Annotated in this window: 44 protein-coding genes; 16 read left to right on the plus strand and 28 right to left on the minus strand. The window is 42.8% G+C overall.

Features of this window, described 5'->3' with window-relative positions; translation table 11 throughout:
• Window positions 1-472: 472 nt before the first annotated feature.
• The 8 genes from icmF to H9648_RS19820 form a co-directional block, all read right to left on the minus strand.
• Window positions 473-3,736 carry a fused isobutyryl-CoA mutase/GTPase IcmF gene (gene icmF / locus H9648_RS19785; RefSeq protein ID WP_191755475.1) on the minus strand — a complete coding sequence of 1,088 codons (3,264 nt, stop codon included), beginning with the start codon at window positions 3,734-3,736 and terminating at the stop codon, window positions 473-475.
• Between the two features lie 15 nt (window positions 3,737-3,751).
• Window positions 3,752-4,375: a TetR/AcrR family transcriptional regulator gene (locus H9648_RS19790; protein ID WP_191755435.1), complete on the minus strand. Its 624-nt coding sequence runs from the start codon at window positions 4,373-4,375 to the stop codon at window positions 3,752-3,754.
• Window positions 4,376-4,385: 10 nt separating this feature from the next.
• On the minus strand, window positions 4,386-5,342 hold the full coding sequence (meaB, locus tag H9648_RS19795) for a methylmalonyl Co-A mutase-associated GTPase MeaB (protein ID WP_144696857.1): 957 nt from the start codon (window positions 5,340-5,342) through the stop codon (window positions 4,386-4,388).
• Window positions 5,343-5,620: 278 nt separating this feature from the next.
• Entirely contained in the window at window positions 5,621-6,763 is a 1,143-nt protein-coding gene (locus H9648_RS19800; RefSeq protein WP_191755436.1) for an acyl-CoA dehydrogenase, read from the minus strand.
• Between the two features lie 15 nt (window positions 6,764-6,778).
• Complete coding sequence (locus tag H9648_RS19805) at window positions 6,779-7,918, minus strand: acyl-CoA dehydrogenase (RefSeq protein ID WP_191755437.1); 1,140 nt, start codon at window positions 7,916-7,918, stop codon at window positions 6,779-6,781.
• A gap of 184 nt (window positions 7,919-8,102) precedes the next feature.
• Entirely contained in the window at window positions 8,103-8,957 is an 855-nt protein-coding gene (locus H9648_RS19810) for a 3-hydroxybutyryl-CoA dehydrogenase (protein ID WP_191755438.1), read from the minus strand.
• A 16-nt stretch (window positions 8,958-8,973) separates the two neighbouring features.
• Window positions 8,974-10,158, minus strand: coding sequence for an acetyl-CoA C-acetyltransferase (locus H9648_RS19815; RefSeq protein ID WP_191755439.1), 1,185 nt, complete (start codon window positions 10,156-10,158; stop codon window positions 8,974-8,976).
• A 156-nt stretch (window positions 10,159-10,314) separates the two neighbouring features.
• Window positions 10,315-12,447: a (Fe-S)-binding protein gene (locus H9648_RS19820; protein ID WP_191755440.1), complete on the minus strand. Its 2,133-nt coding sequence runs from the start codon at window positions 12,445-12,447 to the stop codon at window positions 10,315-10,317.
• Between the two features lie 207 nt (window positions 12,448-12,654).
• On the opposite strand from H9648_RS19820, the gene cls reads away from it, so the two are divergent.
• Both cls and uvsE read left to right on the plus strand, forming a co-directional pair.
• The gene (gene cls / locus H9648_RS19825; RefSeq protein ID WP_191755441.1) at window positions 12,655-13,842 is read left to right on the plus strand and encodes a cardiolipin synthase; all 1,188 of its coding nucleotides are present in this window, start codon (window positions 12,655-12,657) and stop codon (window positions 13,840-13,842) included.
• Window positions 13,843-14,085: 243 nt separating this feature from the next.
• Complete coding sequence (gene uvsE, locus H9648_RS19830) at window positions 14,086-15,042, plus strand: UV DNA damage repair endonuclease UvsE (protein WP_191755442.1); 957 nt, start codon at window positions 14,086-14,088, stop codon at window positions 15,040-15,042.
• On the opposite strand, the gene H9648_RS19835 is transcribed toward uvsE, so the two are convergent.
• The 5 genes from H9648_RS19835 to H9648_RS19855 form a co-directional block, all read right to left on the minus strand.
• The gene (locus H9648_RS19835) at window positions 15,035-15,808 is read right to left on the minus strand and encodes an alpha/beta fold hydrolase (protein WP_191755443.1); all 774 of its coding nucleotides are present in this window, start codon (window positions 15,806-15,808) and stop codon (window positions 15,035-15,037) included. The genes uvsE and H9648_RS19835 overlap by 8 nt on opposite strands.
• 7 nt (window positions 15,809-15,815) lie before the next feature.
• Window positions 15,816-15,986, minus strand: a complete 171-nt coding sequence (locus tag H9648_RS19840; RefSeq protein ID WP_066399082.1) for a DUF1427 family protein — start codon at window positions 15,984-15,986, stop codon at window positions 15,816-15,818.
• 89 nt (window positions 15,987-16,075) lie between these two features.
• Window positions 16,076-16,642: a mycothiol transferase gene (locus H9648_RS19845; RefSeq protein WP_191755444.1), complete on the minus strand. Its 567-nt coding sequence runs from the start codon at window positions 16,640-16,642 to the stop codon at window positions 16,076-16,078.
• Between the two features lie 435 nt (window positions 16,643-17,077).
• Entirely contained in the window at window positions 17,078-18,748 is a 1,671-nt protein-coding gene (gene argS / locus H9648_RS19850; RefSeq protein WP_191755445.1) for an arginine--tRNA ligase, read from the minus strand.
• Entirely contained in the window at window positions 18,745-19,185 is a 441-nt protein-coding gene (locus H9648_RS19855; protein WP_191755446.1) for a YwiB family protein, read from the minus strand. The genes argS and H9648_RS19855 overlap by 4 nt, the downstream gene beginning before the upstream one ends.
• Before the next feature lie 220 nt (window positions 19,186-19,405).
• Here H9648_RS19855 and H9648_RS19860 point away from each other — a divergent pair, with 220 nt between their 5' ends.
• The gene (locus H9648_RS19860) at window positions 19,406-20,419 is read left to right on the plus strand and encodes an NADP-dependent oxidoreductase (RefSeq protein WP_225219020.1); all 1,014 of its coding nucleotides are present in this window, start codon (window positions 19,406-19,408) and stop codon (window positions 20,417-20,419) included.
• Window positions 20,420-20,674: 255 nt separating this feature from the next.
• Here the strand turns inward: H9648_RS19860 and H9648_RS19865 are convergent, their stop codons facing one another.
• A complete protein-coding gene (locus H9648_RS19865; protein ID WP_191755447.1) occupies window positions 20,675-22,414 on the minus strand; it encodes a PAS domain S-box protein in 1,740 nt (579 codons plus the stop codon).
• A 228-nt stretch (window positions 22,415-22,642) separates the two neighbouring features.
• Between H9648_RS19865 and H9648_RS19870 the strand changes: the two genes are divergently transcribed.
• Complete coding sequence (locus H9648_RS19870; RefSeq protein WP_191755448.1) at window positions 22,643-23,266, plus strand: AmiS/UreI family transporter; 624 nt, start codon at window positions 22,643-22,645, stop codon at window positions 23,264-23,266.
• A gap of 292 nt (window positions 23,267-23,558) precedes the next feature.
• Here the strand turns inward: H9648_RS19870 and speB are convergent, their stop codons facing one another.
• From speB to H9648_RS19895, 5 genes are all read right to left on the minus strand, one after another.
• A complete protein-coding gene (gene speB / locus H9648_RS19875; RefSeq protein WP_191755449.1) occupies window positions 23,559-24,431 on the minus strand; it encodes an agmatinase in 873 nt (290 codons plus the stop codon).
• Window positions 24,432-24,852: 421 nt separating this feature from the next.
• Window positions 24,853-25,683 (minus strand): polyamine aminopropyltransferase, encoded by an 831-nt coding sequence (gene speE, locus H9648_RS19880; protein WP_191755450.1) that lies wholly within the window; start codon window positions 25,681-25,683, stop codon window positions 24,853-24,855.
• 839 nt (window positions 25,684-26,522) lie between these two features.
• Entirely contained in the window at window positions 26,523-27,371 is an 849-nt protein-coding gene (gene mle, locus H9648_RS19885; protein ID WP_191755451.1) for an alpha/beta fold macrolide esterase, read from the minus strand.
• A gap of 582 nt (window positions 27,372-27,953) precedes the next feature.
• The gene (locus H9648_RS19890) at window positions 27,954-28,415 is read right to left on the minus strand and encodes a CarD family transcriptional regulator (RefSeq protein WP_191755452.1); all 462 of its coding nucleotides are present in this window, start codon (window positions 28,413-28,415) and stop codon (window positions 27,954-27,956) included.
• Window positions 28,416-28,560: 145 nt separating this feature from the next.
• Window positions 28,561-29,847 carry an amidohydrolase gene (locus H9648_RS19895; protein WP_191755453.1) on the minus strand — a complete coding sequence of 429 codons (1,287 nt, stop codon included), beginning with the start codon at window positions 29,845-29,847 and terminating at the stop codon, window positions 28,561-28,563.
• Window positions 29,848-29,965: 118 nt separating this feature from the next.
• Between H9648_RS19895 and H9648_RS19900 the strand changes: the two genes are divergently transcribed.
• The gene (locus H9648_RS19900; RefSeq protein ID WP_191755454.1) at window positions 29,966-32,029 is read left to right on the plus strand and encodes a transglycosylase domain-containing protein; all 2,064 of its coding nucleotides are present in this window, start codon (window positions 29,966-29,968) and stop codon (window positions 32,027-32,029) included.
• A 326-nt stretch (window positions 32,030-32,355) separates the two neighbouring features.
• On the opposite strand, the gene H9648_RS19905 is transcribed toward H9648_RS19900, so the two are convergent.
• Window positions 32,356-32,886 (minus strand): YwhD family protein, encoded by a 531-nt coding sequence (locus H9648_RS19905; protein WP_191755455.1) that lies wholly within the window; start codon window positions 32,884-32,886, stop codon window positions 32,356-32,358.
• Window positions 32,887-33,048: 162 nt separating this feature from the next.
• Between H9648_RS19905 and H9648_RS19910 the strand changes: the two genes are divergently transcribed.
• Window positions 33,049-34,365 (plus strand): NCS2 family permease, encoded by a 1,317-nt coding sequence (locus tag H9648_RS19910; protein WP_191755456.1) that lies wholly within the window; start codon window positions 33,049-33,051, stop codon window positions 34,363-34,365.
• 269 nt (window positions 34,366-34,634) lie between these two features.
• Here the strand turns inward: H9648_RS19910 and H9648_RS19915 are convergent, their stop codons facing one another.
• Complete coding sequence (locus H9648_RS19915; protein WP_191755457.1) at window positions 34,635-35,075, minus strand: immunoglobulin-like domain-containing protein; 441 nt, start codon at window positions 35,073-35,075, stop codon at window positions 34,635-34,637.
• Between the two features lie 113 nt (window positions 35,076-35,188).
• On the opposite strand from H9648_RS19915, the gene H9648_RS19920 reads away from it, so the two are divergent.
• On the plus strand, window positions 35,189-35,398 hold the full coding sequence (locus tag H9648_RS19920; RefSeq protein ID WP_191755458.1) for a hypothetical protein: 210 nt from the start codon (window positions 35,189-35,191) through the stop codon (window positions 35,396-35,398).
• A gap of 53 nt (window positions 35,399-35,451) precedes the next feature.
• Here H9648_RS19920 and H9648_RS19925 read toward each other — a convergent pair whose 3' ends face one another.
• Window positions 35,452-35,955, minus strand: a complete 504-nt coding sequence (locus H9648_RS19925) for a YwgA family protein (RefSeq protein ID WP_191755459.1) — start codon at window positions 35,953-35,955, stop codon at window positions 35,452-35,454.
• Between the two features lie 292 nt (window positions 35,956-36,247).
• Window positions 36,248-37,531, minus strand: coding sequence for an HD domain-containing protein (locus H9648_RS19930; protein ID WP_191755460.1), 1,284 nt, complete (start codon window positions 37,529-37,531; stop codon window positions 36,248-36,250).
• A 311-nt stretch (window positions 37,532-37,842) separates the two neighbouring features.
• On the opposite strand from H9648_RS19930, the gene H9648_RS19935 reads away from it, so the two are divergent.
• Window positions 37,843-38,643, plus strand: a complete 801-nt coding sequence (locus H9648_RS19935) for a class I SAM-dependent methyltransferase (protein WP_191755461.1) — start codon at window positions 37,843-37,845, stop codon at window positions 38,641-38,643.
• The gene (lipL, locus tag H9648_RS19940; RefSeq protein WP_191755462.1) at window positions 38,643-39,476 is read left to right on the plus strand and encodes an octanoyl-[GcvH]:protein N-octanoyltransferase; all 834 of its coding nucleotides are present in this window, start codon (window positions 38,643-38,645) and stop codon (window positions 39,474-39,476) included. Before H9648_RS19935 ends, lipL begins: the two co-directional genes overlap by 1 nt.
• 199 nt (window positions 39,477-39,675) lie before the next feature.
• Here the strand turns inward: lipL and pta are convergent, their stop codons facing one another.
• On the minus strand, window positions 39,676-40,647 hold the full coding sequence (gene pta, locus H9648_RS19945; RefSeq protein ID WP_191755463.1) for a phosphate acetyltransferase: 972 nt from the start codon (window positions 40,645-40,647) through the stop codon (window positions 39,676-39,678).
• 222 nt (window positions 40,648-40,869) lie between these two features.
• Here pta and H9648_RS19950 point away from each other — a divergent pair, with 222 nt between their 5' ends.
• From H9648_RS19950 to gerQ, 5 genes are all read left to right on the plus strand, one after another.
• A complete protein-coding gene (locus H9648_RS19950; RefSeq protein ID WP_191755464.1) occupies window positions 40,870-41,196 on the plus strand; it encodes a four-helix bundle copper-binding protein in 327 nt (108 codons plus the stop codon).
• A 108-nt stretch (window positions 41,197-41,304) separates the two neighbouring features.
• On the plus strand, window positions 41,305-42,081 hold the full coding sequence (locus tag H9648_RS19955; protein ID WP_191755465.1) for a sporulation protein: 777 nt from the start codon (window positions 41,305-41,307) through the stop codon (window positions 42,079-42,081).
• 78 nt (window positions 42,082-42,159) lie between these two features.
• Window positions 42,160-42,903 carry a hydrogen peroxide-dependent heme synthase gene (hemQ, locus tag H9648_RS19960; protein ID WP_191755466.1) on the plus strand — a complete coding sequence of 248 codons (744 nt, stop codon included), beginning with the start codon at window positions 42,160-42,162 and terminating at the stop codon, window positions 42,901-42,903.
• A 394-nt stretch (window positions 42,904-43,297) separates the two neighbouring features.
• Complete coding sequence (locus H9648_RS19965; protein WP_191755467.1) at window positions 43,298-43,729, plus strand: cell wall hydrolase; 432 nt, start codon at window positions 43,298-43,300, stop codon at window positions 43,727-43,729.
• Window positions 43,730-43,741: 12 nt separating this feature from the next.
• Window positions 43,742-44,221: a spore coat protein GerQ gene (gerQ, locus tag H9648_RS19970; protein WP_191755468.1), complete on the plus strand. Its 480-nt coding sequence runs from the start codon at window positions 43,742-43,744 to the stop codon at window positions 44,219-44,221.
• 70 nt (window positions 44,222-44,291) lie between these two features.
• On the opposite strand, the gene H9648_RS19975 is transcribed toward gerQ, so the two are convergent.
• The gene (locus tag H9648_RS19975) at window positions 44,292-44,663 is read right to left on the minus strand and encodes a DUF423 domain-containing protein (RefSeq protein WP_191755469.1); all 372 of its coding nucleotides are present in this window, start codon (window positions 44,661-44,663) and stop codon (window positions 44,292-44,294) included.
• A gap of 115 nt (window positions 44,664-44,778) precedes the next feature.
• Window positions 44,779-45,006, minus strand: a complete 228-nt coding sequence (locus tag H9648_RS21035; RefSeq protein WP_191755470.1) for a YvrJ family protein — start codon at window positions 45,004-45,006, stop codon at window positions 44,779-44,781.
• A 210-nt stretch (window positions 45,007-45,216) separates the two neighbouring features.
• Between H9648_RS21035 and H9648_RS19985 the strand changes: the two genes are divergently transcribed.
• Window positions 45,217-45,387, plus strand: a complete 171-nt coding sequence (locus tag H9648_RS19985) for a hypothetical protein (protein WP_191755471.1) — start codon at window positions 45,217-45,219, stop codon at window positions 45,385-45,387.
• Window positions 45,388-45,688: 301 nt separating this feature from the next.
• On the opposite strand, the gene H9648_RS19990 is transcribed toward H9648_RS19985, so the two are convergent.
• Both H9648_RS19990 and H9648_RS19995 read right to left on the minus strand, forming a co-directional pair.
• Window positions 45,689-46,015: a YwdI family protein gene (locus tag H9648_RS19990; RefSeq protein WP_191755472.1), complete on the minus strand. Its 327-nt coding sequence runs from the start codon at window positions 46,013-46,015 to the stop codon at window positions 45,689-45,691.
• Between the two features lie 275 nt (window positions 46,016-46,290).
• Window positions 46,291-46,521, minus strand: coding sequence for a hypothetical protein (locus H9648_RS19995; RefSeq protein WP_191755473.1), 231 nt, complete (start codon window positions 46,519-46,521; stop codon window positions 46,291-46,293).
• A gap of 359 nt (window positions 46,522-46,880) precedes the next feature.
• Between H9648_RS19995 and H9648_RS20000 the strand changes: the two genes are divergently transcribed.
• Entirely contained in the window at window positions 46,881-47,438 is a 558-nt protein-coding gene (locus H9648_RS20000; RefSeq protein ID WP_191755474.1) for a beta-class carbonic anhydrase, read from the plus strand.
• Window positions 47,439-47,538 lie beyond the last annotated feature (100 nt).

The raw sequence follows: 47,538 nt of genomic DNA on the forward strand, positions 1-47,538 counted from the left end.
TCCTGTTCAATACAGAAATCATCTTCTCCATGTGGCATGACCTTTTTTAGAATGTCCTTTACAAAGGGTACAATTTACCAGCTTTAAAAACCTTTTCTAAAAGACCCTTTCTAAATACCAGTAATAAGAGAGACCTTTAAGAATACTTCCTCGAATAGTTAATTGGAGCGGAAGGGCGAGACTCCTGCAGGATGAGTGGGACTTTTGAAAAGCGGAAGCGGCTCGTACAGCCCCGACAAGTAAAAGGTAAATGGGCTAAGAAGGCGCTCTTTGCCTTCATGACCATTTACCTTTTGACCTCGAGGGGCTAGCCGCTGCAGCTAGACAGGTGAGACCATTCAATGACGCAAAGCGGCGAATGGGCTCACCGCACACACTGCGGAAAGCGAGCCCTGCAGCGGAAATTAACTCTCCTGAAAGCAACAGAGAATTGAAAGAGAACCGCTAAAACTGGCGGCTCTCCTCTCTCACATTACATGTTTCTTCTATACTTCCCGCCTACTTCATAAAGTGCGCTCGTGATCTGACCGAGACTTGCAAATTTTACGGTATGCATAAGCTCATCGAAAATGTTTCCGCCGGATAGCGCAACATTTTTCAGACGCTTAATGGCTTCACCCGCTTGGTCTTTGCTGGATTCTTGGAACGTGTTCAAATTCTGAATCTGCTGTTCTTTTTCGTCCTTTGTTGCACGTGCGAGCTGCATGTTGAATTCTTCTTCTGACGGTGGATTGGGGTTCAAATATGTGTTCACTCCGATGATCGGAAGCGATCCGTCATGTTTCTTCATTTCATAATACATCGACTCTTCTTGAATCTTTCCGCGCTGATACTGCGTTTCCATCGCACCAAGCACGCCACCTCTTGTGTTCATACGCTCGAACTCTTGAAGAACCATCTCTTCTACTAAATCGGTTAATTCTTCGATAATGAATGAACCTTGAAGCGAATTCTCATTACGAGCCAAACCAAGCTCTTTTGTAATGATCATCTGAATCGCCATCGCGCGGCGAACGGATTCTTCCGTTGGCGTTGTGATCGCTTCGTCATACGAGTTCGTGTGAAGTGAGTTACAGTTATCATAAAGTGCCATTAACGCTTGAAGCGTCGTTCGGATATCGTTAAAATCGATCTCTTGTGCGTGAAGTGAACGTCCAGATGTTTGGATATGATATTTCAGCTTCTGGCTGCGCTCGTTCGCTTTGTATTTATCACGCATAACCGTAGCCCATATTCGGCGAGCAACACGGCCGATTACGCTATATTCTGGATCAAGGCCGTTTGAGAAGAAGAACGATAAGTTGGGCGCGAATGCGTTAATATCCATTCCACGGCTTAAATAATATTCAACGTACGTAAAGCCGTTCGCGAGTGTAAACGCGAGCTGCGTGATCGGGTTCGCACCAGCTTCTGCGATATGATAGCCAGAGATCGAAACCGAATAATAGTTGCGAACTTGATGATCGATAAAGTATTGCTGAATATCTCCCATCATACGAAGCGCGAATTCTGTAGAGAAGATACACGTGTTCTGTCCTTGATCTTCTTTTAAAATATCTGCTTGAACCGTTCCACGAACAGAGGCAAGGGTCTTCTCCTTAATCTCGCTGTACTCTGCTTCGTTCGGTTGTCTGCCGTTCGTATCTGCAAAGATCTTCACTTGCTGATAGATCGCCGTGTTCATGAACATCGCGAGAATGATCGGTGCCGGACCGTTGATCGTCATTGAAACAGATGTAGAAGGAGCGATCAGGTCAAAACCGTCATACAGCTTCTTCATGTCGTTGAGCGTACAGATGCTAACACCGCTCTCACCGACTTTTCCGTAGATGTCTGGTCGGTGATCCGGATCTTCTCCGTAAAGAGTTACCGAGTCAAACGCTGTACTCAAGCGCTTCGCGTCGTCATCTTTTGATAGATAGTGGAATCGGCGGTTCGTTCGTTCAGGAGTCCCTTCACCAGCGAACTGGCGCTTCGGATCTTCACCTTTACGTTTAAAAGGAAACACCCCTGCTGTATACGGAAACGAACCTGGAACGTTTTCTTTCATGATCCACTTTACGATGTCTCCCCAGTCTTCAAACTTCGGAAGAGCAACCTTTGGTATATCAAGACCAGAAAGACTTTTCGTCGTCAGCTCGGTCAAGATTTCTTTATCACGAATCTTCGTTACGAATTCTTTTTTGCTGTACATTTCTTTTAGCTCTGGCCACTGTTTCAGCATTTTTGAAGTCGTTGGCAACAATTGCTCTTCTACTTTTTCAAGCGCTTTGTTTAAGCTCGCTTCTACTTCTTCACCTGCCGCGTCGTATTCTTTTACCGTTTCAAGCGTTCCTTGAATTTGGAACGACTTGCGAGCAAGCTTGGATTGCTCGTTCACCGTTTCATGGTATTTACGAACCGTTTGTGAGATCTCGTTCAAGTACTGAGCACGTTCACCTGGAATGATGACGTTCTTTTTCGCGGTCATCGCCTCCGCTGCAGGCTGGATACCCCAATCCATACCTGACTTTTCTTCGATCACTTTCATCAAGTGATAAAAAAGGACGTTCGTACCCGCATCGTTAAACTGACTTGCTATCGTTCCGTAAACAGGCATCTCATCTAAATCTCTATCAAACCAGTTGCGAGAGCGCTGATATTGCTTCTTCACATCACGAAGCGCATCTTCAGAACCTTTGCGCTCGAACTTGTTGATCGCAATAATATCTGCATAATCGATCATATCGATCTTCTCTAATTGAGATGGTGCACCAAACTCACTCGTCATCACGTATAGAGAAGCATCAGAGATCTCTGAGATCCCAGCGTCCCCTTGGCCGATTCCGCTCGTCTCGACAACGATCAAATCAAATCCAGCTGCTTTCGTCACGGCGATCGCATCCTTGATCGCATCAGACAGCTCAGAACGTGAACCACGCGTAGCAAGTGAACGCATGTACACACGCGGATGATAGATCGCGTTCATACGGATTCTGTCACCTAAAAGCGCTCCGCCTGTCTTTTGTTTTGTCGGATCGATCGAGATGATCGCGATCGTCTTGTCTTCACACTCGTTTAAGAAGCGTCGAACGAGCTCATCGGTTAATGAACTTTTGCCCGCTCCCCCTGTTCCTGTGATTCCAAGAACCGGCACTTGTTTTTGCAGACTTTTCAATTCGTTTAACGTCTGTTCAGCCGTTGCTGCGATCTCTTCTGGTGCTTGCTTCACATTTTCAGCTAGTGTGATCAAACGCGAAACAGAGCGAACGTCTTTCTCTTTCACTTTTTCGATCTCGTCTGTTAAAGAGGTAACCGTAGGAAAATCACAATCTTCTACCATCTTATTGATCATGCCTTGAAGTCCTAGCAATCTTCCATCTTCCGGTGAAAAGATGCGCGTTACGCCATAGGCATGCAGCTCTTTGATCTCAGGAGGGATAATAACGCCCCCGCCTCCGCCAAAGACTTTGATATGTCCTGCACCCCGTTCTTTTAATAGATCGATCATATATTTAAAATACTCAACGTGCCCGCCTTGATAAGAAGAGATCGCGATTCCTTGAACGTCCTCTTGAATGGCTGCACTTACCACTTCATCTACTGAACGGTTGTGTCCAAGGTGGATGACCTCACATCCGTTCGACTGAATGATTCTTCGCATGATGTTAATCGACGCATCGTGACCATCAAAAAGACTGGAAGCGGTTACAAATCGAACCGGATTTTTCGGCCGGTAAATATCCGTCTGAGTCATTTCATTCATCCTTTCTTAAGCTCCTTTAATGCCGTACAACAATTGCTGAAGCTGTAACTGTGTATATTCTTCTAATGTATAGATCTTCTGCAGCGCCCAACGCCTGAACGTCCACATCTGTCCGATTATCACAATATTGTGAGCCGCTGCCTGTATTTCTTTTTCACTTAAATGCAGTTCACCTTGCTTTACCACTTTAAAAAGCAGTTCTTCAAAGATCGCCGTCATCTCCAGCTCTTTTTTGAGCACATACGGAAGAGCTTCATGAGAAAGCGACTTCGCTTCTTGATACATGACGAGCACTTCATCCTGCATATCGTCCATCACTTTAAAATAAGCAGAAATTGCACGTTCAACACCTTGAATCCCGCTGTCTTCCCCATTGATATCCTGCTGCAGCCTCAGCTTTACCCCGTCATAGATGCTGTCGCAAACGAGATAGAGAATATCTTCTTTTGACCGGATATACTCGTAGAGTGTGCCGATGCTGAAACCAGAAGCTTTTGCGATCTCTCGCGTTGTCGTGCGGTGGAAACCGTTCTCTTTAAAAAGAGAGACCGCCGCTTTTACCATCTCTTCCCGTCGTCTCTGTATCAATTTTTCGTCCTTTACGAGCGACGGCACTTCTTTCTTACCCAATTGGCCTCCCTCATTTCTGTTTCCCGTCAGCCGGCTGCAATCGTTTTGATAAAATCTCTTCTGCAGCTGTATAAGGGTCTGTGGTACCTGATTCTAAGTCGGCCAGCCAGGAGAACCCATTTTTCTGTTCTTGTTTCCACACTTGCTGATAGATTTCGTGCTGAACCACTTCCATTACTTCACGTTTCAAATTAGAAAGCTTTCTTTCCTTGCCTTCGCCGCTTTTCTCTAAATATTCACGGTGCGTTAGAAGAGATTCCCATAATTCTTGCAGCCCTTTATTTTCAGTAGAAATCGTCTGAACGACTGGCGGGCGGTAAGGACTGTCGTGCTTCACAAGGTCAAGCATCGCTTCGATCTCTGCAAGAAGCTTCGGAACGCCTGGCATATCCGCTTTGTTCACAACGAACAGATCCGCGATCTCCATGATTCCCGCTTTAAACACTTGAACGACATCTCCGCTGCCCGGGTTCAATACAACCGCAACCGAATCTGCTAACTTCATAATGTCGAGTTCTGATTGTCCGACTCCTACCGTCTCTATTAAAATCACATCAAAACCATAAGCATCCATCAGCCTTACCGTTTCTTTCGTCGACCGTGAAAGGCCGCCGAGACTGCCGCGCGTCCCCATGCTTCTGATGAAAACGCCAGGGTCGGTAAAATGATCAGCCATCCGAACGCGGTCTCCAAGGATAGAGCCTCCGCTGAACGGACTCGTCGGATCAACGGCAACAACCGCAACAGTCATCTTCTTTTTACGCAAAAAAGAGATGAGACGATTGACGAGCGAGCTTTTCCCAGCACCCGGTGAACCGGTGATGCCGATCCAATGAGCGCCTTTTTGCTGCGGGTAGATGCTCTTTAGAAGCTCGAGTTTGTCTTCACCGTTGTTCTCGGCAAGCGTGATCGCTTTCGCGAGAGCACGTTCCTCTTTTTGCTGGATGCGCTGTGCTAATGGATGCATGGTTTCCTCCTAAAAGTGGTGTTGAAAATCTATTTTTGGAAGTAGTTGATTTCCGCTCCAGGATACTCGCTTTCCGCGGGGCAGGCGGTGAGCCCCTTGCCGCTTCGCGCCCTTAAGGGTCTCACCTGACCGCCAGTCCCGCAGGAGTCTCGCACCTTGCGCTCCAATCAACTGCAAGGGTGTTATTAAAAGCATTTTTAGCAACACTCTGTTATGAATAGAGAAACACTGATTTAGCAAGAAATTTCCCTAGCCACTATGTCGCAAACTTCGCTCTCTTAATCTTTTAAAAGCATCTTAGAAATAACGAGACGCTGAATCTCTTGTGTACCTTCGTAGATCTGTGTAATTTTTGCATCTCGCATGTAACGTTCTACTGGATATTCTTTCGTGTAGCCGTATCCGCCGAACACTTGAACTGCGTCTGTCGTTACTTCCATTGCGATGTCTCCGGCAAATAGCTTAGACATTGCGGACTCTTTTCCGTATGGAAGACCTTCTGATTCTCTCCAAGCTGCTTGATAGGTTAGTAGGCGAGCCGCTTCCACTTTTGTTGCCATGTCGGCGAGTTTGAACCCGATCCCTTGGTTGACACCGATCGGCTTACCGAACTGTTTGCGGTCTTTTGCATAGTTTACAGAAGCATCGAGTGCTCCTTGAGCGATTCCAACCGCTTGAGCCGCGATTCCGTTACGTCCGCCATCAAGAGTCATCATCGCAATCTTAAAGCCTTCTCCTTCTTTCCCTAGAAGGTTTTCAGCTGGCACACGGCAATCTTCAAAAATGATCTCTAACGTTGGAGATGAACGGATGCCAAGTTTCTTTTCTTTTTTACCGAAAGAAAAGCCTGGTGTTCCTTTTTCTACGATGAACGCAGAAACTCCTCTTGATCCCGCTTCAATATCCGTGCGGGCGAACACAACATAGATCTCCGCGTCTCCAGCGTTCGTGATAAAGATCTTTGAGCCGTTGATGATATATTCATCGCCGTCTTTTTTCGCTGTCGTTTTCATGTTTCCTGCATCTGATCCTGATCCTGGTTCAGTTAAGCCGTATGCTCCGATTTTTTTTCCTTCTGCCATCGGACGAAGGAACCTTTGCTTTTGCTCTTCGTTACCAAACTTAAAGATCGGCCATCCTGCAAGAGAGGTGTGAGCAGATAGCGTTACACCGACTGACGCACAAACACGAGATAGTTCTTCAACTGCGATTACATAACCTAGGTAGTCTCCGCCGATTCCGCCGTACTCTTCTGGCCAAGGAATTCCGCAAAGGCCAAGTTCACCCATCTGATCAAAAATAGCTCGGTCAAAACGCTCCTCTTCGTCACGTTCTGCTGCTGTAGGTTCTACTTCATTTTTGGCAAAATCACGCACCATCTTGCGGATCATTTCATGTTCTTCAGATAACATAAATTGCATTTCTATCTCTCCCTCTTATCCTAGTAAATGTTTGCTTAACACCATACGCTGAATCTCACTTGTTCCCTCATAGATCTGACAAACCTTCGCGTCACGGAACAGTCTTTCTACTGGATACTCTTTCGTGTAGCCGTACCCTCCGTACACTTGCACAGCTTCGATCGCTGACTTCATCGCGGTTTCCGAAGCAAACAGCTTTGCCATCGAAGCTTCTTTTCTGCATGATAGGTTGTTTGTCTTCAGATCAGCTGCACGATAGGTTAAAAGTTTTGCCGCTTCAACCGCAGTCGCCATGTCCGCAAGCTTAAAGCCAAGCCCTTGATTAGCGCCGATCGGTTTACCGAACTGTTTTCTTTCTTTCGCATAGTTCGTCGCAAATTCTAATGCAGCCTCAGCGATACCAAGTGATTGTGCAGCAATTCCAATCCTGCCCACATCGAGGTTGCTCATCGCGATCTTAAAGCCTTCTCCTTCTTTACCAAGCAGGTTTTCAGCAGGTACACGCGCATCTTCAAAAACGATCTCGCACGTGTTCGATCCGTTCAACCCCATTTTTTTCTCTTTCTTTCCTACTGAAAAACCTGGTGTATCTTTATCTACGATGAAGGCCGAGATCCCGTAGCTACCTTTATCAGGTGCTGTTGAAGCAAAAACGATGTACACGTCCGCTTCTCCTGCGTTTGTAATAAAAATCTTAGAGCCGTTCAAAATGTAATGATCGCCCTTTTTAACCGCTCTCGTCTTTAAGCTTGCTGCATCAGAACCTGAACTCGGCTCTGTTAGTCCGAACGCACCAAGGTACTCTCCACTCGCTAACTTAGGAATGTATTTTCTCTTTTGCTCCTCATTCCCGAAATAAAGAATCGGATTCGTTCCAACACTCGTATGAACGGATAAAATAACGCCGATCGTCGCGCTCACTTTTGAAAGCTCATTGATCGCGATAATGTAGGACGTGAAATCCATTCCGGCTCCGCCGTATTCTTCTGGAATCGGAATTCCCATCAGTCCGAGCTCTGCCATCTTCGTGATCAGATGACGCGGAAACTCTTCCGTCTCTTCCATATGCTCGATGGCCGGTGCTATCTCTTTCTGCGCAAAATCCCGTACCATCTTTTGCATCATCTTTTGTTCTTCAGTAAATACGAGGTTCATGGTCTCTCCCCATTCCTATAGTGAAATGCCGACTCTGGTAGTCTCTCTCCGTGTTTATCTCTCTATATTTGCTTTCCTTGCTAGCTGTTTCGCTGTCTGTTTTTATGTTTGTTTTTCTTTGATCTATTTTTGGTTGCTGTCTCTTCCACAAAGACAAAAATGGAATTTTTGTCTTTGTGTGGGGTCAGACCCCGTAGTTGTAGAACCCTCTGCCTGACTTCTTGCCGAGCCAGCCTGCTTTTACGTACTTTCTCAACAGCGGGCACGGGCGGTACTTATCATCACCAAAGCCTTCATGCAGCGTCTCCATGATGTATAGGCATGTGTCGAGCCCGATGAAGTCTGCTAGCGTCAATGGGCCCATCGGATGGTTCATTCCGAGTTTCATAATCTCATCAACCGCTTCAGGAGTTGCTACACCTTCATATACGGAGAAGATCGCTTCGTTGATCATCGGCATAAGGATACGGTTGGAGATGAACCCTGGGAAGTCGTTCACTTCTACTGGAACTTTTTGCAGCTTCTTGGATACTGATTCGATCGTCTCGTATACGTCATCCGCTGTTTGAAGTCCACGGATGATCTCTACGAGTTTCATAACAGGAACAGGATTCATGAAATGCATGCCGATTACTTTTTCAGGTCGGTTCGTTGCAGCTGCGATCTCTGTGATTGGAAGTGAAGATGTGTTCGACGCTAAGATCGTATGAGCTGGCGCGTATTGATCGAGCATCTTAAAGAGTTGTGTTTTTACGTCCATGTTTTCTACGACTGCTTCAATCACAAGATCTGCATTTGACGCGTTTTCTAAGGAAACAGAAGCTGTGATGCGGGACAGAATGGCTTCTTTCTCGCTTTCATCCAGACGTCCTTTTTCCACTGAGCGGTTTAAGTTTTTAGAGATGATTCCGATTCCTTTTTGTACGAACTCTTCTTGCATGTCATGCAGAACAACAGAATAGCCCGCTTGCGCACAAACTTGCGCGATTCCTGAACCCATCTGTCCTGCACCGATCACCATAATGTTTTGAATGCTCATGAATTATTGCTCCTCCTTATTTCTTCACTTCTACTAAGATCGCGTCACCTTGCCCGCCGCCTGAACAGATCGAAGCGATACCAAGTCCGCCGCCACGTCTTTTTAACTCATGGATCAACGTTAGTACGATGCGCGTGCCGCTCGCCCCAATCGGGTGACCTAGTGCGACTGCTCCACCGTTCACGTTCACTTTTTCAAGATCTAGTCCCGCAAGCTCAGAGCTCGCTAGCGCAACAGCTGCGAATGCTTCGTTTATTTCAAAAAGGTCAATGTCTTCTAATGATTTTCCTGTTTTCTTTAACAGCTCATTGATGACAAGACCTGGTGTTTTCGGAAAGTCTTTCGCTTCCACAGCAAGTGCCGTGTGACCAAGAATCGTAGCCATCACTTCTTTGCCTTCTTTTTCAGCACGTTCTTCGCTCATTACAACTACTGCCGCTGCACCATCGTTCACGCCTGGTGCGTTCCCAGCTGTAATCGTTCCATCCTGTGAAAAAGCAGGTCTTAATTTTGCGAGAGATTCAACAGACGTATCTTTACGCGGTGACTCATCATGGGATACAACAATCGGCTCACCTTTTCGTTGAGGCACTTCCACAGGTACGATCTCTTCTGCAAAAATTCCTTTTTCAATCGAATCGATAGCACGGCTATGACTGCGGTACGCCCATTCGTCTTGACGCTCACGCGAGATCTCCATCTCTTTGGCTACGTCATTTCCGTAGATTCCCATGTGAACACCTGTAAACGTACACGTTAGTCCATCATGTACCATGAGATCTTTCACTGAGCTATCTCCCATACGAAGACCCCAGCGCGCTTTCGGTAAAATGTAAGGGGCGTTGCTCATCGACTCCATACCGCCTGCTACGATGACTTCTTCGTCACCCGCACGGATGATCTGATCTGCCATCGTGATCGCACGAAGACCTGACGCACATACTTTGTTGATCGTTTCTGTTTTCGTCTTCCAAGGTAAACCTGCTTTTTCAGCCGCTTGGCGAGAAGGAATCTGCCCTTGCCCACCTTGAAGAACACAGCCTAAAATGACTTCATCCACCGAGTCTGGAGCAACATCTGCTCGTTGAAGCGCTTCTTTAATCGCGATTCCGCCTAGATCTGACGCTGTAAGAGAACTTAATCCGCCACCAAATTTCCCTACAGGTGTCCGTACACCACTGACGATTACTGATTTTGTCATATGAAAAAACCTCCCGTTTCGTATGGTAGAGCTGCGATATTTATGTTAACGCTTACAAATATGTTTAAAGACGAGCCGAGCGAACGCTCAGTCGACCAACTTCCAAGCATGAAGCTGCCAGCTCAAATGCAGGCAGCTTATTCACATGCTCGAAAACTACTGAAGAACTTCTTGTTTCTGTGAGCCAAACATCGATTTTTCTAGGATTTCAACAACATCTAGTGTTTGAACTTGCTCTTCTACTTCTTTCGCTTTCGTTCCATCACTCAACATCGTTAAGCAATACGGACATCCACTTCCAATCATGGTTGGATTTACAGCAAGAGCTTGTTCTGTACGCGCAACGTTCACACGAGAACCTGCTTTTTCTTCCATCCACATCATTCCGCCACCTGCTCCACAGCACATTCCGTTCTGACGGTTGCGATCCATCTCAACGACTTTCACACCCGGAATCGCTTTTAAAATATCACGAGGTGGTTCATATACTTCGTTATAGCGGCCGAGGTAACAAGAATCGTGATACGTGATCGTTTCTTTCACCTCAAACTTCGGCTTGATTCTTCCTTCTTTGATCCAGTCTGCTAAAAGCTCAGTATGGTGATACACTTCGGCTTCTAGACCAAACTCTGGATATTCGTTTTTGAACGTGTTATACGCATGCGGGTCGATCGTGATGATCTTCTTAACACCATGCTTTTGAAACAACTCGATGTTCGCGTTCGCCATCTCTTGGAATAAAAACTCGTTTCCAAGTCGACGAGGCGTATCACCAGAGTTCTTTTCTTTGTTTCCTAAGATCGCAAACGTGATTCCTGCTTCGTTCATGATCTTCGCTAAAGAAAGTGCGATTTTTTGTGAACGGTTGTCATAAGCACCCATCGAACTTACCCAGAACAGGTACTCGAACTCTTCACCCGCTTTTTCTTTCTCTTTTACAGTCGGAACTGCGATATCTTCTTTCAGCTCACGCCAGTTCTCGCGTTCCTTTTTCGAGATTCCCCAAGGATTTCCTTGCTTCTCAATATTTTTGATCGCACGCTGCGCTTCTGCATCCATCTTACCTTCAGTAAGAACAAGATAACGACGCATGTCGATAATCTTATCTACGTGTTCGTTCATAACCGGACACTGATCCTCACAGTTACGGCAAGTTGTACATGCCCAGATCTCTTCTTCTGTCATAACTTCACCGATCATCTCAACATCATAAGCAAGTGCAGATGATCCGTCTGTTGTTGCAGCTGTTTCCTCAGCGCCCTTCCCTCTCGCTTCAAAAGCGATCTGGTTGCCTGTTGTGTTCGAGAAAGCGAACGCTGGCATCCAAGGCGTGCGAGATGTTACGGCAGCTCCTTTTACCGTTAGATGGTCACGCAGTTTAATGATCATATCCATCGGTGATAGCATCTTACCAGTACCTGTTGCCGGACAAACATTCGTACAACGTCCACACTCTACACAAGCATAGAGATCAACAAGCTGCTTTTGATTGAAGTCTTCAATTTTATTCACACCGAAAACTTCTTGTGTCTCGTCTTCAAAATTAATCGAAGAAAGCTTTCCTACTTTATCTTTGCGACCAAGCCAAACGTTTAGTGGACCTGCGATCAAGTGAGCATGCTTTGATTGTGGAACATACACTAAGAACGTTAATAAGAACAATAAGTGAATCCACCATGAGATAAAGAATACGACTGCAGCACCCGTTTCACCTAAGAAACCAAGAGCCATTGCGATTACGGAAGCGATAGGCGCCGTCCACTCGTACGGTAGATCGTGCCAGATAATCTCTGCTCCATTCCCAACTAATACGGAAAGCATCAAGCCACCGATAAACAGAAGAACCAACCCAGATTTAAATCCACGCTTCAGTCGAACAAGCTTTTCAACATATCTTCTATAAAAAGCCCAAACGACTGCGATCATGATCATCGTCGTTACGATTTCTTGGAAAAACGTGAATCCTGGATAAAGCGGGCCTAAAGGCAGATGCGATCCAGGCGCGAGTCCTTTCCATATAAAATCGATCGCTCCGAACTGAACGAGTATGAATCCATAAAAGAACATGATATGGATGATCCCACTCTTTTTGTCTTTCAATAGCTTCTTTTGACCAAAAACATTCACTAAGACTGCTTTTATTCGTTCTTGAACCGTATTATCAAACTCCACTTTCTTACCGAGCTTGATGAATTCAAACCTTGTTTTTACAACATAAGCAAATAAAAACAGTGCGTAAGCGGTTACAAAAAGAAATGCAAGCCAGTTTGCTACCATTAAGCCGTCCATCGCTCTCTCTCCCTTCCAATGCTGCTATTCCCTAATTCTTTCTCTTTTAATAATTCTAAATGAAATTAATTTTCTGACTTCATTATAGCATAAAAAATAAATGAATGAGCATTCAGTCAACATCCGTCCAAAAAAATTTTTTAGTGGTTTCATATGGTGGGGGTATACTATATAAAAGTTTGATTTAAGGAGGAGGAGAAGAAGAACATGTGGATCGTTTTAGTGATAATAGCCATTGGATTTTTGGCTTGGATCGACTTTTATTTAGGCCATAAACAAACGACCGCAAAAGAAGAACCTCCTGTAACTACGACAGGCAAAATGGATCTTTTGACGACTGGTTCTCATTTTTTCGATTCATTGTTTCAAGACATAGATGAAGCTAGGAATACGATCTACATACAGTTCTACATATTGCGCGATGATGAACTCGGACAAGAGCTATGCAAGAAATTGATCGCAAAAGCACAGCAAGGCTTAGAAGTTAGACTGTTGCTTGATTACATGGGAAGTTACGGATTGAAAAAAAAGACGGTTAACAGTCTCAAAAATGCTGGCGTTCATTTTGAATACAGCAACAAGCCTCAGTTTCCTTATCTCTTATACCGCATCAATCACCGAAATCATCGAAAAATCACGATCATCGACTCGGAGATCGGCTACATAGGGGGATATAACGTAGGAAATGAATATATTGGGAGAGTCACACGGTTTGGAGATTGGCGCGATTATCATTTAAAATTAGAAGGTAACGTTGTAATCGAATTGCAGCGTCTGTTTATCGACGATTGGAACGGTTCAACAAATGAAAAGATGACGCAAAGCGTTTCATCTTTTACCAAGGTAGAAAGAGCAAAAGAGCTATTGCTTCTCCCTTCAAAAGGACAGGCTGGTTATCACTACTTTTATGAAAAAATAAAACGTACGAAAAAAAGCATTTTTATAGGTTCGCCATACTTTATTCCGGGTAAAAAGATGAACAGAGAGCTTTTGTCAGCACTAGATCGCGGCGTCAACGTGAAGCTACTCGTTCCGATGAACCCCGATCATCCTTTTGTGCAGGAAGCTTCTTATCGTTTCGTTAAACCTCTCTTAGAAGCAGGAGCAGAGATCTATCAGTTTCATGAAGGATTTTATCATTCCAAGATTGTCATGTTTGATGATACGATCTGCGATATTGGTACCGCTAACTTCGATCTTCGCAGCTTTTTTTACAACGACGAGCTAAATTGCATCTTTACTGACAAAACGGAGATACAAGCTGTTAAAAAAGTGCTCGATTCAGATCTTGAACGTTCTGAGAAGCTGACGCTAGCACGTTTAAAGAAGACGCGCCGTTCCGTTAAAGTTCGCTTAAAAGAAGTGGTGGGTTTTATTTTATCGCCTTTTCTATAAACAAGTAAGCGAAGTGCTATGAAGAATATGAGAGTGGTTGATTTCCGTTTCAGGTTGCTCGCTTTCCGCGGGGCAGGCGGTGAGCCCCTTGCCGCTTTGCGCCCTTAAGGGTCTCACCTGACCGCTTGTCCCGCAGGAGTCTCGCACCTTACACTCCAACCAACCTGTCTTTGAAGCAAAACAAAATACTTTTCTACTGCACCAATCATTAACCAAAAACATACTAAAAACAGGGGGCCAAACATGTTAACATCTTTCGGATTTGTATCTACGGCTCTCAATTTATATGAGGCCTCACCTGCAAAAACAATGACTTTTGCTACTTATCAAAAACGTGATGAGAAAGAAAGAACAGCACAGCTGCTTGCCATCACGAAAAACAATCTCGAGCGAACACTGCGCGTTCTTCATTATTGCATCGCGCACGAGCTTCCTCTTCATCGCATGTCGTCTTCCATCGTCCCTTTAGCTACTCATCCAGAGGCAGCTTGGGATTTTTTGAAGGAGACGAAGAAAGAATGCAAAGAGATCGAGAAGCTCGTAAAAAAATATAACATCAGAACGAGCATGCATCCCAATCAGTTCACCCTGTTTACAAGCCCTCGTAAAGAGGTAACGGTAAATGCTGTTAAGGATATGCAATATCATTTTGATCTGCTTAAAGGAATGGGCATTGAGGACCGAAGCTATATCAATATTCATATCGGCGGGGCTTATGGTGATAAGCCGTCTGCTATAGAACGCTTTTATGAAAATATTAAACTTCTCCCAGCTGATGTAAAAGCGAGAATGACTCTTGAAAACGACGATAAAACATTTACGACAAAAGAAACGTTAGAAGTTTGTGAGAATGAAGGCATTCCCCTCATGTTCGATTATCATCATTACAAAGCGAACCCGGATGACAACGGTTCGCTAGAGGAATTGTTGCCGAGGTTTGTGAAAACGTGGGAGAATACAGGTCGACCACCAAAGGTGCATCTTTCTTCACCAAAAGACGAAAAGGCGTACAGAAGCCACCATGACTTCGTTAGTCTCGATTATGTGCTGCCGTTCTTTAAACTGATGTCCAATTATACAGATGAGCTGGACGTAATGATTGAAGCGAAACAAAAAGACCGCGCCGTTCTTCAGCTCGTGGATGAACTGGAGAAAGTACGCGGCTTTAAAAGGATGAGCGGCGGAACCATCCTTATGTAAGACATGGAATAAATTTTCTAATCTCTGCATTAAAGCTTGCATAATGTTTGATCGGAAGCTGATGCAGCGCTTTGTTTAAGAGGACAAACTTTGCTTTCGGATGAACATTCCGTGCGTATATCCTTCTGTAAGGATGCATGTACTCCGCTTGTTCCCCGTAAATAAACAACAACGGAAAGCGCCACTCTTTTAGCTGATCCGTGCATTGAAAGGAAAGACTTTCTTGGTAGAAACGTTGACATGTCTTAGAATCTGTCTGCTTATGATAAGACAGCATTTCTTTTCGATCTTCTGTAGAGTTCGAATGTGTGGTGACAAGAATCTGATTAAGTAGGGCTGGTGCGTTCTTTGCCAGCCTTATTCCTGTTTGAAACTGCTTTTTTAGTGTGAATGTAGAAACTTGAGAAAAGCCTCCACTCAAAATAAGACCCTTTGTGCGATGCGGATATTTTTGAACAAATGCTTGTGCGACCGAACCACCTGCTGAATACCCACAAATATACGCCTCTTCCAATAATAAGTGGTCCAATAAAGAAGCCACATCATCTGCCAAGTCCCATATCGTAAACGTTTCTGGGTCTTTACTAGACGAACGACCGTGTCCCCTACAATCAGGAAAGATCGTCTGATAATCGGCCGCTAATTCTTTTTGGTACTTGAACACGAGATGACTCATACCGGGCGGATGTAAAAAAACGATCGGAGCACCGGTTCCTAGCTTTTCATAATAGATTTGCAACTCAGAGGTCAGTCCGGCTAATGCCATATTTTCCTCACTTTAGAAAAGTACCTGCCATCCAGATGTAAGCTTGATAGCCTAAATAGATACCGATAATGCCCATGATTCCTGGTAATGCGGGTGGTGCCGGAATCGGGAGTTTTAACAGGGCAAACACAAAGCCTACGAGGGCGCCTGTTATTAGTGATAATACGATTAACTTCATATATGTACCCCCTCTTTCAAACGAGTTTCCAAACCTATCTCTTATTAATATGGCATGTTATCCCGACATTATCCCAATTTTCGTTGAGATTACGATTGCGTAGAAGGTTTAGATGCCGCGAGTTCGTATTGCTTTTTAATAATACGAATCTGACCGCGATGACTCAGTTCATCTTCAAAAACATGAAACCATTTAAAGTAGTTGTTTCCGAGCTCGTTATTCCACCACGGTGTTGTTTCATAGAGCCATGAGTCTTCAAGCTTTTGAAAATGCTGCAAGGTAATTTCACGAGTCTTTCTTAAGTCTTCTAGATAAAATTCTGCTGTATTGCCATGGATCATCGTCGCCGCCTCACCTAGATCGAGTGCAGGCTGAAGTGTTTCTGCATAACGCTCAATCTCCTCCTCTGGCAGATCTTTTCCCTCAAATGTGATAAATTGATAAATCTTTTCTACAGCCACAAGATGAGCCAGCAGCATGCTGATTGAATTCCCGATTCCGTTGATTCTGTAATCGAGCTCTTCTACGGATAGATCGTGGACATCCCAGATCGTCGTTTCCCTCGTGTAGTCCATCATGGATATCAAGTTGGAAAATTCTTTTGAATACCCTTCAATCTGTCCGATAACAAAAGGGCTTTTGTTGGATGTTGTCATTTTGAAACCTCCTAAGCATTGATGTGCTTCAATTGAATTCAAGAAAAGCTTGGGAATTCCTTTTTTGTTTTGGTTAGCTCGTGAATGATCGGCACCGAGCATATATTCCTGGCATCGAGCATATATTCTCGGCTTCGAGCATAAATTCTCGGCTTCGAGCATAAATTTCCAGCATCGAGCATAAATTTCCAGCACCGAGCATATATTCCTGGCATCGAGCATAAATTTCCGGCATCGAGCATATATTCCCGGCTTCGAGCATAAATTCCCGGCATCGAGCATATATTCCCGGCATCGAGCATATATTCCCGGCTTCGAGTATATATTCCTGGCATCAAGCATATATTCCCGGCACCGAGCACACATCCTTAAAACCACTCTCCTATACTCTCTAAAAAAGAAAAAACCTGTCTAGAGACAGGTTTTTCCCTTATATTACATACGCTCTGGTGCTTCTACACCGATGATGTTCAATGCATTCTCAATCGTTACTTGAGTAGCTTTCATCAATGCGTAGCGCGCTTGTGATTTTGTTTTGTTTTCAGGATCGAGTACACGCTCTGCGTTATAGAAGCTATGAAGAGCTGAAGCCAGCTCGAATACATAGTTCGTTACACGGTGCGTTAGAAGCTTTTCTGCTGCTTCGTTGATCACTGCAGGGAATTCTCCGATTTTCTTCAACAGCTCGAACTCTTTTTCAGAATCGATCTGCTTTAGATCCACGTCTCCCTCATAAGAAAGACCCATCTCTTCTCCTTGACGAAGCATGCTGCATACGCGCGCGTGTGCGTATTGCACGTAGAACACAGGGTTTTCGTTCGATTTTGAAACAGCTAAGTCCATGTCAAAATCAAGGTGAGAATCGTTCGAACGCATCGCAAAGAAATAACGGGTCGCGTCGATGCCCACTTCTTCCATCAGTTCACGCAGCGTTACAGCTTTACCCGTACGCTTACTCATACGAACTTTTTCGCCATTTTGGAAAAGAGAAACAAGCTGGATGATCATCACTTCAAGTTGATCTTTTTCATAGCCTAACGCTTGAATCGCCGCTTTCATACGCGGAATGTAACCGTGGTGGTCAGCTCCCCAGATGTTGATCAGCTTTTCAAACCCACGCTCAAACTTGTCGTTATGGTATGCGATATCTGGCGTTAAATAGGTGTAAGATCCGTCATTTTTGATGAGTACACGGTTCTTGTCGTCATCATAATCTGTCGTACGGAACCATGTCGCGCCTTCTTCTTCATAAACAACACCTTTAGCTTTTAACTTCTCTAGCGCTGCATCAATTTTCCCATTTTTATAGAGTGAAGTCTCAGAGAACCACACATCAAAATCTACACGGAATTCAGCGAGGTCAGCTTTTAGTTTTTCAAGCTCTCGTGTAAGACCGTATTCACGGAAAAAGCTGACACGCTCGCTCTCTTCTTTTTCTAACCAAGAATCTCCGTACTCTCCAGCAAGATCTTTACCAAACTCGATGATATCCGCTCCGTGGTAACCATCTTCAGGCATCTCTTTATCCTTGCCTAGCGCTTGGAAATAACGAGCTTCGATTGAAGTAGCTAAGTTGTTGATCTGATTTCCAGCATCATTGATGTAGAACTCACGAGAAACGTTATAGCCTGCATAGTCTAGGATATTACAGATCGTATCACCAACAGCTGCACCACGTGCATGTCCTAAGTGAAGCGTTCCTGTAGGGTTCGCAGATACGAACTCGACTTGAACCTTTTTACCGCCGCCATGATCAGTTCGTCCGTAATCCTTGTCCGCTTTTAACACAGTCGGTACAAGCTCTGTTAAATAAGAGTTATCCATGTAAAAGTTAATGAAACCAGGACCTGCGATCTCAACTTTTGCGATAGATGCCTTACTTTTATCAAAATGCGCTACAAGATCGTCCGCGATCATACGAGGTGCTTTTTTTGCGACACGCGCTAATTGCATGGCCATGTTCGTCGCGAAGTCACCATTCGCTTTATCTTTTGGTACTTCAAGAACGACTGCAGGCAGTTCTTCTTTTTTAGCGAGTCCTGCTTTAACGACCGCTTCTTCGATCTCTTCTTTTAACAGCTGCTTGACTTGGTCAAGGATATTCATGCTTTTGCCTCCTGAAAATTAATCTTGATTCGATGTGTTCCTGTATGTTCACCCTGCAGAACCAGCTCGTATGCGAGATTGAGATCTCCCGTCTGCTTTTGCTGATTCCAGCGGAAATTCATTTCATGTGTAGTCGTTTCCATCCAAAGCTGGCCATATGGGCTGTCGTACATGCCTTTTGTCGTCTGGCCGATTAAATATTTCTGTTTCATAGATACACTGCCTGAGCGGATAATCAGAATACCAGCATGCGTTATCTTAATCACATTATTGACAGAACCTGCACCTTCTATCTCTTCCTTGTATTGAAGATAGGTGACGTCCCCACGTTTATAGAGCTTACCTTCTGTCTCGGTGAAATGTTTCTCCGCTTCACCGCTGAAATGTACTTCTGAACTTATCGAAAGCGCAACAGACAATTCCGTATCTTGATCCATGCGAACAACACTTCCTTTTTTGATGTCCCTCTTTAACTTACCTATTATAAAAGATTTCACTGCTTCCCTTCAACCTTATGGGTGTCTTTTTAAAAATTCATGGTCTTATTAGGTAAATTTATCCTAAAAACACGTTTTCATGAGTGGATGATTTGGAATGAGGGTCGTTAATGGCGTATTATACACTCGAGAAGATGAAATAGAAATGAGGAGGATCTTAATGAAAAACGAAAGAATTTTACTCGTGAATCGACCAAAAGGCGCACCTCAAAAAAGCGATTTCCGCTTCGAGGAAGCTTCTACTCCTGCACTAGAAAGCAATCAGGTACTGTTAAAAACGATTTATCTATCGGTAGATCCATATATGAGAGGACGCATGAGTGATCGTAAATCTTACGTGCCTCCATTTCAGTTAAACGAACCGATCTCTGGTGGGATCGTCGGACAAGTTGTTGAATCTCGTTCAGGCGAACTGTCAGAGGGCGATTTTGTGATCGGTAACTTAGCATGGCAAAAATACAACGTAGCGAGCGATGCTGAAGTTCGTAAACTAGATCCATCTCTTGCTCCACTCACTGCAAACTTAGGTGTATTAGGCATGACTGGCTTAACCGCTTATTTCGGCTTGCTAGATATCGGCAACCCACAAGAAGGCGAAACCGTTGTTGTCAGCGGTGCAGCTGGTGCTGTTGGTACCATTGTCGGCCAAATTGCTAAGATTAAAGGTGCACGTGTTGTCGGAATCGCAGGTTCAGACGATAAGATCTCTTACTTAAAAGACGAGCTAGGCTTTGATGCTGCGATCAACTACAAGACGGAAAATGTATATGAAGCATTAAAAGCTGCTTGTCCAGACGGGGTAGACGTTTATTTTGATAACGTCGGCGGTGAGATCTCTGATAGCGTATTGGCGCTGATCAATAAAGGCGCTCGTATTCCTGTTTGTGGCCAGATCGCTCTTTACAACCTTGAAAATGCAGATGTTGGTCCACGTATGCAAAGTCAAATTCTGATCAACAGTGCTCTGATGAAAGGATTCATCGTAAGCGATTATGCGGCTCATTTTGAAGAAGGCGCGATCGAACTCGCCAAATGGGTAAAAGAAGGCAAAATTTCTTATAGCGAAAATATCGTTGATGGCTTTGAAAATACGATAAATGCGTTCTTAGGTCTGTTTTCTGGTGAAAACACAGGGAAGCAACTCGTAAAAGTAGCTGAGCCGGAGAATGTGTAATAAAAGGCAATAGATTAAGGAGCTTTTCACTCGAAAAGAAGTGAAAAGCTTCTTTTTTATGTAGTTGGGGAGTTGCTGTTCAAGACAATTCGAGAATTTAAAGAAATAATACGGCGTAAATCTAACATATTACGGCGAGTTCCAACCATAATACGGCGACTTTTTTAGATATATCGGCGAGTTTACAAAAATTGACAAAGTCCCTCGATAAAAAACTTGAGCTGAAAACATCACCATCTGCTCAAGTTCATTACATCAAACAGGCAGCACCATACTAGCCGTTGTGCCTTCACCCTCTATACTCGCAAACCGGAGTTCACCGTTATGCTCTTTCATGATTTTAGAGCTGATCATCAGACCGAGCCCTGTCCCTTTTTCTTTTGTCGTATAAAAAGGCTCACACATTCTTTCGATTCGATTTCTCGGAATGCCACATCCTTGGTCTTTTACGGTTACATGAATCTTTCCATCCATCATTTCTGCCTGAATCGTGATCTCTCCCCCATCCACCATCGAATCGATCGCATTCTTCAATAGGTTGATCAACACTTGTTTCAGTTCGTTTTCTTCTGCATGAATATGAGGCAGCACATCAGGCATCTTAGTATTGATCTGTATGTTTTGTACGATTGCTTCAGGCTGGAATAAGGTTTCTACAAATTCAATAATTTCTTTTAAACACGTCTTTTTATACGTTCGAACTTGGGGCTTCGCCAGCAATAACAGCTGACCCATGATCTGATCGATGCGATTCAGTTCTTTGTCCATAATGCTGTAGTAGTTAGATGGATCGATTTCTTGGCTTTCTTGTAAAAACTGAACAAATCCTTTTAGTGAAGTCAGCGGATTACGTATTTCATGCGCAACCGAAGCCGCGAGCTGACCAACGATTGAAAGTTTGTCAGACTGACGCAGCATATCTTCTGATTTTTTTCGGTCTGAGATATCACGCGTAACCCCTATGATTTCCACAACTTTACCTGTGTCATCCGTAATGCTTTTACACGAAGTTTCTAGCCACACATAATGTCCGTCCTTATGCTGTAAGCGAAAAGGAACGGTTTTCGTACATGGCCCCGCGATTAACTCTTCATGTGCTTTTCTCGATACTTCTTCGTCATCGGGATGAAGCATATTATACCCAGTGTCACCTAAAATTTCTTCGGGTCTTTTTCCTAATAACGCATATGAAGCAGGTGAAATATACGTAAATGAGCCGTCGGGCTTATGTGTTGTGATCATATCCATCGCATTTTCAGCAAGCAGTCTGTATCTCGCTTCGCTCTCTTCTAATAGCTGTCGGGACTCGATCTTTTCCGTTACTTCCCGGCCAAAAACAAGCAAGTTCTTGCGAGCTCCGTCTGGATGAAACACAGGAATTTTATATACATCAAAAAAGCGCGTACTGCCGTCTCGTGCAGGTACGAATTCTTCACACCTTACAATTTCTCTTGCCTGCCACACTTGCTCATCCGTCTCGATACAATACTGAAAAACATCATGAAAATCTGGCGTGATCTCCGCTAAATCAGCATCGGTCTTTCCCGTAAAATCAAACCCAGGCAGCTCAAATAGTTCACCTACAAATTCATTAGCAAATACAAAGCGCCCATCTCCGTCTTTAATGCCAATAAAATCGGGAACGATGTTCATTAACGTTTTCATAAGAGGTTCCTGACAAGAATGAACGACAGCAGGCAGTTCTTTCAAAATATAATAGCGAGTAGAACTCTCGATAAACGGCAAAGACCCTTCACTCACTTTTACTGAAATAAACCCATTCTCAGCAAGCAATGTTCCTTCTTCACCATCTGAATGTCGTAAAAGAACTTCATCCACTGACTTTCCTGTTTCAAAAGCAGCTTGATCTGTCAGGTTTAAGTAATGATGATTCACTGTTATTATTCGTTCATTATTATCCACAACCACAACCGCTTCAGAAAGCTGGTCGATAAACGTTTGGAAATACTCTATCTCATTTGATATCGCTGTCATTTCATTTGTCCCCCCTTTATCCAACTAATTCTCTAATCTAACTATAGCAAAAAAGACATAATGATATAACAAAATTCGACAAATTTAGCTAAAAACAGTTGAAGTAAGTTCCTTCCTACTATTTTTCTTCAGATTTCCATTGCTTTACACTTAAGAATTTACTATATTTGATTAATGTAAGAGGTCTGACCTTTAAAGAAAATTTATTAATAGTAATGAGGGAATAAAATGGGTGCTATAGGATTGCTGTTTTCAGGTGGAGCTTTATTCTTAAACAGCTTGATGTTGCTGGGAAAAGCTGAAGAAAAAAGTGTCGCGTTCTTCAATATATTAGTCGGATTGCTTCAAGTTATCACACCGATCTATCTTATTATTACGTCCGATGGATCAAACTGGTCGATGTTCAATAATGGTGCTGTTTTCTTATTCGGGTTCACTTACCTTTACCTAGGCGTGACGATTTTAAAAGGATTCGATTCCAGCGGGCTCGGGTGGTACTCCCTGTGGGTATCGATGATGGCTATCGTTCATGCACTTGTGTTTTATGTTCAAGAAAATGACATAGTAAACGCACTAACTTGGGTGTTGTGGGCATTCCTTTGGTTTTTGTTCTTCTTGTCATCTGCACTTAAAAAACCGTACGAAAACTATATCGGAAGAGTCGCTTTTGTTCAGTCTTGGGTGACGTTAACGCTTCCTTCCCTATTCATGCTTCTTGATCTTTGGCAAAACGCCAAGCTTCAAGAAATCTGGACGTATGTATGCGTCGGATCAATGGTTTATTTCTTAGTAGAAGCGATTTTGTTTGTAAAATACATCAAAAAAGAAAAATTAGTAGAAGAATTAGCTTAAGCGTTAGCCGGTCTCGATGATTCGAGGCCGGTTTTCTTATGTTTGGGGTCTGCTAGATGGTGTGTGATGAGGGTGGCGGATGGCAATTAAGTCGTTTTGATGAGTAATTAAGCCGGAGTAAGGTTCAATTAAGTCTATTTTGAATAAATTAAGTTAAAATCCACACTAATTAAGTCTAATTCGCAAAATAACGGCCATTCGACACAGCTCGACATGCGCAGAACCAAACAAAAACCCCTGTCCGACGGCTGCATACACAAACAACAGCCTTCGAACAGGGATTACAATTCAACTATTTTACCCAGCCTAGCAAAATTTCACGAAGGAATTTGCTTGCTGCGATCGGTGTTTGCTCAGAGTGGTCATAAACTGGAGCAACTTCTACTAAGTCAGCTCCGATTACGTTGATGTCCGCTTTCGCGATCAACTGAATCGCTTCAAGAAGCTCTTTTGACGTGATTCCGCCCGCTTCTGCTGTTCCTGTGCCAGGAGCTGCAGATGGGTCTAATACATCAATATCGATCGTAACGTATACGTTACGTCCCTTTAATGTTGGAAGAACTTCTTTTAACGGCTCAGCTACATCGAACTTGTACATGTGCATGCCGCTAGTTTTGGCGAATTCGAACTCTTCGCGCATACCTGAACGGATTCCGAACGAATACACGTTTTCTGCTCCGATCAAATCACACACTTTACGGATCGGTGTTGAGTGAGAAAGAACTTCTCCTTCATACTGCTCACGAAGGTCAGCATGTGCATCGATATGAATCACTACATAGTCATCATACTTTTGCTTCAATGCTTTAAATACCGGCCAAGTCACAAGGTGCTCTCCACCTATTCCAAGCGGAAACTTGTTGTCAGCTAGTAACGTTGATACGTACTCTTCAATCATATCAAGAGAACGCTGAGGATTCCCGAACGGTAACGGAATGTCTCCCGCATCAAAATAGTTCACTTCTTCAAGGTGCTTGTCCATGTATGGGCTGTACTCTTCAAGCCCAAGAGATGCCTCACGAATACGAGCAGGGCCAAAACGGCTACCCGGACGGAATGAAACTGTCCAATCCATCGGCATACCGTAAAGAACAGCATCAGCCGTCTTATAGTCAGGCTTGCTTAAAATAAACACATTTCCAGAATAAGCTTCATCAAAACGCATGATTTTACACTCCTTATGTAAAATACAGGACCGTCCCGAAAGCAAGCTCACACTTACCTTTGACGGCCCCTATTTTTATTAATTATTTTCAATACAGTTCATACAATTGATGTTTTGCATATTTTGCTTCAATGACTAGTTAATTGGAGCGCAAGGGCGAGACTCCTGCGGGACAAGCGGTCAGTCCGAAAGTGGAAGTGGCTCGTTCAGCACCGACAAGCAAAAGGTGAATGGGCCTGGAAGGCGCACTTTGCCTTCTTGACCATTTAACTTTTGACCTCGAGGAGCTAGCCACTGCAACTAGACAGGTGAGACCCTTAATGGCGCAGAGCGGCAAGGGGCTCACCGCCTGCCCCCGCAAAGCGAGCCACTGTAGCGGAATTTAACCTCATTCAAAACAACAATACATATGCAAACTGTCTTATTTTTTGATCAAGTCACTCACAAACTTCGGCAGCGCGAACGCAGCTGTGTGAAGTTGCGGCGTCCAATATTTCGTTTCGATATCATGGAAACGCTCAGCAGGAACTTCTAGTGGATCGTGTTTCTTAGATCCGATCGTGAACGTCCAAAGTCCGCTTGGGTAAGTTGGAATGTTCGCTGTGTAAAGACGCGTGATCGGGAAGATCTCGCTAACATCGCTGAATACTTGAGTGATTAACTCAGGCGTGAACCATGGGTTGTCCGTTTGTGCAACAAAGATTCCGTCTTCTTTAAGTGCTTTAGAGATTCCTTCATAGAAACCTTTTTCAAAAAGCTTAGCAGCTGGTCCAACTGGCTCAGTTGAGTCAACCATGATTACATCATACTCATTTTCGCTCGTTGCAATGTGCATGAATCCGTCATCTACTTTAACTTCAACACGCGGGTTCTCTAGGTCTCCAGCGATTTCAGGCAGATATTGCTTAGAATACTCGATTACTTTTCCATCGATCTCAACAAGAACTGCTTTTTCAACAGATGGGTGCTTAAGAACTTCGCGGATTACTCCACCGTCTCCTCCACCTACAACTAGAACGTGCTTCGGGTTAGGGTGCGTGAAAAGAGGTACGTGTGCTACCATCTCGTGGTAAACGAACTCGTCTTTTTGTGTAGTCATAACCATGCCATCAAGGATCAGCATGTTGCCGAACTCTTCTGTTTCTACCATATCTAGCTTTTGAAATTCTGTTTGCTCAGATACGTACGTCTTGTTAATTTTCATCGTAATTCCGAAATTTTCTGTTTGTTTTTCAGTAAACCAAATACTCATGTTGGTCTCACTCCTACTATATATTTTGAAATGCCAGGCATCGTTGTTTCGAGATTTTACAAACAAAATGATTATAGCATTCTGGGACCTAAGATTCCAATTCAATTTTTATAAGAATGCAGCTAATTTCAAATAACCACTTCTTATCCATACCACATTCTTGTTTTCTTAATCTTTAACCTATAAAAATAGTTCGATTACCCTGTTTCTTTCGGCTGACTATTCTGACTATTTAAGTGGTATAATGGAGATAGCGTTCAGAAGGACAGACGGTCGGCGCATTCCCTTTTTTAAACTGAAGCTGGACATCTTGCGGGTATCCGCAGCTTACAGTTAAGGGGGGTGATGCCTCTGACGATCTTTGAGGCGTTGATGTTCGCGGTCGCTTTCAGCTCGCTTATCGTTACTGTCCTTACGTCTAAAAATAAATAGGCCTCTGTCACACGTGTAAAAGCACCGGCTTTTCGTCTCAGAAAATCCGGCCTCGCTTTACCGACTCGTGTGTCCCTTCTGGCGCCCCATTCGTCCGTGTTTCGTGCACGGACGATTTCTTTTTAGTGGAATTTGAAATAACCGGCCAAATTAAGAACAATTCGTGTTAACACACTTATACCAATGGGGGTATTTCCTAATCGAATTCAAGAAATTGGAGCCATAATCCCGGAAAATATTGAATTTATTCCGCGAGTTTTAGCTTTAATCCCGTGAGTTTTGTCCATATATCGGCGAGTTGACAAAATTCGACTCAATCATTCAACTCTATCCCCCTTGCCCTTACAAAATGGACTACTCAAAAATAAATAACCATGAGCAACCTTCCCGCTCATGGCCTTTAACCCTTAATTTTCTAAAGAACTATTCCTTACAATAGACTCTATAATAATATCCCAGTCCTCTGTATGCAGCTCATGCCCCGTTCCTTCGAGAGTCACGAGTTCAGCATGCGGAATCGCTCTCGCAAGCGCTTGACCGTGTTCGAACGGGAGGGCGCGATCTTCTGTTCCATGAAGGATGGTTGTCGGAACTCTAATTTCATTCATACGATCTAAATACTCTTCACCGCCGCCTAGAAAAATATAATTAAATCTGCTTTGAATCTGTTTGGCACGCGTGTATTCTCTTTCTGCCAATGCGTACATTCTTTTCTTTTCAAAAGGTTTGGATCCCGAAAGGAATGCCCATCCGTCTGCTAGATAAGCAACAGCTTCTTCTTGATCATTCCAATCAATAGAAGCACTTTTTCCATGGAAATCTAAAATTTTCTGATCCATCTGAGGCAGCTCAGCTTGCTCAGAACCAAAAACACTTGACCCAAGGATCGTCAAGCTCTGCACACGTTCAGGATGCTTGATCGCCATAATCTGCCCGATCATTCCCCCAAGAGACATCCCCATGATATTCACTTTCTCTATGGAGTAGGCATCTAGAATTCCAAACGCATCATCAGCAAGGTCAGCAATCGTATAGTTCGACGTACCAGGTTCATAGACGACGGATTGACCGAGATCACGGTGATCATACCGAATCACATATCTCCCGGCTGCCGCAAGACGCTTACAAAACTCTTCATCCCACCAGTCGAGCGACGACATCGCACCCATGATCAGGAGAACTGGGGGATCGCTGGGTTTACCGAAGCTTTCCGTATTTATTTCCACTTGATTTGTTTGTAAAAGTTGTTGTTTCATCCTTATTTTCCTCCGTGATTTTATTTTTTGCCACTTTAAAAAGCGCAGAGCAATAAGTACTCAACGGAGTCATCTTGGCCTGCACTTGTCATTATCGAAGTTTGATCCATTTAATGATCATGACGTGTCGGCCTCCTTCTTTTATTTAGTGGTATTAAAACCCTATTCATTTTAACATAATTTTCTGAACTTTTTAACTGCAACAAAAAAAGCAACCCGCGTTACCCACTCTCGGCTGCTTTTCCCATTTAATATTTAATTAACAGTACTTGTGGAGGTGGATGAGTAAATTTTCTAACAAATAGTCACTGAGGTTACCTAAAACAATGAAAGCCCTACCTCTCTTCCATCCTTACGGCTCCTTGTCCGTGCCAGTGTGAATCAGTATTACAACGATCATGTGATTATTGATTAGAATTAATTTGAAAAACTTCAAATTTATAGAGGAAAGTAAAATCAAAAATTAAGGATTAAAGTGTTGTAGAAATTAAAGAGGTTACTATAAGTAAGTTTAAGAAGTGTATTGTCTCTGAAAAGTTATTAATGAGACCATTTAATGATCTTATACCATTCCATTAAACTTTAACAGAAACTTTTTATCTGGGTTTCAGTGATTCCTTCGATTACTTCAAGTTCACTAATTAAAAATCCATATGCATTTTCCAACATTTTTTTTTCGCTTGCATTCAGTGTCTTTTCTTTCTTCATACGCATTAAATCACGTACAACTTCAGCACCTTCGCGTATTTCACCCGTTTTTAGCTTGTTTGTATTTACTTTGTATCTTTCTTTCCACGTTAGTAATGTTTCAGATTCTCCATTTTGAAAATCGTGCATAATCTGCTTTAATGCCAAGAGTTCTGTAACAGGACGTATATTAGAATTCATAATCTTACATGCTGGAATCATAACTTGCATGTTGCTGACTGACATCTTTATAACATAGTACTGTTGTTTTTCATCGGGGAATTCTTTTTCTTCAATGGCTTCAATTACACCTACTCCATGCATTGGGTACACAATGTTATCGCCAATTTGAAACAAATACTCCACCTCCAGATTTGCTAACCTTCTAATAGTACCACACACTTTCGTTTTAATCAAATATTTTATAATATCATGATTATATTTTTCATGTCAATCATTTTTACAACAAAAAAAGTGCCTCAAATTTGAGACACCCTACTCATCATAATCGCACTAGAAGTTCTTTCGTTCGTTCTTTAGCGTTTGCTATCACTTTTTCTTCATCAATCGTCTTCAACTCACGGCCGCGCATGACAATCTTACCGTCGATGATTACAGTATCAACGTCTTGTCCTGTTGCAGAATATACTAGAAGATTAGCATGTTCATGACTCGGAGTCAGATGAAGCTTGTTCATATCCATCAAAAGAAGGTCTGCTTTCTTCCCGACAGTCAATGATCCGACCTCATCACCGATCCCTAGTATGTCCGCTCCATTCTGTGTCGCCATCGATAACACATCATGCGCACTGAGAACCGCCGCTTCTTCGTACTTCAATTTTTGGAACCAGCTAGCAGCTTTCATTTCTAAGAACAGATCAAGAGAGCTGGCGCTCGCTGGTCCATCCGTTCCTAAACCAACCTTCACACCAGTATCCATCAAACGTTTCACATCACTGATCCCGCATCCGAGCTTCGCGTTACTTACCGGATTGTGAATGATACCGCCCTGCACAGTTTTCAGCGTCTCATAGTCTGCATCGTTAAAATGAACACCATGCGCTAGCAGTACATGGCGATCGAACACACCTGCTTGTTTTAAATATTCAACCGGTCTCAGCCCGTGCTTTTCTTGAATCATTTTCTCTTCGTCTTTCGTTTCCGCTAAATGAATATGAAGCGGAACGTTCTTTTCTTTTGAAAGATTAACAGCTGCTCTCAAAAAATCAGGCGGGCACATATATGGTGAATGGGGAGCGATCATCGTTGTGATTCGACCGTCTCCTTTTCCGTGCCAGCGATCTACAACATTTGCCGCTTCCTTTAACCGACCTTCATAATCCGAGTCCATCGCGATAAGCCCACGCGCTATAACGGAACGAATACCCGATTCAACGGCCGCTTCTCCGATCGTGTCGATTCCTATGTACATATCTGCGTAAGAAGTTGTTCCACTCTTGATCATTTCCGCCATGGAAAGAAGTCCACCCCAATAGCGATCTTCATCATTCATCTTCATCTCAAGCGGAAGCATCTTTTTATTTAGCCAAGTCATTAATGTCACATCATCACTATAGCAACGCAACAGCGACATGGGTGTATGCTGATGTCCGTTAACTAATCCCGGTAGCGCAAGCATGCCTTTTCCGTCTAGCTTCTCAACCGTTTCATCGCATTCAAAGTTTCCTATTGAATCAATCCTATTATCTTTTATAAGGATGTCTCCCGTGTTAACAACCCATTTCCCATCTGCCGAAGCCGTCATATATTGAATGTTTTGTATAAGCATGTTACGAACCTCCTCTTTCTCACAGCCATTATAGCACTTCATTCCCTTATCACGTTTAAGGAGCATCTTTTTTCACCATACTAGATAACAAAATGAGAGTTTTTAAGGAGGGCGGATTATGAAGTTTTGGCAGATCTATAAAGAAGCTACGAAACAGCAGAAAATACGCTGGATGAAAAAATGGGGTCTTATCGTCACTGGATGCTTTGCATTATCCTTTGTTGGGCTGTTGCTGCTCGCTAAACTCATGGGCCCTCCCGCTCTGCTTGTTCCGCAAACAACCATCATGTATGCAGCGGACGGTTCTAAAATGGGTGAGATCAACAACGGGGGCCAGAACCGATATTGGGTTCCACTCAAAAAAATTGATAAACATGTGATCGACGCTACGATCTCTATTGAAGATAAAAGTTTTTATAAACATAACGGTTTTGATATGAAGCGTATTGGCGGTGCATTACTCGCGGATCTTAAAGCTGGCGCAAAAGTCCAAGGAGCCAGTACCATCACGCAGCAGTATGCACGCAATCTTTTTTTAACACATGACAAAACATGGCGAAGAAAGTTTCAAGAGGCGTTCTACACACTGCGCCTTGAGATGAGTTATTCAAAGGATGAGATTTTAGAAGGTTATTTGAACACGATCTATTACGGACATGGCTCTTACGGGATCCAGTCTGCTTCTCGCTATTATTTTGGCAAAGATGCAAAAGATCTTTCACTGAGCGAAGCGACGATGTTGGCAGGAATCCCTAAAGGTCCGAGCTACTATTCTCCGATCCTTCATGAAGAGAACGCGAAAAAAAGACAAAGCATCATCTTAAACGCGATGGCTGAAGATGGAACAATAAAGAAGAAGTCCGTTCAAAAAGCAGCATCAGCCCCATTATCTTATGTACGAGAAGAAGAGGAAGAGATCGCAACGGCCGCTCCTTACTTTCAGGATGCAGTGATGCGTGCTTTAAAAAAGGAACTGAACGTGAACACGAACTCGATACAGTTCGGTGGACTTCGAATCTACACGACGCTCGATCCCAACATGCAGGAAGTCGCTGAACACACGATCGAAAATCGCATCATCGATAACAGTACGATCCAGACTGCATTAGTCGCTATGGATCCTCGAAGCGGAGATGTGAAGGCGCTCGTTGGCGGCAGGGATTTTGAGCAAAGTTCCTTTAATCGCGCTCTTCAAGCGAAGCGTGCACCAGGTTCAACATTTAAGCCATTCCTGTATTACACCGCGCTCGAGCACGGATACACGGCGTCTACTCCCATCAAATCAGAACCAACAACATTCGCGATGGGAGACGGTGTTGGCGATTATAAACCTAAGAATTTCAAGAACCGCTATGCGAATGATTTTATTACGATGGCTCAGGCGCTCGCGCTATCAGATAATATTTATGCTGTAAAAACGAACCTCTATCTTGGTCCGATGAAGCTTGTGAAAACAGCTAAGAAATTCGGAATTAAAAGTGAACTCGCTAGCATCCCTTCACTCGCACTAGGCTCAAAAGCAGTAGGTGTGTTAGAGATGACAAACGCATATGGCGTTTTTGCGAACGGCGGTAAAAAAGTAGATCCTGTATTTATCACGAGGATCACCGATTCTAAAGGCAAAGTGCTGTATGAACATAAATATGAAAGCAAGCAAGTGATCGACGAGAACAAAGCTTTTGTCATGACCGATCTGTTAGCCGGTACGTTTGATGAAAAATTGAATGATTATACGAGTGTTACAGGTTCAAGTATCAACCACTATCTGACGCGTCCGATGGCTGGAAAATCTGGTTCTACACCAAATGACAGCTGGATGGTCGGATATTCTCCTCAACTCGTTACTGGTGTTTGGGTCGGATACGATAACAATGAAGAACTGCATGATGTGAACGACACGGGATACTCCAAACGAATCTGGGCTTATTTTATGGAAGGCGCGTTGAAGAACAAAGAAATCTTATCGTTTGAACAACCAGAAGGTGTAACTGCGGTAACGATCAATCCACAAAACGGAAAGCTTGCAACCGATAGCTGTCCGGTAACGCGCATCTCGTATTATGAAAAAGGAACAGAACCGGTAGAGTATTGTGATGAGCATGGTGCTTCAAGTGAAATAAAAGAAAAATTAGAGCAGAAAAAAGAGGAAAAAGGGTTTTTCAAGCGGATTTTTTCTTGGTGATGAGGGTGTAGTTCCCTTCGGTGGGTGTGAGAAGCGGTGACTTCAGATGTTTTTGGTCTGAATCCAGAAGTTCCGAGCTTGAATCCAGAAATATGGAGCCGCAATCCACAAATTTAGATGGAGTATCCACGAATCGACAGGATTCTTCACTCATAAACGACTTTAAAAGACAAAATAAAATGCCCGGAGCTCTACTACAGGAGCCCCGGGCACTTTATTGTCCTAGAAACATTGTGTGTACAATGCTACCTATATTTTAATGGAAGTGCTTTCTTGTCACAAGTTATTTGCAAAATGTTCAAAAAAGGTTCATAACTTTGCCATTTTTATTCCACTAATGACTTGATTTCGTCACTCGAACGGTTAAACATCGCTTCATCATTCTCTTTAAGGAAGTTTCCAAGCACGCGACGAGCGTTTTCGTCCATATCCTCTACGATCACTTTACCCTTCATGGATTTGTCCATACGGTTTACGTGTTCAGGAAGACTTTTATACCCTCTTCGTGCTTCAACATCTACTAGCATCTCGCATGCAGTTAATCCGAAATAATACGGACCTTCTGCATTTCTATTGATCGTTACCCAAACGAGCCAATAAAGACGGGGATTAGGCGTATTTTCACGATTCGGCGTAAATTTGATGCGCTTCTCCACATCACTTCTCGCATGCATCGCTCCCATGTCGATATAAGCGATCGACTCTTCTACATCTACGATTACGGGTGTAACGTGATCAAGTGTCAAACTCCCCACACCATAACCACCATGACCGTCTGTTGAGTCACCACTTATGATCGTAAAGCCCATTCCTTTTTTCTTTTTATCAGCATCATTGGAATTGAAAAAATCTTTCATGCTTCCAGCTCCTCTAAACATTCATTGTTAACACGTATTGTATCACAAATCATGCAAAACTCTCAGTTGGAAACTTTAAAGATAATTGTTGAAATCACACTTAAAAACGAATATTATATATCATGTAATTATAAATCGTTCGTATTTTGGAGGTTCTAACGTATGCTTTCTTCATTTTTTAAACTAAAAGAACTTGGTACGACCATCAAAACAGAAATATTAGCAGGAATCACAACATTCCTAACGATGGTGTACATTGTCATAATCAACCCGATCATCCTGCATTCTGCTGGTGTTCCTTTTGACACTGTCTTTATTGCAACAATTATTGCCACGGTAGTCGGTACACTGTGGATGGCTTTAATGGCCAACTATCCGATCGCCATTGCTCCAGGTATGGGACTGAACGCCTATTTTGCGTTTTCTGTTGTAGGAAACCATCCTGATATTGATTACCGTATCGCGTTCGGTGCAGTGTTTGTTGCAGGTATTCTTTTCGTTATCTTATCCTTAACACCGTTTCGTGAAAAATTGATCGAATCTATTCCAGCAAACCTAAAGCATGGCATTACAGCTGGTATCGGATTATTTATTGCGTTCATCGGTTTACGTCTTACAAAAATTATTGTGGCTCACCCAGATAACTTAGTCACTTTAGGTGATATGCACTCACCAACGGTACTTCTTGCACTTGGTGGACTTGCTATCACGTTAATCTTAATGGGACTCAACGTGAACGGTGCATTATTCTTCGGAATGATCATCACGGGGGCAATCGCTTATTATACGGGCCATTTAACATTTAAAGAAGGTTTCGTATCTACACCAAACTTACCATCAGAGCTTTTTATCTTCGGTGATCCGATCACAGCCTTTTCTGATGTGTTTCAATATGGATTATATGCAGTTGTGTTCTCCTTCTTGCTTGTAACGATCTTTGATACTACGGGTACGATGGTTGGAGTAGCAGAACAAGCTGGACTGATGAAAGGCAATAAGATGCCTCGTGCACGTCAAGCACTGTTAGCCGATTCCGTTGCGACAACAGTTGGTGCTGCGTTTGGTACGAGCCCGACGAGCGCTTATATCGAATCATCTTCAGGCGTAGCTGCAGGCGGTCGTTCTGGTCTAACGTCTGTTGTAGTAGCCATTCTATTTGTGGCAGCTGCATTCTTCTCACCACTTGTTGGTGCGATTTCAGGATTATCCGCAATCACTGCACCGACACTAATTATTGTTGGAAGCTTGATGCTTGGTTCACTTAGCAAAATTAATTGGAACGAACTTGATGAAGCATTCCCAGCGTTCTTAATCATTTTAACGATGCCATTAACGTCTTCTATCGCAACAGGTATCGCTTTAGGGTTCATCTCGTATCCGATCCTTAAAATTGTAAAAGGTAAATATCGTGAAGTTCCGTTCTTGGTTTACTTATTTGCGGTGTTATTCTTCTATCAACTAGCGTTTTTACCTCACTAATAAAGTTTTTATTGAAGGTTTGTGTAGCAGCTTCTGCTTTGCCAAGTTGATTGGAGTGGAAGGCGCGAGACTCCTGCGGGATCAGTGGGACAGGTGAGACTCTTAACAGCGCAAAGCGCTAAGAGGCTCACCGCACACCCCGCGGAAAGCGAAGCCGCCTGGAATGGAAATCAACAACTTTCAAGAGCTTCTAAGATTGTGCCTTCAATATTCATTTATAACAAAAAAGACCGGCCGACCCTAAAAGTAAAGGGTTGACCGGTCTTTTGTTATTTTGTCTCGAACACAACGGCTACTTTTTCCTTCTTTTCATCTACAAAGAACTCTTTTGATACACGATAAGTTCCTGCATCTTGTTCTTTAAGATCAACCGCTTGATCATAGTTTGATCCAGCTTTCACCATGATCATCTGCTCGGTAAACATCTGATCGTTATTTACTTTCGTCCATTTACCGTCTGTCCATTTTTCAAGTGCATACGCGGTTCCTGTACCAGCTTCTTTATCGGATGAGTTTTTCAACGTTAATTTTGCTTCTTCACTATTTTCTTGGAGTGCGAGTTCAGCTTGTACACCCTCTTTTTCAGCTGGTATCTCGTTCTTAACCTGAGGTGCCCCGTTCTTCTTTTCCTCTTCTGGCATTGCTTTAGAGCCACAAGCGGCGAGGAGAACGAGCAGACACGCCATTAAAATCAGCTTCATGTTTTTCATCACTAAGCCCTCCTTTTACCCTGTTAGTCGTACCTCATATAAAAAAGTTTCAGTTAAACTGTCGTTTACAAGGAGAATGTGCTGGATATGCTGATAATAGAGGAGGCGCTAGCATGAAGATTTGGCTTGTTGCTTTAATTTTATCGCTCTTGTTTACGGGACTCGGAATCGGCTATTACGCAACGCGCCTTTATGAGAAAAGTGTGGCAAAAGGCTTTTTCATGACGCTGCTTGGTATTATCGTTCCATTTACGATCTTTATCGTATTTGTTTATTTTTATGGTGTTGCAAATAACGGCTACCCTTTACAATTTAAATGGTAATAAAAAAACCTGTCCATCAACGCATGCTTCACGCTAACTAAACAGGTTTATTTTTATTGAACTTGGCCTTTTAATGAATCAATATAGTTAAAAGCTTCATCCATCTCTTCTTCTGTATACTTTTGTTTTGCTTTAACTGTTTGAACTTTTTCCTTGATCTCGTCCTTCTCAAGCTTCTCAAAATACATTACGGTAGAAACAAGTTCTAAGAACCTCGAAGACTGCTCGTTCATCGAGCGAACACAACTACCTAGCTTATCGATCTGTGCACCGTATGTGGAAAGAAGATTCTGCCCTTCTTCGTTTACGGCATAACGATATTGCGAATAGCCGCTCACCTTTTCTTTCACTTCATGTATGTATCCCATGTTGCAAAGCTCTTCAATCTTAAGCGTTAATTCTTCTGAATATGGGCCGTAAAAATGAAATTGATATTTTTCTTGGAAAGGAAAGTTTAGCTTTTTTGCGATGTACACCATCTTTTGAAGCTTTTTCCGACCGACGACTTCTCCGGCTTCTTGAATCAAGGTTACTACCTTTAAATGATCCTCAAACACAGTACGTTCCCCCTAACATCCTTTTTCGTTTTTATTTATCTATTTTTTCTCTGATTATTCAATGTTGCGTCTGAAAGTGGTTGATTTCCGTTTCAGGTGCTCGCTTTCCAGGGGGCGTGCGGTGAGCCACCTCGACACTTTGTGCCCTTAGGTGTCTCACCTGTCCCGCTGATCCTCCAGGAGTCTCCCACCTTACACTCCAATCAACTTGTCAGTGAAGTCTTTAAAGTAACAAACTAATAAAAAGACTCTTGTGTAAAAAAATCTTCAGGAAATTAAAAAATATTAGTTACTATCTATTCAAAATCTCTTTAATTTTACTTTTAAGTGTTATATCCTCAATCGCTTCGATCAGATCGAGGGGGTAATAGAGTTTGTGATCGGTTCGGCGTTTGCCGGAGATCGCTTCGACGACGTCTGATTCTCTGGACAGCTCGCGAATATCGCCGTTTGGTTTTAATAGGTTGATCGGCAGACGCTCTTCTTTTTCGCCTGGGCGGTAAAAGTCGTATGGCAGATCTGACGATGAATCGACGACTAAGTAATATTTCGGATTGATGCCTGCTTCTGTAAAGTAACTCGACAGCAAGTGGCCGTCCGTAAAGGAAACCATTTCAGTATACTTGAATAGTTTTCGATCGATGAATCGATGACATAGATCGCTTAGAATTGAATCTTCTTCTTCCATCCATCCTTGAAAATAATAATGGATCACACCTTCATCGAGCGAAATGTAATCGTGAAGCGAAACATTACCATCAAACAGCGTTTTAAAATGTGAAAGCTCTCTTTTAAATGTATACCCTGTTTCATACAGTTCCTTCGCTCTGTGCAAAATTTTACTTAAGATTACTTCCGCACTGCGTGTTACAGGATGAAAATAGACTTGCCAGTACATCTGATAACGGCTCATGATATAGTCTTCAACCGCATGCATGCCGCTTGATTTTATAACGACGCCTTCTTCAGTCGGACGCATCACACGCAGAATTCGCTCGATATCAAAATTACCGTAGCTCACCCCTGTAAAATAAGCGTCTCGTAACAGGTAATCCATTCGATCCGCATCAATCTGACTCGAGATCAGGCTGACAATTAATTTATCTCTATGTGTTTTCGCGATCACTTCTGCTACTTGTACAGGAAAATCTTCTCCCATCTGCAAAAGGACGCGATGCACTTCTGTATCGCCTAGTATAATGTCTCTGCTGAATTCCTCATGATCCACACCGAACACTTTTTCAAAAGAGTGTGAGAATGGACCGTGTCCTACATCATGTAGAAGAGCCGCGGAAAGAACGAGCAGACGCTTTTCAGGGTCCCATGTTTTCTTTTCTTGAAAAATATCAATGATCCGCCTCGTAATCTCATAAACACCAAGAGAATGGCTAAAACGGCTATGTTCTGCTCCATGAAATGTTAGGTATGTCGTACCAAGCTGCCGAATTCTTCGCAGTCTTTGAAACTCGCGCGTACCGATCAAACGCCAGATCAGTTCATCACGCACGTGGATGTAACGATGCACTGGGTCTTTAAATACTTTCTCTTCGTGCAACTTTCCTAAGAGTTTAGCCATTGATTTTTTTCCTGCTCCTTCACCTGCATTTATAAGTAAGAATTCTCGTAAAAAAGAAAAATCCCTTCCTCGTCCGTCTAGTTGAGAAGGTATTTTCTGTTTAAGTATCGTGTTGTAACTACTAGAATATACCCTATTGTATCGTGTTCTTAACTTTGAAAACAACCACTATTTTTTTCTATCTTCAATCCTTTTTTATCAGTAAAAGACGTCACATTCACACCATTTCTTACCTTTCACATTTGAGTTATACTAGATAAGGCTTATAACGGAAATGATAGATTTTATATAGATTTCAGGAGGAACTCATCATGGATCAAGATCGAAGAATTAGAAACGGACAAGCATGGAGCAACAGCTCTTATACAGCCTGGGTCAACCGCTTTGGCGTGCCGGAGAAAGCAGTTTCTCGTATTCTAAAAGATCCGAAACGCAGACTTCAGCCATTAGATCAGTACATTGGTGAAGTCTCAGGCAAGAAGATCGTGAATCTCTTAGGTTCACACGGCAGTAAAGCAGTTGCACTCTCTCTTCTCGGAGCAGAGACAACCGTGATCGATATCTCTGATTCGAATGCAGCATATGCACGCGAACTTGCTGCAGCTGCTAACGTTAATGTCCGCTATGTGGTAGAAGATATATTAAATCTGCCACCATCAGAAATGACAAGCGATTATGATATGGCATTTATGGAAAACGGCATTCTGCACTATTTTGCCGATCTGAACGAATACTTCAATGTTGTTGCAGAATTTTTGAAAAAGGGAGGAACTTTGATCCTGCAAGACTTCCACCCTGTTTCTACAAAGTTAATAGAATCTCAAGGAAAGAGCCAAGCGGTTAGAAAACATAAAGTTTCAGGAGATTATTTCAGTGAAGAGCTCGTTACAACAGACGTGGCCTATTCAAAATTTTTACCTGAACTTCAGTATGCAACTTCTGAAGAACGCGAACCGTTTCAAGTACAGATTCGCCAATGGACGCTTGGCGAGATCATAACAGCTATCGGATCAGCCGGCCTCTGGATCAAACAACTCGTTGAAGAACCACACCCAGACGAACTCGACCACGGTATTCCAAAATCGTTCATTATCGTGGCGGAGAAATTGTAATGACCGATCATCTACTCTCTCAACCTGTCTGGCGGTTGATCGACCAGTCTACACTCGGTCCGTCTTTTGATGCACGGCAGTCTTTTGCGACAGATGATACCCTTTGCACGTCGATCGGGAGCGGCGATTCTCCCGCAACAGCACGCACATGGGTGCATCACGACACGATCGTCCTCGGCATACAAGATACGCGTCTTCCTTATCTAAAAGAGGCAATTGAATACTTAGAGTCGCGAGGATACCAAGCAATCGTGAGAAATTCCGGCGGACTTGCTGTTGTGCTCGATAGCGGCGTGTTGAACATCTCACTTATACTTCCCGAAAAAGAAGGAACGATCGACATCAATCAAGGGTACGACACGATGACAGCACTTGTGGAAGAGCTTCTTGCGTCGTATGATGCGAAGTTTGAAGCATACGAGATCGTCGGCTCTTATTGCCCGGGAAGTTATGACCTGAGTATCGGCGGCAAAAAGTTTGCAGGAATCTCTCAGCGGCGTATGCGCGGCGGTGTTGCGGTACAAATCTACTTATGTGTGGACGGCAGCGGTTCAGAGCGCGCGTCCGTGATCGGAGAGTTTTATAAGCGTGGTTTGGCCGGTGAGGATACTAAGTTCCAATATCCGGTGATTGAGCCTGATGTGATGGCCAGTTTAGCGGAACTGCTTGGACAACCGTTAACCGTAGCAGACATTCACGCTTCTTTACTACGAGTGCTTCACAAAAACAGCGAACTTTTTTACAGCGGTCAGCTTTCGGTCGAGGAAAGCGAGCTGCTTCCTGGGAATATAAAGCGAATGTGGGATCGAAACGAGAAGGCATTGTCACTGTAGGTGACAATGTCTTTTTAAGGTGTACAGGATATAACATGATATTTATTTTTTTATGATGAATGGCTATTTCTATGTGATAACCTGTAATTTTTATGTGATGGTGTATTTTTAGCGGCAACTCCACTACCATGACTTCCATTTTCCATACAAAAAAGCCAGCTGCAGAGAGCTGGCTTCATCTAACTATTAACTAATGAACTTACAGAGCTTGCATCGCTGTGATCAAAGCTAATTTATAAACGTCTTCTGCGTTACATCCGCGAGATAGATCGTTTACAGGCATGTTCAATCCTTGAAGGATCGGTCCGATCGCTTCAAATCCGCCAAGACGTTGAACCATCTTGTATCCGATGTTTCCTGTTTCAAGGCTTGGGAAGATAAATACGTTCGCTTCCCCTTTGATCGGTGATTCAGGAGCTTTTTTCGCTGCTACTGATGGAACGAATGCTGCGTCGAACTGAAGTTCTCCGTCATATGGGAAATCAGGGTTCATTCCTTTTAATACTTCCAACGCTTCTACTACTTTTTCTGTCTCAGGTGAAACCGCTGATCCTTTTGTAGAGAAAGAAAGAAGCGCAACTTTCGGGTCGATACCAAAAACACGTGCCGTTTCAGCAGAAACCATAGCAGATTCAGCTAGATCTTGGCTGTTAGGCGAAATGTTGATCGCGCAATCAGCGAACACATACTTTTCATCGCCACGAACCATGATGAACGCACCAGAAGTCTTCTTCACGCCTTCTTTTGTTTTAATGATCTGTAGAGCTGGACGAACGGTATCAGCAGTAGAATGGGCTGCACCACTTACAAGTCCATGAGCTTTCCCCGTGTAAACAAGCATCGTTCCGAAATAGTTCTCATCTAAAAGGATTTTACGTGCTTGTTCTTCTGTTGTTTTTCCTTTACGGCGTTCCACTAATGCGTCAACCAATGCATCGAACTCACCATACTCAGCAGGGTTTAATATCTCTACTCCATCAAGTGAAAATCCAGTAGCTTGTGCTTTTGCTCTAACGTCTGCAGGATTTCCTATTAAAATCGGTTGAAGAACTTTCTCAGATGCTAGACGGCTCGCCGCCTCTAGAATTCTTTCATCCGTGCCCTCTGGAAAAACGATTGTAGGATTTGCAGATTGGACTTTACTCTTTAAATCTATAAAAAGATCACTCATGATTTAGCCTCCTATTTCTCTATATAGCCTGTACTTTTTTTGCACTCACTATTAGGGTACTCCTTTTTTCACACCTTTTAAACCTATCCATGCAGTTGTAAGCGCTTGATAAAAGAAGTTCTTATATTTAGAATTTTTTTATTCGTCATTTATTCTAGCCGTTTAAAATGATAACAACAGGGAAACCTCGTATAAAAACTACTTATAGGAGGCGCTTTTAGAATGCAACAAATCTATCAAGAATGTATCGATGAATGCCTGCGTTGCATGCAAGCATGCAATCATTGCTATGATGCTTGTTTAAAAGAAGATGACATTAATATGATGGCAAATTGTATAAGACTTGACCGAGAATGCTCAGATATTTGCAGTTTTTCTGCAGAGGCCATGGCGCGAAATAGCCCATTCATATCCGAAATTTGCGAGCTGTGTGCTAATGTTTGTGAAGCTTGCGGTAAAGAATGTGAAAAGCATAATCATGAGCATTGTCAGGAGTGCGCAAAAGCTTGCTTCAGATGTGCAGAAGTATGTAGAAAAATGGTCGCTTAAAACACAAATGCTTTCTTCCTAATCGGAAGAAAGTTTTTTATATTCTGATGAATCTTTTTTCAATTCCTTCCGTAAAATTGTTTGAAAAATGTTGAGGAGGAATTATACATGTCTTTTGTAAACCGTATGTTAGCTTCTGTAGGAATTGGATCAGCAAAGGTAGACACCATTTTAGATAAAGATACGTACTCACCTGGTGAGAGCATTACAGGAAAGATTAGAATCGAGGGTGGTAAAATCGATCAAAACATCGATCACATCACACTTTATGTTATGACAGAATACTATCGTGAAGTAGACGATAAAAAAGTGCGAGATACTGCAGCGATTGAAAAGACGAATGTAACGAGCTCACTTGTGGTAAAAGCAGGCAGTCAGCAAGAGATTCCGTTCTCTCTTAAACTTCCATATGATGCGCCGTTAACTCTTGGCCACACGCCGGTATGGATCAAAACTGGCCTTGATATTCAGATGGCTGTAGATCCAACAGATAACGATCAGATTCGCGTACTGCCAGATAGTGAAACATTTGCGATCTTTGATGCGATCGAGCAGCTTGGATTCCGCCTTCGAAAAGCATACTGCGGTTCTGCACCGCGTTACATGCGCCGCAGACTTCCGTTTTTACAAGAGTTTGAGTATGTGCCAACTTCAGGAGCATATGCTGGAAAGCTAGATGAGCTTGAAGTGATCATGGTTCCACAAACAGACAGCATCGAGCTGTTCTTAGAAATTGATAAAAAAGGAAAAGGATTGTTCGGCATGCTGTCTGAAGCGATGGACATGGATGAGACGAAAGTTCGCCTCACACTGTCACGCACTGAGCTTCGAAACCCTGCTGGTGTTAAAAGTAAGATCGAGCAGTTGCTTCGTCAATACAGCTAATCCCTCCTTTTTGGATTCGTCCCTACTTATGGTATATTTGTAGGGACGTGTTTATATCTAGCAAGGAGTGAATAATTGATGAGTGAAGCAGCGATTACATTAGAAGGCTGGTATTGCCTTCATGATTTCCGTACGATGGACTGGGCCGCTTGGAAAACGCTTTCCGGCGACCAGAGAGAATATGCGATCAGTGAATTTTTGACGTTCCTTGAGAAGTGGGAGAACGTAGAAGCAAACAAAGTGGGCAGTCATGCTCTCTATAGCATCATGGGTCAAAAAGCTGACTTTATGATGATGCTTCTTCGTCCGACGATGGAAGAGCTGAACGAGATCGAAAATGCATTTAACAAAACAGCATTCGCGCAATATACAGTAAAAGAATACTCTTACGTTTCTGTTGTCGAGCTAAGTACGTACAATCCGCAAAACGAGAGCGGCGAGATGGATCCAATGATCAAAGCTCGTCTGTTCCCAGAGCTGCCAAAATGGAAGCATGTTTGCTTCTATCCGATGGACAAGCGTCGTGATGGCGAGGATAACTGGTACATGCTGCCGATGGAAGAACGCAAGAAGATGATGTACTCTCACGGCATGATCGGCCGCGGTTATGCAGGGAAAGTGAAGCAGATTATCACTGGTTCAGTTGGTTTAGATGATTGGGAATGGGGCGTAACGCTGTTCTCAAACGACATGCTTCAATTCAAAAAACTCGTATACGAAATGCGCTTTGACGAAGTAAGTGCGCGCTACGGCGAGTTCGGATCTTTCTATGTTGGAAACATCCTTACAAAAGAAGCAGTGCCCGCTTATTTGCAGGTTTAATGATTGAGATGACTCGTTCAATGGCGAGTCATCTTTTTTGTTTTTGTCGAAACTTTGATAAATTTTTTTATCCGTGAATTTATTAACTTTATCCGTGAAATTATGCATACTTACCGTGAATAAAAAATGGATTACCGTGAAATTAATTGCTAGAGGTTGCCCCATTTAAACATTAAATCTATAATGTTTTTTCCACAAGAACATACCTTCCACTCTACTGATTCTTTCATTGCTGATTAGAATCAATTTATCACCATACCCTCATAAATGCCCAAAAACATGAAATTCCCATCCTATTTTTGGTCTAGTTTCCCAAAACAGCTCATACACATATATCGAATGTTCTGTTTCCCTGCTTGTACACCAAGATTAACAATATAGAGGGGGAAGGCAATTGGCAGTCATTAAGGCTACAAATAAGGATATTGACTTGCTGGCACGTCTCATACGTGCGGAAGCTGAGGGTGAAGGTGACCAAGGGATGCTCCTTGTTGGTAATACCGGCGTAAATCGAATTCGCTCCAACTGCCTTGATTTTAAAAATATTCGTACGATGCAGCAGATGGTCTTTCAAAGACCTGGAGGATTTGAAGCAACGATCAAAGGATATTTTTATCAAGGTGCTAGAGAGAATGAAAAAAGGTTAGCGAGAAGGGTTATTAACGGGCAGCGCTTCCACCCTGCCAGAAATTCGTTATGGTTTTTCGATCCAAAAGGGGCTTGTCCGAAGACTTGGTACAATCAGCCTCACTCGGGCAGCTTCAAGGCTCACTGTTTTTATCAGCCAAAACAAAGCGATTGTCCAAATGTGTTTAACACCTTTTAGGGAGGTTTGTTGATGAACAACTTTAATCCGTACGGCCAAGAGTATTATCGGGCTCAGAATGGAATGGGTATGATGGGTGGCGGCATGGGAGGAATGGCAGGCATGGGGGTTCCTCAAGACATGGCACAAAGTCAGCAGGCACCAGGAATGGGCGGCGGCCCTCTGCAAGATATCGGTGCACCTGGGCAGCTTCCGCTCGAGCAGTCCTACATCGAAAATATTTTAAGGATGAACAAAGGGAAAGTTGCAACCGTTTATATGACTTTCGAGAACAATGAAAAATGGAACGCTAAGGTTTTTAAAGGAATCATTGAAGCCGCTGGCCGTGATCATATCATCCTTAGCGATCCGCAAACAGGTAAACGTTATCTGCTATTGATGGTGTATGTAAACTATGTCACGTTTGATGAAGAGATCAATTATAGCTATCCGTATGGTACGCAACAGCAGCAACAGCAAGGCGGTCAGATGTCACAATACAGCCCTCGTTGATAGATATTATTCCTGTCTGGTTCAGGCAATTATGAAAATGGCGCCCTCTAATTTAAGAGAGCGCCTTTTATTATGCTTTTACAACTGCGATGATCAGCAGAATCCAACCAACGATAAACGCTACGCCGCCAAGCGGTGTGATAGGACCAAAGAATTTCATCCCTGTCGTTGAGAGAGCATATAGACTTCCTGAGAAAAGCAGTATGCCGATAAAGAACGACCAACCTGCTCCTGTTAATAGCGTTGAAGCTGGAAATTTACCAAGTAAAACGCCGACAACTAACAAAGCCAGTGCATGATACATGTGATATTGAACCCCAGTTTGGTACACATTTAGCATGTTCTTAGCATTTAATTTAGCTTCAAGTGCATGTGCACCGAAAGCTCCAAGCATAACCGCAAGCATCGCGTGAATCGCACCTAATATAAGAAAAAGCTTCATCCTGTTCCACTCCTGTTTTTCTTTTATCTTACCATTGAAAAACGACAATACAAAGGTTGCCACAGGATTGTAAAAATTTTGGCGGACGGGTTGTCCATGATAAAAAAGGCGAACGCTAACGTTTTTTTGGCTGACGTTCGCCGTCAAGCAATCGGACGTATTGATCGATCTTACGCTCAAGCTCTTCTTTTTCTACTAATTCAGAGTGAAGTTCGCGGATGATTCCTTCTAAGCTCTGAATACGCCTCTCAAATTGAAAAAGCAAGTAGCCCGCAATGACGATAGGAAAGCCCACATTGCCGAGGAGATTAACTAAGTTTAACCATTCACTTGCTCCGACCATTTCCATTCACCCCTCATTTTATTATCGAACAAAATAGAACGTATGTTCGTAAATTTAGTATAAAGCGAACGGAGTATATTTACCATCATTCCTTTCTCATATTTTCATTTTGATTCGAATGACCTATACAAAAAAGAGGTTTAAATAAATGAGGTAGTGGAATAAAAAAAGTAAGACAGAAAAAAATTACATAAGAGGAGGAACAATAAAATGGAACTTCTTATTACAATGATATATACAATTTTTGGTTTAGCTGCTCTAAGTCTAATCGCAACAGTGACTGCCATTTATTTTTCTAATAAAAAGATTAACGAAAAAATTGAAATCGCAAAACGTAGAGATGCACGAATGGAACACCAGAATACGTATGTTTCGATCTAACAGCGCTGATAATGGTGCTGTTTTTTTTGTACATATTTCACCCAAATATTTTTGCACTTGAAAGTAGTTGATTTCCTATACAATCAACTTCAAGAGAAGAGCTTTGCGGAAATAAAGGGAAAACTCGCGGGATTATTGTACAAACTCGCGGAATTAACCTTGATTCTCGCGGGATTATCGAAAGAATTTCAGGAATTCCCTCTCCTCCTACCCACCACTAGTCCTCTCAACCCCATTCAAACCTACATAAAAAAGAAAAACCCACTCAGAAAGAAAGAGCAGGTTTTCCAAAAAACTGGCATTAAAAATCAAAAATAGAGTCTCCGTTGCCGTCTTTTTCGTCTTGATCGTCATCATCATAGTCCATATCATAATCCATCATGGACTTTTTGTGTTTTTTTGGCGGAGGTGCGGTCACTAGGTTGGTTGGCTTTTGAACGGGATATGACGGTACCCACCCTTTCACGTCAACAGCTGTATCATCCTCGTCCGCTTCTAACATTAATTCGCACAATGTTTGGATGGCTGATACATGCTCGCGCAGTTTTGGCGAGTTCTCATCTAACACTTTCATCTCAGCAACATGCTTTTCTATTTTCTTTGCAAACTGACTTACTGATATATTCATCGGTTTCACCACAATTGTTTTTTTCTTATTCTATCAAACCCGTACACATAAATAAAATGAATGCCAAAAAAGACAGCTCGAACAAGCTGCCTTTTGCTCCAAATTCCGCTCAAGTATATTCATACACTAGCACACGAACGGTGATCCTGCCGCGAGCATGATAGTGAATGCGAAAAATAGCTCTATTTATTTTTTTGCAGCAGACCCCCTTCTTTTTCCAAATACATTCATTTCACATACTTCACTTCATCAATACAAGCTTCACTCTATGTAATCTATGACGTATCTACCCAACTGAAATTCTGATTATTGAAAGGCACGGCAATTGCAGATATAACTTCCGATGCATTCTTGTTGCTCACTTCGCCATACGAAAAGAAGTTTACACCAGATTCATTCGCCATCATAACTTGTCCCGTTTTCGGCATAGAAACTGACACCATGTAATTCTTCATAACCGACCCCATTAACAGCAGAACCCAAAGTACATACGTCATAACTTCCATCTTCCCTACCCCTTTCAATTTCCGTTAATTTGTACCGATCTATTTAAACCCTACTTTACTGGCAAGTATTTTTCTTTGTTTCATCCTCCCTTCGACTTACCAATGTATGTGGTGTTAATTGCGATTATACGTACCTTTTTATAAAATGTTTGTCACAATGTGCTTTTGTTTTAAAGTTTCTATCAACAAAAGATTCGCTTCAGGTACAAAAAAGAGCAGATTCGGCCCACATTTTTGTATAATAGTGAATATAGAAGTGAATATGTTAGCGAGTTTAAGCTGAATATGATAGAAAAAGACGTATACTTCTAAATCTTTTTATTCATTAATTATTTTCTGTAGAAACAAGGAGGAGAATCATGTCCGTACTTAACGAAATCTTAGCGTTCAATCACCAATTTGTTGAAAACAAAGAATATGAACCTTTCCAAACTACTAAATTTCCTGATAAAGGACTTGTTATCGTGTCTTGTATGGACACGCGCCTGACTGAATTATTGCCAAGTGCAATGAATATCAAGAATGGTGATGTAAAAGTTATTAAATCGGCTGGAGCGGTTATCTCCCACCCATTCGGTTCTATTATGAGAAGTATCCTTGTGGCCATCTATGAACTAAAAGCTGAAGAAGTTATGGTCATCGGTCACTATGACTGTGGAATGAGCAATGTAAACGCAGATGGTTTACTTGCCAAGATGAAAGACCGCGGCATTGAAGAGTCAACGTTTGACACATTAAAATATTCTGGACTCGATTTAAAGAAATGGGTTCAAGGATTTGCAAGTGTTGAGGATTCTGTGAGAAACAGTGTGAAGCTTGTAAAAAATCACCCGCTGCTTCCTGAAGATATTAAAGTACACGGTCTCGTTATCGACCCTGCTACAGGAAGACTTGATCTTGTGGAACGCGGAGAATAGAAACATAAAAGGCAAAGCGCATCTTGATATGCTCCCCTTTAGGTAGACAGATGAAATAAAAAATCTGTTTATCTTAAGGGGAGTTTTTTTATGGGGTATT

Source organism: Fictibacillus norfolkensis (assembly GCF_014836645.1).
GTDB classification, from domain to species: Bacteria; Bacillota; Bacilli; order Bacillales; family Fictibacillaceae; genus Fictibacillus; species Fictibacillus norfolkensis.

Bases quoted from the DNA above. Each gene is read 5' to 3' on its own strand.
- H9648_RS19855 (WP_191755446.1), bottom strand. From the start codon at position 19,185: ATGGATCAAGATACGGAATTGTCTGTTGCGCTTTCGATAAGTTCAGAA.
- mle (WP_191755451.1), bottom strand. From the start codon at position 27,371: ATGAAACAACAACTTTTACAAACAAATCAAGTGGAAATAAATACGGAA.
- pta (WP_191755463.1), bottom strand. From the start codon at position 40,647: ATGAGTGATCTTTTTATAGATTTAAAGAGTAAAGTCCAATCTGCAAAT.
- H9648_RS19985 (WP_191755471.1), top strand. From the start codon at position 45,217: ATGGAACTTCTTATTACAATGATATATACAATTTTTGGTTTAGCTGCT.
- H9648_RS19810 (WP_191755438.1), bottom strand. From the start codon at position 8,957: ATGAGCATTCAAAACATTATGGTGATCGGTGCAGGACAGATGGGTTCA.
- H9648_RS19990 (WP_191755472.1), bottom strand. From the start codon at position 46,015: ATGAATATATCAGTAAGTCAGTTTGCAAAGAAAATAGAAAAGCATGTT.
- H9648_RS19815 (WP_191755439.1), bottom strand. From the start codon at position 10,158: ATGACAAAATCAGTAATCGTCAGTGGTGTACGGACACCTGTAGGGAAA.
- H9648_RS19975 (WP_191755469.1), bottom strand. From the start codon at position 44,663: ATGAAGCTTTTTCTTATATTAGGTGCGATTCACGCGATGCTTGCGGTT.
- meaB (WP_144696857.1), bottom strand. From the start codon at position 5,342: ATGCATCCATTAGCACAGCGCATCCAGCAAAAAGAGGAACGTGCTCTC.
- H9648_RS19915 (WP_191755457.1), bottom strand. From the start codon at position 35,075: ATGAAAAACATGAAGCTGATTTTAATGGCGTGTCTGCTCGTTCTCCTC.
- H9648_RS19920 (WP_191755458.1), top strand. From the start codon at position 35,189: ATGAAGATTTGGCTTGTTGCTTTAATTTTATCGCTCTTGTTTACGGGA.
- H9648_RS19820 (WP_191755440.1), bottom strand. From the start codon at position 12,447: ATGGACGGCTTAATGGTAGCAAACTGGCTTGCATTTCTTTTTGTAACC.
- H9648_RS20000 (WP_191755474.1), top strand. From the start codon at position 46,881: ATGTCCGTACTTAACGAAATCTTAGCGTTCAATCACCAATTTGTTGAA.
- H9648_RS19835 (WP_191755443.1), bottom strand. From the start codon at position 15,808: ATGGCATTAGCCGGACTGACCTCTGAGTTGCAAATCTATTATGAAAAG.
- H9648_RS19995 (WP_191755473.1), bottom strand. From the start codon at position 46,521: ATGGAAGTTATGACGTATGTACTTTGGGTTCTGCTGTTAATGGGGTCG.
- lipL (WP_191755462.1), top strand. From the start codon at position 38,643: ATGACCGATCATCTACTCTCTCAACCTGTCTGGCGGTTGATCGACCAG.
- H9648_RS19805 (WP_191755437.1), bottom strand. From the start codon at position 7,918: ATGAACCTCGTATTTACTGAAGAACAAAAGATGATGCAAAAGATGGTA.
- speB (WP_191755449.1), bottom strand. From the start codon at position 24,431: ATGCGTTTTGATGAAGCTTATTCTGGAAATGTGTTTATTTTAAGCAAG.
- H9648_RS19860 (WP_225219020.1), top strand. From the start codon at position 19,406: ATGAAAAACGAAAGAATTTTACTCGTGAATCGACCAAAAGGCGCACCT.
- H9648_RS19900 (WP_191755454.1), top strand. From the start codon at position 29,966: ATGAAGTTTTGGCAGATCTATAAAGAAGCTACGAAACAGCAGAAAATA.
- H9648_RS19895 (WP_191755453.1), bottom strand. From the start codon at position 29,847: ATGCTTATACAAAACATTCAATATATGACGGCTTCGGCAGATGGGAAA.
- argS (WP_191755445.1), bottom strand. From the start codon at position 18,748: ATGAATATCCTTGACCAAGTCAAGCAGCTGTTAAAAGAAGAGATCGAA.
- gerQ (WP_191755468.1), top strand. From the start codon at position 43,742: ATGAACAACTTTAATCCGTACGGCCAAGAGTATTATCGGGCTCAGAAT.
- H9648_RS21035 (WP_191755470.1), bottom strand. From the start codon at position 45,006: ATGGTCGGAGCAAGTGAATGGTTAAACTTAGTTAATCTCCTCGGCAAT.
- H9648_RS19950 (WP_191755464.1), top strand. From the start codon at position 40,870: ATGCAACAAATCTATCAAGAATGTATCGATGAATGCCTGCGTTGCATG.
- cls (WP_191755441.1), top strand. From the start codon at position 12,655: ATGTGGATCGTTTTAGTGATAATAGCCATTGGATTTTTGGCTTGGATC.
- H9648_RS19935 (WP_191755461.1), top strand. From the start codon at position 37,843: ATGGATCAAGATCGAAGAATTAGAAACGGACAAGCATGGAGCAACAGC.
- uvsE (WP_191755442.1), top strand. From the start codon at position 14,086: ATGTTAACATCTTTCGGATTTGTATCTACGGCTCTCAATTTATATGAG.
- H9648_RS19930 (WP_191755460.1), bottom strand. From the start codon at position 37,531: ATGGCTAAACTCTTAGGAAAGTTGCACGAAGAGAAAGTATTTAAAGAC.
- icmF (WP_191755475.1), bottom strand. From the start codon at position 3,736: ATGACTCAGACGGATATTTACCGGCCGAAAAATCCGGTTCGATTTGTA.
- H9648_RS19955 (WP_191755465.1), top strand. From the start codon at position 41,305: ATGTCTTTTGTAAACCGTATGTTAGCTTCTGTAGGAATTGGATCAGCA.
- H9648_RS19910 (WP_191755456.1), top strand. From the start codon at position 33,049: ATGCTTTCTTCATTTTTTAAACTAAAAGAACTTGGTACGACCATCAAA.
- H9648_RS19840 (WP_066399082.1), bottom strand. From the start codon at position 15,986: ATGAAGTTAATCGTATTATCACTAATAACAGGCGCCCTCGTAGGCTTT.
- H9648_RS19870 (WP_191755448.1), top strand. From the start codon at position 22,643: ATGGGTGCTATAGGATTGCTGTTTTCAGGTGGAGCTTTATTCTTAAAC.
- H9648_RS19865 (WP_191755447.1), bottom strand. From the start codon at position 22,414: ATGACAGCGATATCAAATGAGATAGAGTATTTCCAAACGTTTATCGAC.
- H9648_RS19800 (WP_191755436.1), bottom strand. From the start codon at position 6,763: ATGCAATTTATGTTATCTGAAGAACATGAAATGATCCGCAAGATGGTG.
- H9648_RS19845 (WP_191755444.1), bottom strand. From the start codon at position 16,642: ATGACAACATCCAACAAAAGCCCTTTTGTTATCGGACAGATTGAAGGG.
- H9648_RS19905 (WP_191755455.1), bottom strand. From the start codon at position 32,886: ATGAAAGATTTTTTCAATTCCAATGATGCTGATAAAAAGAAAAAAGGA.
- hemQ (WP_191755466.1), top strand. From the start codon at position 42,160: ATGAGTGAAGCAGCGATTACATTAGAAGGCTGGTATTGCCTTCATGAT.
- speE (WP_191755450.1), bottom strand. From the start codon at position 25,683: ATGAGTATTTGGTTTACTGAAAAACAAACAGAAAATTTCGGAATTACG.